Annotated in this window: 53 protein-coding genes and 2 pseudogenes (1 of these 55 running past the window's edge); 42 read left to right on the top strand and 13 right to left on the bottom strand. The window is 69.2% G+C overall.

The genetic code is table 11. The annotated features are described in order from the left end of the window. The 23 genes from ACFU95_RS17970 to ACFU95_RS17860 all read left to right on the top strand — a co-directional run. Positions 1-245, top strand: the end of a protein-coding gene (locus tag ACFU95_RS17970; RefSeq protein ID WP_383828252.1) for a hypothetical protein. 664 nt of this gene lie to the left of the window's left edge; the window shows 245 of its 909 coding nt (coding positions 665-909); the start codon falls outside the window, past its left edge; the stop codon is at positions 243-245. A gap of 21 nt (positions 246-266) precedes the next feature. Further along, positions 267-971, top strand: a complete 705-nt coding sequence (locus ACFU95_RS17965; RefSeq protein WP_383828250.1) for a hypothetical protein — start codon at positions 267-269, stop codon at positions 969-971. A gap of 26 nt (positions 972-997) precedes the next feature. Beyond that, on the top strand, positions 998-1,753 hold the full coding sequence (locus tag ACFU95_RS17960; protein WP_383828248.1) for a hypothetical protein: 756 nt from the start codon (positions 998-1,000) through the stop codon (positions 1,751-1,753). Between the two features lie 27 nt (positions 1,754-1,780). Beyond that, the gene (locus ACFU95_RS17955) at positions 1,781-2,176 is read left to right on the top strand and encodes a hypothetical protein (RefSeq protein ID WP_383828246.1); all 396 of its coding nucleotides are present in this window, start codon (positions 1,781-1,783) and stop codon (positions 2,174-2,176) included. Next, the gene (locus ACFU95_RS17950; RefSeq protein WP_383828244.1) at positions 2,173-2,535 is read left to right on the top strand and encodes a hypothetical protein; all 363 of its coding nucleotides are present in this window, start codon (positions 2,173-2,175) and stop codon (positions 2,533-2,535) included. The genes ACFU95_RS17955 and ACFU95_RS17950 overlap by 4 nt, the downstream gene beginning before the upstream one ends. Before the next feature lie 155 nt (positions 2,536-2,690). After that, the gene (locus tag ACFU95_RS17945; protein WP_383828242.1) at positions 2,691-2,819 is read left to right on the top strand and encodes a hypothetical protein; all 129 of its coding nucleotides are present in this window, start codon (positions 2,691-2,693) and stop codon (positions 2,817-2,819) included. Between the two features lie 29 nt (positions 2,820-2,848). Next, positions 2,849-3,238: a hypothetical protein gene (locus ACFU95_RS17940; RefSeq protein WP_383828240.1), complete on the top strand. Its 390-nt coding sequence runs from the start codon at positions 2,849-2,851 to the stop codon at positions 3,236-3,238. Beyond that, entirely contained in the window at positions 3,235-4,041 is an 807-nt protein-coding gene (locus ACFU95_RS17935) for a DUF317 domain-containing protein (RefSeq protein ID WP_383828238.1), read from the top strand. The genes ACFU95_RS17940 and ACFU95_RS17935 overlap by 4 nt, the downstream gene beginning before the upstream one ends. Continuing rightward, on the top strand, positions 4,038-4,859 hold the full coding sequence (locus ACFU95_RS17930) for a DUF317 domain-containing protein (RefSeq protein WP_383828236.1): 822 nt from the start codon (positions 4,038-4,040) through the stop codon (positions 4,857-4,859). Before ACFU95_RS17935 ends, ACFU95_RS17930 begins: the two co-directional genes overlap by 4 nt. Positions 4,860-4,959: 100 nt before the next feature. Then, positions 4,960-5,328 carry a hypothetical protein gene (locus ACFU95_RS17925; protein WP_126272091.1) on the top strand — a complete coding sequence of 123 codons (369 nt, stop codon included), beginning with the start codon at positions 4,960-4,962 and terminating at the stop codon, positions 5,326-5,328. Between the two features lie 33 nt (positions 5,329-5,361). Next, the gene (locus tag ACFU95_RS17920) at positions 5,362-5,709 is read left to right on the top strand and encodes a hypothetical protein (RefSeq protein ID WP_383828233.1); all 348 of its coding nucleotides are present in this window, start codon (positions 5,362-5,364) and stop codon (positions 5,707-5,709) included. Further along, positions 5,706-6,524: a DUF317 domain-containing protein gene (locus ACFU95_RS17915; RefSeq protein ID WP_383828231.1), complete on the top strand. Its 819-nt coding sequence runs from the start codon at positions 5,706-5,708 to the stop codon at positions 6,522-6,524. The genes ACFU95_RS17920 and ACFU95_RS17915 overlap by 4 nt, the downstream gene beginning before the upstream one ends. Positions 6,525-6,587: 63 nt before the next feature. After that, positions 6,588-7,187 carry a hypothetical protein gene (locus ACFU95_RS17910; protein ID WP_383828229.1) on the top strand — a complete coding sequence of 200 codons (600 nt, stop codon included), beginning with the start codon at positions 6,588-6,590 and terminating at the stop codon, positions 7,185-7,187. Further along, entirely contained in the window at positions 7,184-7,954 is a 771-nt protein-coding gene (locus ACFU95_RS17905; RefSeq protein ID WP_383828227.1) for a DUF317 domain-containing protein, read from the top strand. Before ACFU95_RS17910 ends, ACFU95_RS17905 begins: the two co-directional genes overlap by 4 nt. A gap of 48 nt (positions 7,955-8,002) precedes the next feature. Then, positions 8,003-9,793, top strand: coding sequence for a TraM recognition domain-containing protein (locus ACFU95_RS17900; RefSeq protein WP_383828225.1), 1,791 nt, complete (start codon positions 8,003-8,005; stop codon positions 9,791-9,793). A gap of 334 nt (positions 9,794-10,127) precedes the next feature. Next, positions 10,128-10,892: a hypothetical protein gene (locus ACFU95_RS17895; protein WP_383828223.1), complete on the top strand. Its 765-nt coding sequence runs from the start codon at positions 10,128-10,130 to the stop codon at positions 10,890-10,892. A gap of 70 nt (positions 10,893-10,962) precedes the next feature. Next, entirely contained in the window at positions 10,963-11,769 is an 807-nt protein-coding gene (locus ACFU95_RS17890) for a hypothetical protein (protein ID WP_383828221.1), read from the top strand. Further along, positions 11,766-12,152: a DUF317 domain-containing protein gene (locus ACFU95_RS17885; protein ID WP_383828219.1), complete on the top strand. Its 387-nt coding sequence runs from the start codon at positions 11,766-11,768 to the stop codon at positions 12,150-12,152. The genes ACFU95_RS17890 and ACFU95_RS17885 overlap by 4 nt, the downstream gene beginning before the upstream one ends. 106 nt (positions 12,153-12,258) lie before the next feature. After that, complete coding sequence (locus ACFU95_RS17880) at positions 12,259-13,128, top strand: hypothetical protein (RefSeq protein ID WP_383828217.1); 870 nt, start codon at positions 12,259-12,261, stop codon at positions 13,126-13,128. Further along, on the top strand, positions 13,128-14,399 hold the full coding sequence (locus tag ACFU95_RS17875; RefSeq protein ID WP_383828464.1) for a DNA cytosine methyltransferase: 1,272 nt from the start codon (positions 13,128-13,130) through the stop codon (positions 14,397-14,399). The genes ACFU95_RS17880 and ACFU95_RS17875 overlap by 1 nt, the downstream gene beginning before the upstream one ends. Next, complete coding sequence (locus ACFU95_RS17870) at positions 14,399-15,529, top strand: DnaB-like helicase N-terminal domain-containing protein (protein WP_383828215.1); 1,131 nt, start codon at positions 14,399-14,401, stop codon at positions 15,527-15,529. Before ACFU95_RS17875 ends, ACFU95_RS17870 begins: the two co-directional genes overlap by 1 nt. Before the next feature lie 66 nt (positions 15,530-15,595). Next, positions 15,596-16,969: a DUF317 domain-containing protein gene (locus ACFU95_RS17865; RefSeq protein WP_383828213.1), complete on the top strand. Its 1,374-nt coding sequence runs from the start codon at positions 15,596-15,598 to the stop codon at positions 16,967-16,969. A gap of 234 nt (positions 16,970-17,203) precedes the next feature. Then, on the top strand, positions 17,204-18,064 hold the full coding sequence (locus ACFU95_RS17860; protein ID WP_383828211.1) for a nucleotidyltransferase domain-containing protein: 861 nt from the start codon (positions 17,204-17,206) through the stop codon (positions 18,062-18,064). A 117-nt stretch (positions 18,065-18,181) separates the two neighbouring features. Here the strand turns inward: ACFU95_RS17860 and ACFU95_RS17855 are convergent, their stop codons facing one another. The 3 genes from ACFU95_RS17855 to ACFU95_RS17845 are packed head-to-tail and all read right to left on the bottom strand — an operon-like array spanning position 18,182 to position 24,068. Then, positions 18,182-21,259 (bottom strand): type I restriction endonuclease subunit R, encoded by a 3,078-nt coding sequence (locus tag ACFU95_RS17855; protein WP_383828209.1) that lies wholly within the window; start codon positions 21,257-21,259, stop codon positions 18,182-18,184. Positions 21,260-21,262: 3 nt separating this feature from the next. Next, positions 21,263-22,504 (bottom strand): hypothetical protein, encoded by a 1,242-nt coding sequence (locus tag ACFU95_RS17850; protein WP_383828207.1) that lies wholly within the window; start codon positions 22,502-22,504, stop codon positions 21,263-21,265. Continuing rightward, the gene (locus tag ACFU95_RS17845; protein WP_383828205.1) at positions 22,497-24,068 is read right to left on the bottom strand and encodes an N-6 DNA methylase; all 1,572 of its coding nucleotides are present in this window, start codon (positions 24,066-24,068) and stop codon (positions 22,497-22,499) included. The genes ACFU95_RS17850 and ACFU95_RS17845 overlap by 8 nt, the downstream gene beginning before the upstream one ends. Before the next feature lie 310 nt (positions 24,069-24,378). Between ACFU95_RS17845 and ACFU95_RS17840 the strand changes: the two are divergent. Both ACFU95_RS17840 and ACFU95_RS17835 read left to right on the top strand, forming a co-directional pair. After that, a pseudogene (locus ACFU95_RS17840) lies at positions 24,379-24,531 on the top strand (hypothetical protein); the annotation flags it as partial. A 269-nt stretch (positions 24,532-24,800) separates the two neighbouring features. Continuing rightward, entirely contained in the window at positions 24,801-25,583 is a 783-nt protein-coding gene (locus tag ACFU95_RS17835; protein WP_383828462.1) for a hypothetical protein, read from the top strand. 611 nt (positions 25,584-26,194) lie between these two features. Here the strand turns inward: ACFU95_RS17835 and ACFU95_RS17830 are convergent. Beyond that, entirely contained in the window at positions 26,195-27,085 is an 891-nt protein-coding gene (locus ACFU95_RS17830) for a transporter (protein WP_383828203.1), read from the bottom strand. A 339-nt stretch (positions 27,086-27,424) separates the two neighbouring features. Further along, complete coding sequence (gene ychF, locus ACFU95_RS17825; protein WP_383828201.1) at positions 27,425-28,513, bottom strand: redox-regulated ATPase YchF; 1,089 nt, start codon at positions 28,511-28,513, stop codon at positions 27,425-27,427. Positions 28,514-28,905: 392 nt separating this feature from the next. On the opposite strand from ychF, the gene ACFU95_RS17820 reads away from it, so the two are divergent. Next, entirely contained in the window at positions 28,906-29,625 is a 720-nt protein-coding gene (locus tag ACFU95_RS17820) for a DUF6542 domain-containing protein (protein ID WP_383828199.1), read from the top strand. 78 nt (positions 29,626-29,703) lie between these two features. Here the strand turns inward: ACFU95_RS17820 and ppgK are convergent, their stop codons facing one another. Together ppgK and ACFU95_RS17810 are read right to left on the bottom strand one after the other, a co-directional pair. Then, on the bottom strand, positions 29,704-30,453 hold the full coding sequence (gene ppgK / locus ACFU95_RS17815) for a polyphosphate--glucose phosphotransferase (protein ID WP_383828197.1): 750 nt from the start codon (positions 30,451-30,453) through the stop codon (positions 29,704-29,706). Positions 30,454-30,482: 29 nt separating this feature from the next. Next, a complete protein-coding gene (locus tag ACFU95_RS17810; RefSeq protein WP_383828195.1) occupies positions 30,483-31,508 on the bottom strand; it encodes a 4-hydroxy-3-methylbut-2-enyl diphosphate reductase in 1,026 nt (341 codons plus the stop codon). A 253-nt stretch (positions 31,509-31,761) separates the two neighbouring features. On the opposite strand from ACFU95_RS17810, the gene xseA reads away from it, so the two are divergent. The 3 genes from xseA to ACFU95_RS17795 all read left to right on the top strand — a co-directional run bounded on the left by xseA (position 31,762) and on the right by ACFU95_RS17795 (position 34,071). Beyond that, positions 31,762-33,000 (top strand): exodeoxyribonuclease VII large subunit, encoded by a 1,239-nt coding sequence (gene xseA / locus ACFU95_RS17805; RefSeq protein WP_383828193.1) that lies wholly within the window; start codon positions 31,762-31,764, stop codon positions 32,998-33,000. A 64-nt stretch (positions 33,001-33,064) separates the two neighbouring features. Beyond that, positions 33,065-33,322, top strand: a complete 258-nt coding sequence (locus tag ACFU95_RS17800; RefSeq protein ID WP_383828191.1) for an exodeoxyribonuclease VII small subunit — start codon at positions 33,065-33,067, stop codon at positions 33,320-33,322. 158 nt (positions 33,323-33,480) lie between these two features. Next, the gene (locus ACFU95_RS17795) at positions 33,481-34,071 is read left to right on the top strand and encodes a malonic semialdehyde reductase (RefSeq protein ID WP_383828189.1); all 591 of its coding nucleotides are present in this window, start codon (positions 33,481-33,483) and stop codon (positions 34,069-34,071) included. A gap of 67 nt (positions 34,072-34,138) precedes the next feature. On the opposite strand, the gene ACFU95_RS17790 is transcribed toward ACFU95_RS17795, so the two are convergent. Continuing rightward, positions 34,139-34,660 carry a DUF4245 domain-containing protein gene (locus ACFU95_RS17790; RefSeq protein WP_383828187.1) on the bottom strand — a complete coding sequence of 174 codons (522 nt, stop codon included), beginning with the start codon at positions 34,658-34,660 and terminating at the stop codon, positions 34,139-34,141. A 128-nt stretch (positions 34,661-34,788) separates the two neighbouring features. Here ACFU95_RS17790 and glpX point away from each other — a divergent pair, with 128 nt between their 5' ends. Further along, positions 34,789-35,826 (top strand): class II fructose-bisphosphatase, encoded by a 1,038-nt coding sequence (gene glpX, locus ACFU95_RS17785; protein WP_062718430.1) that lies wholly within the window; start codon positions 34,789-34,791, stop codon positions 35,824-35,826. 115 nt (positions 35,827-35,941) lie between these two features. On the opposite strand, the gene ACFU95_RS17780 is transcribed toward glpX, so the two are convergent. Then, positions 35,942-36,319 (bottom strand): WhiB family transcriptional regulator, encoded by a 378-nt coding sequence (locus tag ACFU95_RS17780; protein WP_383828184.1) that lies wholly within the window; start codon positions 36,317-36,319, stop codon positions 35,942-35,944. Between the two features lie 176 nt (positions 36,320-36,495). Next, positions 36,496-37,179 carry a DUF1707 domain-containing protein gene (locus ACFU95_RS17775; protein WP_383828182.1) on the bottom strand — a complete coding sequence of 228 codons (684 nt, stop codon included), beginning with the start codon at positions 37,177-37,179 and terminating at the stop codon, positions 36,496-36,498. A 170-nt stretch (positions 37,180-37,349) separates the two neighbouring features. On the opposite strand from ACFU95_RS17775, the gene ACFU95_RS17770 reads away from it, so the two are divergent. The 4 genes from ACFU95_RS17770 to ACFU95_RS17755 all read left to right on the top strand — a co-directional run bounded on the left by ACFU95_RS17770 (position 37,350) and on the right by ACFU95_RS17755 (position 43,878). Beyond that, complete coding sequence (locus tag ACFU95_RS17770; protein ID WP_383828180.1) at positions 37,350-39,017, top strand: fumarate hydratase; 1,668 nt, start codon at positions 37,350-37,352, stop codon at positions 39,015-39,017. A 277-nt stretch (positions 39,018-39,294) separates the two neighbouring features. Beyond that, entirely contained in the window at positions 39,295-40,680 is a 1,386-nt protein-coding gene (locus ACFU95_RS17765) for a class II fumarate hydratase (RefSeq protein ID WP_383828178.1), read from the top strand. A gap of 83 nt (positions 40,681-40,763) precedes the next feature. After that, complete coding sequence (locus ACFU95_RS17760) at positions 40,764-41,459, top strand: DUF402 domain-containing protein (protein WP_383828176.1); 696 nt, start codon at positions 40,764-40,766, stop codon at positions 41,457-41,459. 280 nt (positions 41,460-41,739) lie between these two features. Then, positions 41,740-43,878 carry a SpoIIE family protein phosphatase gene (locus ACFU95_RS17755; RefSeq protein ID WP_383828174.1) on the top strand — a complete coding sequence of 713 codons (2,139 nt, stop codon included), beginning with the start codon at positions 41,740-41,742 and terminating at the stop codon, positions 43,876-43,878. A 65-nt stretch (positions 43,879-43,943) separates the two neighbouring features. Here ACFU95_RS17755 and ACFU95_RS17750 read toward each other — a convergent pair whose 3' ends face one another. Further along, a complete protein-coding gene (locus ACFU95_RS17750; RefSeq protein ID WP_383828172.1) occupies positions 43,944-46,340 on the bottom strand; it encodes a transglycosylase domain-containing protein in 2,397 nt (798 codons plus the stop codon). 418 nt (positions 46,341-46,758) lie between these two features. Here ACFU95_RS17750 and ACFU95_RS17745 point away from each other — a divergent pair, with 418 nt between their 5' ends. The 5 genes from ACFU95_RS17745 to ACFU95_RS17725 all read left to right on the top strand — a co-directional run bounded on the left by ACFU95_RS17745 (position 46,759) and on the right by ACFU95_RS17725 (position 51,692). Then, a complete protein-coding gene (locus ACFU95_RS17745; RefSeq protein WP_383828460.1) occupies positions 46,759-47,652 on the top strand; it encodes an SPFH domain-containing protein in 894 nt (297 codons plus the stop codon). Next, positions 47,649-47,903: a hypothetical protein gene (locus tag ACFU95_RS17740; protein WP_383828170.1), complete on the top strand. Its 255-nt coding sequence runs from the start codon at positions 47,649-47,651 to the stop codon at positions 47,901-47,903. The genes ACFU95_RS17745 and ACFU95_RS17740 overlap by 4 nt, the downstream gene beginning before the upstream one ends. 245 nt (positions 47,904-48,148) lie before the next feature. Next, positions 48,149-48,673: a PadR family transcriptional regulator gene (locus tag ACFU95_RS17735; protein ID WP_062150424.1), complete on the top strand. Its 525-nt coding sequence runs from the start codon at positions 48,149-48,151 to the stop codon at positions 48,671-48,673. Then, a complete protein-coding gene (locus ACFU95_RS17730) occupies positions 48,670-49,359 on the top strand; it encodes an ABC transporter ATP-binding protein (RefSeq protein WP_383828168.1) in 690 nt (229 codons plus the stop codon). Before ACFU95_RS17735 ends, ACFU95_RS17730 begins: the two co-directional genes overlap by 4 nt. Beyond that, positions 49,356-51,692, top strand: coding sequence for an ABC transporter permease (locus ACFU95_RS17725; protein ID WP_383828166.1), 2,337 nt, complete (start codon positions 49,356-49,358; stop codon positions 51,690-51,692). Before ACFU95_RS17730 ends, ACFU95_RS17725 begins: the two co-directional genes overlap by 4 nt. A gap of 24 nt (positions 51,693-51,716) precedes the next feature. Here the strand turns inward: ACFU95_RS17725 and ACFU95_RS17720 are convergent, their stop codons facing one another. Then, positions 51,717-52,664 (bottom strand): LysR substrate-binding domain-containing protein, encoded by a 948-nt coding sequence (locus tag ACFU95_RS17720; RefSeq protein ID WP_383828164.1) that lies wholly within the window; start codon positions 52,662-52,664, stop codon positions 51,717-51,719. A gap of 135 nt (positions 52,665-52,799) precedes the next feature. Between ACFU95_RS17720 and ACFU95_RS17715 the strand changes: the two are divergent. Both ACFU95_RS17715 and ACFU95_RS17710 read left to right on the top strand, forming a co-directional pair. Further along, a pseudogene (locus ACFU95_RS17715) lies at positions 52,800-52,934 on the top strand (peroxiredoxin); the annotation flags it as partial. A 179-nt stretch (positions 52,935-53,113) separates the two neighbouring features. After that, entirely contained in the window at positions 53,114-54,673 is a 1,560-nt protein-coding gene (locus tag ACFU95_RS17710) for a recombinase family protein (protein WP_383828162.1), read from the top strand. A 268-nt stretch (positions 54,674-54,941) separates the two neighbouring features. On the opposite strand, the gene ACFU95_RS17705 is transcribed toward ACFU95_RS17710, so the two are convergent. Then, positions 54,942-56,354 carry a replication initiator gene (locus tag ACFU95_RS17705; protein WP_383828160.1) on the bottom strand — a complete coding sequence of 471 codons (1,413 nt, stop codon included), beginning with the start codon at positions 56,352-56,354 and terminating at the stop codon, positions 54,942-54,944. A 234-nt stretch (positions 56,355-56,588) separates the two neighbouring features. On the opposite strand from ACFU95_RS17705, the gene ACFU95_RS17700 reads away from it, so the two are divergent. Beyond that, positions 56,589-57,386: a GntR family transcriptional regulator gene (locus ACFU95_RS17700; protein WP_383828158.1), complete on the top strand. Its 798-nt coding sequence runs from the start codon at positions 56,589-56,591 to the stop codon at positions 57,384-57,386. Positions 57,387-57,671 lie beyond the last annotated feature (285 nt).

The following is a 57,671-nucleotide window of genomic DNA, read 5'->3' as shown; positions in this document are numbered from 1 at the left end:
TGGCCACTGTGCGCGGACTCATCGAGCACGCGGCCCACCGGCTTGAGGGCTTGCCGGATGTCTACGGCCCGGACAGCGCCCACCAGTTGGAGATGGTCGCTCGCCGCCTGTACGGCATCCAGCAGAGTCTCGAGTCCATGGCCGCCGCACTGCCGGCCCCCTCGCCGCCGAACCCTGGATGGCCAACCCGGCAGCCCACACCGGCCATCTCGACCGGCCCGACCGGCACCCGGCTTGCCCGCTGACCCCTCTGAAAGATCACCTTCTTGGCCCTTGCCGATCGCTTCCTGACCGTGAGGCGCGATGTGCACTCCGGGGAAGTCCTCGCCCGCGGCGGGGACCCCGAAGCCCACAGCATCCTTGAGCGCAGCGGCTTCGTCCCCGTCGTCCGCCTCCACGAGACCTATCACCGCCTGCCCGTCGGCCTCGACGAAGCCGAGGAGAACCGTCTCGCCACCCGCGCCGTAGCTCGTCTGCGTGCCGTGAAGTACGGCGTCGACACCGACGACGCCTTCGACACCGAGATGCGCGAGCCGCGCTACCTTCCGCTCGGCTCCTCCGTCGCACACCTGGCCGAGCGGATCCGCGACGCCACCACCAGCGACGAGGTCGCCGACGCCCTGACCGAACTCACGGCCTCCCACGACGGCGTGCTCATCGCCCTCGGCGAGGTGCTCGCGGCCACCGCCGCCTTCTATCAAGACCTCGGCCAACCGCCAGATCCGCACACCGCGAAGCGGCTGCAGTACCTCGCCGAGCACCGGCTCGCCGTCCTGTGGTCCGACCTCGCGCACATGCGCAACGACCTCGCCGACCGACACCAGGACCACCCCCGGCGCCGCGCGTGCACCGCCGAGGCCGGACCGGACGAGCGCGAAGCCTCCGCCGTCTGCGCCTGCCCGCCGCCCCCGCCGCGCCTGACCACCACTCCCGTCGCCGCTCCTGCCGCACCGGCACACCCGCGGCGCTGATCGCACCCTTCCCTCCCGAGGAGCCCATGCACGACCCCACCCCCGACACCAGCCTCGGCTCGTTCGCTGCCGTCCTCGCGGGCGAACTGCCGGGCGCCTGGACCAGCGCGTACCACCGGGACCGTGGCGGCCTCAACACCCACCACGTCCTCACCGACGCGGTCTGGGACATGAACGAGGTCGCCGAAGCACTGGCCAAGCACCCCGTGGACCACTGCGCCGTGCTGCAACGGCACGACGGAACACGCCTGTTCGTCACGGAACAGCCCGGAAACGCCGAGGGATACCTCATCGCCGCACTGGCCCCCGACGACGTACCGGCTGAGGCATTCCGTGGCGTACGCGAGCCCGACGGAATCGCGGTCGACGCCGACCCGTTCAGCGCGGCCGAGAACATCACCTTCGACCTCCTTCCCCGCTACTACGTCGCGGCTCACCAGGTGTTCAAGAACGCCGAGCACCTCACGCGGGAATCGTCCGCTGAAGAACGCCTGGTCATGACCTGGTCGGACGGTGCACTCGTGGTCGACAAGCCCGACCGCGCCGACATCGCCCGGGTCCTGACTGACCACGGCTTCGTCCTCGACACAGCGCGAGCCGTCCTTGTCCTGCCGGGCGACGACACCGCCCGCCAGGCTGCCTCCGTACGAGCCACCGGAGAACGGCTGTCCGCGCTGGGCATCGACACCGTGCTGCGCCATCCCCAGACGCGGCCCGCCCTGGACACCACCCCCGTCGCGCCGCCCGCCACCTCGTCCGCGCCGTCCGCGCGACGGCGATAGCCCCGACCCGCACAGGAGAAACCGCACGTGGGATCCCGTGCCGATGACGAAGGCACCGACGTCACGATCTACCGCAAGCCCCTCACCGACACGGTGCACGCCGACACCCCGACCGGCGCGCCCGAGCAGCTGCTCGCCCTCCTCGACCAGCTCGGCTTCGAGCGCCGGACCCTGCCCACCCCCGGGCCCGTCTACGTCTGGCACGAAGCACCCGCCCACCTCGACGAGGACGCGAAGAAGCAGCTCGCCACCCATGCGGTGCCCTGGCTGCACAAGGCCGGATATGTGGTCCGCATCGACGATGACGTCTGGGACGCCGCCGCCTACACCGACGCCGCAACGGCCGTGCGCGACCACGGCGCCCCGGCCCCGCCGCTCGCCGTGCCCGCCATGGGGCGTCCGGCAGGGACACGCCGCCGGTGAGCCTCGCCGATGACTACGACGTCGACGTCACCTTCTACCACCGCGACGGAACGATCTACGCCGACACCCGCGCCGGCGCCGGTGAGCCCCTCCTGGCGCTGCTCGACGCCCTCGGCCTCGACCGGTACCAGGCCGAGGGTGACGTCTGGCATCAGATCCCGGACGAGATGGACGAGATCGCCATGAAGGCCCGGGCCGACCAGGCCGCGCCGCTGCTGGCCCGTGCCGGATACCGGGTCGACATCGACGCGGGCCTCTTCGGCGGCACTGCCTATCGCGCAGCACTCGCCGAACAGGCAGCACGCCGACCAGCACCGCCACCCACACCACCCGCCGCGCAAGCACGCCGTACGCGCTGACCGACCGCCCCTCGCCGGCCCCGGTCTACCGGGGCCGGCCCCACCCTCGCCAGGAGCCCGCCGTCACTCACAAGCCCGACCGCACACCCCCGCCCATCACCGCCGACCGCAAGCCCCGCCTGGTCACCGCCCTGTTCCGCCGCTACCTGCGCGCCGTGAGCGTCGGCAGCTGGGAGCGCAACATCCCGTTGGCGGGCGGACGCCCCGAGGCGGCCCTCAACGAAGCCCGCCGCCGCGACGCCGCCCTCCTCGTGGAGAGCTACCGCATCCGTCACCACAACTAGCAGCCCCGAACGGCCTGTTCAGGAGGCCCATGCCCGACTCGAATCTCCCCTCCATACAGCTGGCCAACGCCATCACCGCCCAGATTGGCCAGCTCCGCCGTCACCTCGCCCTGGCGCCGCCGGGCGAGGCAGCCCAGATCCTCGCCAACGTCCTGGACTACGACACCGGGCTCCTCGGTGAGGTCACCGAACTCGTCTCCGCCGGCTCGCGTTTCGCGAAGGTCCACTCCGAGCGCGGCATCCTGCCGCCCGAGGTCTGGCTAGCGCTGGGCCGCGCCGCCAACGAACTCGACAGCGTGGGCGTCGACCTCACTGAGCACACCGGCGCCATCAAGCAGGTCGCCGCGCCCGCCCTCAGCTCCAGCGGGCCCACCGCCGCGCCGGTCGCATCGGCGATGGTCGTCAGGCGGCGCAGGTGAAGAAGAACAAGCAGTGGTCCGGCTGGGGCCCCACCGGTCAGCAGGCCCAGCAGCACTACCTCGTCGAACCCCGGCACCTCGCCGGCGGCGGAGACCTGCGCTTCGTCACCGAGTACCTGCGCGCCTCGGGCTGGAAGGACAAGTCCAAGACCGGCGGTCCCGTCGTGTTCGACAGCCCCGACAAGTCCGTGCGCATCGGGTACGACCCATTCACCCAGCCCGGCGGCTGGACGATCAGCGGGAAGCAGACCAGGACGGAGGGGGCGTGGCACGCCACTCTCGGCCGGCAGGTCCCCGTCGAGATCGTGGCCGGAATGACCGACGCGTTGACCCGGCCGCGCTCCGCACACGCCCCCAACGTGTGGGCGCCGCTTGAGGCACAGGGATGGGAAACCGAGCGCGGACAGCACTTCACCGCCCGCAGTCCGGACGGCGACGCCGTCGTCCGCTTCCACCAGTCCGCCCCCGGACAGGCGCACTGGTGGGCCGGCGCCCGCAACGAGCACGGGACGGTATGGGAGGCGACGTTCACGCCGACCACGCCGATGCAGTTGGTGCAGGCGTTCAGCACCGCGCTCGCCGACCCGCAGCCGGTGATGCGGCCCCTCGGCCACGTCCCGCCCTCGCAGAGAATCCGCACCACCTCGGTGTCCGTGCTGCCCTCGCAACTCAGCGCATGGCAGCAGGCCCGGATCACCGCGGCCCGCGCCGCCACCTGGGCCAGCAACACCTTCGCCAGCAACCGGGCACGTCCTCAAGGTCCCGGGGCCCGCCCGTATGCCAAGGCCGGGCGGATGCGGTGAACCACGAGCGCTTCTACTCCAAGGTCAACGGCCCCACCCTGCACCGCGTCAACGCCGTCCGCTGGCTAGACGAGGTAACCCCGCGCCATCTGGCCGGCGGGGGCGACCCCCGACATGTGACCGAGTACCTGCTCGCGTCCGGCTGGAGCAACCACTCGGTCCCGGGCTATCCGCATGTCCTGCTGGAAAGCCCCGACCGACGGTTGCACCTCACGCTGGAACCCGAAGAGGACGAGTTCATGTCCTCCTGGCGCGTCCGCCCGGCCCAGGGCCACGCGTGGTCGGCCCAGTTCGGCATCCACACCCCGGTGGAGATCATCGCGGGCTTCACCGACGCGCTGAACAGCACGGGGCCACGGCCCGAAGAGGCCGAACTGTGGCGCCTCGCGGCCAGCCGCGGGTGGACCATGCAACTGGCCGGCAGGGAGCGTGCCGCCCGGTCCCCGGACGAGACCGCCTACCTGTCCCGCAAGTCCTCGCTCGCCGAAACACCCATCCATCGCTGGGCAGTTCAGGTCTCCGTACCGCTCACCGAGAAGCGGCACCGGTGGATCTGGAATGCCTCCATCGACGAAGCCGCCCCGCCCGCAGCCCTCACCGGGTTCATCAACGCGCTCACCGATCCCGCCCCGCTGCTCCGCTGGGAGGGGCAGGAACCGCGGCACGCCTTCGGCTTCCTCGACTCACGCCGCAGCCCCGTCACACCGGAACAACACCGCCTGCAGCATCTGCGGCGTCTCGAAACCGTTCAGCGCACCGGCACCGCCTCGCCCGCGCCGCCACCGCCCGGACCAGGTCGCCACAAGAGACACCGCTGACTCCGGCGCTTGTACGCCCCGTCCGTACGCCCAAGCCGGAGCACGCGTCCGCCGCCGACCGTCTCGCCTCAGCCCGCCGCCCCATCGAAAGTGCATCACCTTGACGCAGTCCCAAGACCTCACGCCCGGTGGCATTGAGCCCCTCACCGCCGAACTCCTGCGCCTCTGCCGTCAGCTCGACAGAGCCGAACGCCCCGAGGATCTCGCCAACATCCTCACTCCGATCGTCGACCGGAGTCACGGTGCACTCCACCTCATCGCCCAGATCTTCGACGTGATCGCAACCACCTGTGCCGACTTCGCTCTCCAAGACCCCTACGCCAACGATCTGCAGGACCTCTGCTGCGACGCATACAGCGAGCTGGCCACCCACAGAGATCGCTTCAACGGACTCGACGAACAGTTCCGCACCTTCTCCCCGGACGTCACACGCATACCCAGGGGACAGCGCCCAGTCCGGCCATGGTGAGCGCGGCCCCGTCACTTCCATCCAAGGAGAACATTGCCCACCCCCTCCGCCCCCAGCGCCGACGACGTCGCGCAGGCGACCGCCACACTGGCCCAACTCCAGAACTACCTGCACACCAATCCGTCCGCAGCCGACGTGCTGCCGCTGCTCGCCGTCCTCCTCGACGAGGACACCGGCGTCCCCATCCTGCTCGGCGACATCCTTCGCAACGCCGCACGCCTCATCGCCCAGGAGGCGAAGGCGGACAGCGACGAGATCCATCTGATCGTCGCCGGGCTTCGGGAAGCCGCCCAGGAGGCCACCGACCTGCACGTCCTGCACTGGGACGTACAGCGCCTGAACGGTTACGCGCCTGAGCCCGCCGATCCCTCGGCGCCGTGACACGTCCCTATATCGCCAGCGCAGCCGACGATCCCTGGTCGCGCATCTGGTGCGACACCACGCCCCGCCACCTCGCCGGAGCCGGTGACCCGCGCCACGTCACCCAGGCCCTGCGGGCCGGCGGGTGGAAGAACTTCGGCGACCCCGACTTCCCCCACGTTGTACTGGGCAGCCCCGACTACCAGCACACGCTCGTCCTGGAGCCGACCCCGGACGCGTACGGCTCCTGGTGGCGGGTCTCGTCGCAGCTCTGGTCCGCGTCCTTCGGCGGCAACACACCCGTGGAAATCATCGCCGGATTCACCGACGCGCTCCTACGCTCCCCGCCCGCGGCAGAGCCGGATATCTGGCCGACGCTGCAGGCAGCGGGCTGGACGTACGAGCGCGACGAACGAGGCAACGAGTACGCCCACCATCCGGACGGCATCACCACCATGGAGCGGTCGGCGACGCTGACCAGCGACTACTTCAGCTGGAAGGCCGAGGTCGCCCTGCCCACCGGCCTCGGCGGCCACCACCGGCTATGGCACGCGTACTTCGACGACCGCACCCCACGCCACCTGCTCGCCGGATTCGCCACCGCCCTCGTCGACCCCGCGCCCGTCTCCCGCGGCCACTACGACATCCCGCACTCCCACCTCGTCGCACAGGTGGAACGCGGCGCCCAGGGGGAGCAGCTCGCCGCCGCCCACGAAGCGCGGTTGAAGGCCAGCAGGTCCGCCGCCCGCCAGGCCCGCCGAAGCGCCGCACCCACTATCCGGCCGTCGACAGGCCCCACCTCCGAGGCGGCCACGGCCGCGGCCCGCAACCGCTGACCGTGCGGAGCGGCTCCGCCCGCTCCGCCCCCTCCATCACAACTGCCCGCCCAAAGGCCCTCTTTGACCATCTCACTCGAACCCGGCAGCCCGTCCCACCGGCTCTATCTGAGCCAGCTCGCCGTCTATCTACGGCACAGCCGGCAGATCCTCGCCGCCTGGGACCGCTACTCCGACCGGCACTCCGACCCCGAGACGTTCCAGCCCCACGATGAGGATGCCTATGGTCGGCGTCAGCAGAAACGCGACGCCGACACCCTGTCCGCGTTCGGCCGGGTGTACTACCACGCCGACGAACTCGTGGACGTCGCTCAGCGGCAGCTCGCCCTCCTGTCGCCTTCCGACCGGACCCGCCGCTACGCATGGCAGGTCCGAGAACTTCGGGATGCCACGCAACGCCTCTACGCGGTCCACGACGAGTGGAGTGCGGTACGCGCCGCGCTGCCCGCGAGCGCGCGGCCCGGTACGAAGGCGTACGAGGAACCGCTCGCCGAGTGCTACGCGGAAGCCTGGTCCTACCTCGACCAGTGGGCCATCCACGGCCAGGCACTCTTCGCCGTCAACGCGCTGGCGCAGAGGCACTCGCCGGCATCCGCGCGGACCCTGTCGACGGCGGCGCCCGTACACACGGCCACCGCCACACCGTCCATGGGCCGGCGGTGACGGGCGCGAGCGAGGCCGTCGAGCAGGCGTTCATCTCCCCGCGCTACCTCGCGGGCATCGGCGATCCCGGCTGGATCACCCAGCCCCTGCACCGGGTCTCCGGTTGGAGCTACGGACATGACCCGCTCATCCCTCGCGTCCTGCTCACCAGCCCGGACCAGCTCACGCAACTGCGTCTGGCCCCCGGCGATCCGGATGATCCGGACTGGTGGACCATCCGACAGGCGCGAACCGCGGATCATCCCGCCTGGGCGGCCACCTTCCAGGCCCGCACCCCCGTCGAGATCATCGCCGCCTTCACCGACGCGCTCACCGACCCATCCGGTGCGCCCACCGCTTCGCCCGAGCCCTTCACGACGTTGCAGGACGCGGGATGGGAACCGCCCCGGCACTTCGGCGGGCTCGCAGCCCCCGACGGCATCACGCGCATCGAGCGGCTCGGCAACCCCGGCAGCGCCCTGTGGCACATCGAGACGGCCGTCATCCGAGACCCGACGATCTGGCGAGCCGTGTTCACCGGCACCACGCCCCTGCACCTGATCGCCGCCGTGACACGGGCGCTCGCCGACCCCGCGCCCATCATGCGCGACCCTCGCCGCATCCCGGGCTGGGCCCGCGACCGCATGACCGTGCACACCCGCCACGTCCCCGCGAGTGACGTCGCGTTCGCCCTGGAGCGACGCATCAGCGCCCTCACCGAGCGGCACCACCACGTGGCCAACGTTTCCCCCGCGCCGCCCGGACCGGCGCGAGGCCGCACGCGCTGACCAGTCCGTCGCGACCGGCCCCCTCCTTCCCCGTACTTGGAACAGCCCTTGCCCCAGCCCAACTCCACGTCCACCGACGGCTACGACATAGCGTTCAAGGTCCTCCTCGGCGCCATCGCCGTCGCCGTGCCCCTGTCCAACCTCGCCTGGCTCGGTGGCAATCTCACCGCCTGGACCACCACCTCCAACACCGCCTCCTACCAGCCGGTTCAGGCCCTGCTGCACCCCGACCAGCTGTGGCCCAACCTGAGCGAAACGTCCCTCCTGATCGGCACACGCATCCTTCCCGGCGCCGTACTCGTCGCGCTCGGCATCACCGCCGCGGTGCTCTACCAGCGGTACCGAGGCGGCGGCAGCGGGCGTAAGAAGCGCGTCGCCGGCATGGCCAAGCAGAAGGACATCGAGCCGCTGATGGCGAAGGCCATCACCGACAAGGCGCGCTCGCTGCGCCCGAGTCTGAAGGACGCCAAGCACATCGACGCGGCCGACACCGGCATCCTCCTCGGCAATCTCCAGGGCACCAAGCATGAGGTGCGCATGGGGTACGAGGACGTCGCCGTCGCGATCATGGCGCCCCGCTCCGGTAAGACGACCAGCTTGGCGATCCCCTCGATCCTCAATGCGCCCGGCCCGGTCCTGCTCACCTCGAACAAGGCCGCCGGCGATGCCTACACCGCGACCCTTGGCGCGCGGGCCGCCGTCGGCCGGACCTGGTCGATGGACCCGCAGCAGATCGCCCACGCGGAGCGGGCCATGTGGTGGAACCCTTTGGCCGATGCCAAGACCCTCGACGGCGCAGGGCGGCTGGCCGGGCACTTCCTCGCCGCGAGCGTGGACGCGTCTCAGCAGGGCGACTTCTGGTCGAAGGCCGGCAGCAACATCCTGAGTCAGCTGTTCCTGGCCGCTGCGCTCGACGAGCGGCCGATCACTGACGTGATGGCCTGGCTCGCTTTCCCCGCCGACCGTACCCCGCTCGACATCCTGCGCGATCACAAGTTCGCCGCGGTCGCCGCCCAGCTCAAGGGCACCGTAGAAGGGCCGCCGGAAACCCGCGACGGCATCTACGAGACAGCCCGCCAGTACGCCGCCGCCCTGCTGAACTCGGAGATCGCCGCCTGGGTGACACCCCAAAAGGACGTGCCCGAGTTCCGGCCCTCCGCGTTCGTCACCTCGACGGACACGCTCTACCTGCTGTCGAAGGACGGCGGAGGCGGAGCCTCGGCCCTCATCGCCGCGTGCGCGGACAGCGTGATGCGCTCTGCGACAGCCCAGGCCGAACGGGCCGGCGGGCGCCTGGACCCGCCGATGCTCGCGATCCTCGACGAGGCCGCCAACGTCTGCAAGATCTCGGACTTGCCCGACCTGTACTCCCACCTGGGCTCGCGCGGCATCATCCCGATCACCATTCTGCAGAGCTACCGGCAGGGCCAGAAAGTGTGGGGCGACGCCGGCATGGACGCCATGTGGTCCGCCTCCACCATCAAGGTCATCGGCTCAGGTATCGACGACCCCGACTTCGCCGACAAGCTCTCCCGCCTGATCGGCGACCACGACGTCGAGACGACCTCCACCTCGACCTCGGAGTCCGGCAAGTCCACCTCCGTGTCCATGCGACAGGAACGCATCCTGGCAGCCGACGCCATCCGCGCGCTGCCCAAGGGCACCGCGCTCGCGTTCGCCACCGGCATGCGCGCGGCCATGCTCGATCTTCGCCCCTGGTATCTCGAGCCCGGCGCCGACGCACTCTCCGCCGCCTCCGCACGCGCCTCCAAGGGCATCACCGCCCGCGCCGTCGCCAAGGCCGCCCCCAAGCAGTCCGACTTCGGCCCCGCCGCGTAAGACAGTCGCCCTCCTTCTCACCCTCCCTCTGCTCACCGTGCGACAGCCCACCTGGACCCCCTATGCCACTGATCCACGAAGTTCCCGACGACTGGAACCCCGACCATCGCTGCTGCCTCGAATGCGGCAACAGTGACCCCGACGTCACCCTGCGGGCCATCACCCACCGCGCGACCAACCAGCAGGCACTCGCCTGCACCAGACACATCGCAGACGTTGCCGCGGTCCTCGAATCCTTCGTATCGGCCTCGCAGATCCCGTCCGAGCAAGTATCGAAGCCCGGCGCCATGCCGGCGCCATCCTCCGTCCCCGCTCCTTCTCACCGGTCTCGCGCATGACCGAATCCCCCACCGAAGCCCTGCTGTTCGAGGTCGCGTCACCGCCGACGCCCGTTGAGCGGCTGCTCCAGCTGGCCGACCAGTACACCCAGCACAACGACGCGCTCGACCTCCTCCTGCATGCCGCAGGCGCACCGCTGCCGGATGCCTACGCCAACTCCGCGCACCGCCTGGCCTCCGCCACTAGGGCCGCCATCAAGGCCATCCAAGGCGAACGCCTATATGAGAGTGAGGAGTTGACCGAGGCGATCACGCGGTTGAAGCAGCTCGTCGTCCTCGCCGACGCCTCGATCGACCTGACCACCCGCGCCGCCCGCGAACTGACCGCGCTGGCGCCGGAAGCCGCCGTCACCAGCGCCGTGACGCTGGCCTCCGAGTCCAGGCGTCGGCGCTGGGCCACTGCACCAACACCCGACGGTCAGCTCAATTCCGCGCACCGCACCGCTCTGGCCGAGATTGCCTACGGACACGTAACGGCCAGCAGCTCCCTGGGGCGCGAGTTCACCCGCTCCCGCGAACCCAAGGTGCTCATGAGCACCCTGCGCACCCTGGAGTCGAAAGGACTGGCTGAGAGAACGACGGGCACGGCACGCGCCGCCTACGTCGGCGGCCCGCCCCTGGACCGCGTACGCCTCACCCCGGCCGGCATCACCGCCCTCGCCTCCGTGATTGACGCGCCTCATGCCGGGTCGCGCACCGCGCCCGGCACCACACCCCGCCCGCTGCCCGCCACCGCGCAGGCCACCACCCGAAGCCGCTGAACCACACAGGAGCCACCCCATCCCCACGCCCCCACTCGATCTGAATGAACAAGTCGACCAACTAAGGCAGTTGGCATCCGACTTCGAAGCCCTCAAGGCGCGCGTGCGCGACATCTCCTACACCCCCGGCACGGACGCACTGCGCCGCATCAGCCCCCTGCTCCTGCAGGCACAGGACCTCACGGCCACCGCCCTGGTGCGCCTCACCGCGCTCGACAACAGCACGTACACGAGCGTCGCCGGCAGCCGGGCCGGTCTGGAGCTGATGGCCTCGGTCGTGTCCTCGTCGTCGCTCGCCGGCACCGACCTGGCCCACGTGGTGCTCGCCAACCTGTTGGAGGGCGCGCAGTTCGCCGGATACCCGGCCGATGACGAGGCGGTGCGCACCGTTCGTCACGCCGAGGCCACCCCGCAGATGAACGGGCACCTCAACGATGCCGTCCACCAGCTCGACCTGTGCGCGATCGGCTGCCGCTACCTCGCCCACGGCATCACCGAGGAGCTGGCCGCCGCGCATGAGCACAAGTCTGCGGTCGTACAGCAGGCGCCTGGCCCCGCGCTGACTCCGGCCCAGTACGACGCCCTCACCGCCCTGAACGGCGGAGGCCGTCTGTACGAGAGCGCCACCCGCGGTCTTGGCGTGACCCGCGTCGCCACCGACGACGGCACCCGCGTTTCCATCGCCACCTTCCGGGCCCTGGCCAAGCGCGGACTCGTCATTCACGACACCAGCACTTCCCTGTGGGCCGGCGGGCAGAAGATCACCGTCACCGAACAGGGGCAGCAGGCTCTGACCCGGCCGCGCCCCCGCACCGTGTTGACCACCGCAGTCGCCGCCCCGCCCAAGACCGCCCAGGTGCAGGGAGCCCATCGGTGAGCGCGTACGGACCCGACGACCGGGTCATGGTCTCCCCGCGGTACATGGCCGGCGCGAGTGACCGGCTCGCCGACGCGATCGGCCCGCTGATCCACCTCTTCGGCTGGCCCACGCAGCACGACGCCGCCACCGGGCACGTCAAGATCGACAGCCCCGACGACAGCATGTTCGTCGACTTCGACCCCATTCACCCCCTCGGACAGTGGTGGACCATCACGCACCACGAGCCGTACTGGGAAGTGCAGTTCAGCCGGCAGACGCCCCTGGAGGCCATCGCCGCCGTCACTCAGGCTCTGCCCCAACTGCTCGGCGACACCCGGCACGCCGAGCGCATCCCGGTCACGGACTCCGCTGCGCAGCGCGCCTCCACTCCCCGCCGCTGACCGACCCGCCCACGGACAGCGCCCCATTCTCCACTAGGACGTCCTCATTTCCGACAACCCCGTATTCCGATCCATTTCGCTCGGCGCCGGAATTCAATCCAGCGCCATGCTCGCCCTGTCAGCAGAAGGGATTCTCCCCAGGGTCGACTACGCCATTTTTGCCGATACAGGGTGGGAACCGAATGCCGTATATTCCCATCTCGACCGCCTGGAGCGAGAGGTAGCGAAACCGGCAGGTATACCCATCCTGCGCGTGACGTCCGGAAACATTCGCAGCGATGCGCTCGACCCGGATCGCAGATTCGCCTCCATGCCGCTCTACATCCTCAATCAGGACGGCAAGGCAGGGATGACCAGGAGGCAATGCACAGGCGAATATAAGATAAAACCGATCAAGAAGAAGATTCGCGAACTCCTCGGCTACCCGTACCCCATCCGCATTCCACGCGATGTGTTTGTGGATCAGTGGGTGGGCATCTCGACGGATGAATTCCACCGCGCCAAGGACGCGGACGTGAAGTACATGCGCAACCGGCACCCGCTCATCGATATAGGCTGGTCGCGCAGCGACTGCATCCGTTACCTGTCCTCGATCGGATTGGCCGACACTCCGAAATCGAGCTGCCTTGGATGCCCATTTCACGGCAACGCCCAGTGGCGAAATATTCGCGACAACTCTCCTGCCGAGTGGGCAGACGTGGTGGAGTTCGACGCCGCTATCCGCAAGGGAAACGCCCGCGCCAACGCTACCGGGAACCGGCTTCTGGGTGAGGCATTCCTGCACCGCTCCCGCGTTCCGCTGAGCGAAGCCCCGATCGACCACGTAACCGCCGCTGAATGGGCCGCGCTCCAGCAGGAACTCGGCACCGAAGAAGCCACGCAGCAACTGGAAGAGGGCGTAACCGACGGGTGCTCTCCTTGGACCTGCCGAGGTGAAATCGCAGCCACGCAGGACGACTTCGGGCTGGCCACGTGATGGTGCTTGACCTGTTCGCGGGGCCCGGCGGCTGGAGCCACGCGCTGGCTGTGCTCGGCGTGCGGGACATCGGCCTGGAATGGGACGAGTGGGCCTGCAAGACCAGGGCCGCGCAAGGGCAGTTGACGATCCGGACCGACGTGGCGATGTACCCGGTCTGGCCGTTCCTCGGGAAGACCACCGGGCTCATCGCCAGCCCGCCCTGCCAGGCGTGGTCGATGGCCGGCAAGCGCCTCGGCCTCCTTGACCAGCCGCTCGTCCACCAGGCCGTCGCCGACCTCGCCACCGGACGCGACACCCGCGAACAGCTGCTGGGCGCCTGCCGCGACGCACGCTCGCTGCTCGCCGCCGAGCCCATGCGCTACCTGCACGCCCTGAACCAGCACGGCCAACCCGAATGGGTCGCGATGGAGGAGGTGCCCGACGTGCTGCCGCTGTGGCGCCAGTACGCCGCGATCCTGCGCAGCTGGGGCTATTCGGTATGGTCCGGCATCCTGAACGCGGCGGACTACGGCGTCCCCCAGACGCGGCGCCGAGCGATCCTCCTCGCCTCCCGTACCCGCACCGCCGAGCCGCCGCTGCCCACACATGCCAAGGCCGCCGAGCCCGAGTCTCTGTTCGGGCCGGGCCGCGCCAAGTGGGTGTCCATGGCCGAGGCGCTCGGCTGGGGCGCCACCGACCGGCCCGGGCCCACCGTGTGTGCCGGCGGCGGCCCGGGAGGCGGCCCGGAGCCCTTCCCCTCCGGCTCCCGCAAGACCCTCTCTGACGCCCGCGCCCGCGGCACCTGGTCGCCGCGCAGCGACACCGACGTCGTCCCGGCCTTCCACCGCGAAAGCTCCGGCAAGACGGCGGGTCACTGCAGCCGCGAGACCCGCCCGACCGGGGTTGCGGCCCCCTCGCTCGCCCCTGACGCCCGCCGCTGGGCGTGGTCGCTGCGCAGCAACAACCAGGCCAACGCCACCGTCCGACGGTTGTCCGAGCCGGCCGGCACGCTGTTCTTCGGCCACCGGGCCAACGAGTGCACCTGGGTCGCCGATACCACCGCCGGCCGCCTGGAGGGCGAGCAGCAGCCGGTGCCGGATCCGATCAGGATCACCGCCCGCGAAGCGGGCATCCTGCAGAGCTTTCCCGCCGAGTACCCCTGGCGGGGCAACAAGGGCCAGCAGTTCTCCCAGATCGGCAACGCCGTGCCTCCGCGTCTGGCAGCCCACCTGCTCGCCCCGCACCTCAACAAGCCCGTCAATCCTGAGGACTTCACCCTCGCCGCCTGATGCCCCACACCCCCGACACCTCTGACGCCCCCGAGGACGACGATCTGGACCGCGTGCGAGCTCCCATGCCCGTGTACTACGCCGAACAGGCCCTCCTCGGCGCCCTCCTCCTCGAACCCCGGCGCCTGGCCGACACCGGAACCCTGACCGCCGGCCACTTCGACAACCACAGCCACGCCACCCTCTTCACCGCGATCCGCGCCCTCCCGGCGCCCGACCCCGCCGACCATGCCAAGGACACCGCCTGGCTCAACAAGGTGCTGGAACACGCCCGGTCCCAGGCCCGCGGCCTGAGCGCCTCCTACATCCACGGCCTCATCCAGTTCTGCCCGCAGCCCCAGCACGCCGCCGCGTACGCCCGGATGATCCGCGCCGACCACGCCCGCCGCACCCTGCGGCTGCACGCCGAACGCCTCGCACACACCGCCACCGACGCCACCAGGCCGGACCCCGCCGCCGCGACCCTCGTCCAGGCCGACGCCCTCGGCCGCGTCCTGGACGACCTCGCCGGCCAGTTCGCCCCGCACCCCGGCTCCCTTCCCCGCACGCCACCCATCAGTGCCGTCGCGCGGCACGGCAGCGAGGAAGACCTCGACGAGGAACGCCTCTTGCTCGCCACGGCCACCGCTCATCCGGCTGAGGTCCAGCAGATGCGGTGGTTGGCGGCGGAGGACTTCATCTGCCCGCTGCACGCCAAGCTGTGGCAATGCGTGACCGCCCTGGTTCACCGCGGTGACATGGTCGACCCCGTCACCGTCCTCGGCGAGGCCCAACTCCGCGGACTGATCACCGACGCCCTCACCTCCCGCGACCTGATGGCCCTGGTGTCCACGCCCGCGGGCTCCCCCGAATACTGGGGCGAGAACGTCCTTCGGCGTGCTCTCCTCGCCCGCGCCCACACGGTCGCGACACGGATCACCGCCTACACCGACGACCTCGCCAACACCCCCCACCAGCTCGTCACCGGCAGCCGCCGCGCCCTGGCCGACCTGAACGCCCTGCGCACCCGCTGGCGCCACGCCACCTCACCGGTGCCGGCGACCAGACCCGCGCGTGCCCGAGCCACGGCCGCGCCCCGGGCCGGCCCGCCGCCTGCCACGGCCCCGCCCGCCGCGCGCCTGTCCCGCTGACCCCGAACCGGCCGGTGACCGGACCTCCCCACTCCGGCCACCGGCACGAGAGAGCAGCCCCTTTTCGTGACGCCACCCGCCATCGACGCGCATGTCCGCCTCGATGCCCACCCCACCCACACAAGCGCCGTGACCGCCATCCTCACCGGCACCCGGCAGGACCTGGCCCGCCCCGTGCTGACCGCGCACGGCTTCGAAACCCTCAACGATCACGCCCTGGTCATGGCCCGCATCGACCGCGAGGAACCGCACTGGGCCGACACGGCCGCCCAGGCCCTGGCCGCCCAGGGCATCACCACGCAGATCACCGACCGGCTCCGCGAAGCGATCGATGAGGAATGGACCTGGGCCAGCCACCCCACACCCTGGTGCACCCGCCAGGAAATCCGTGAAATCTCCAACGAAGCCAACAGGATCTACGACGACATCCGCCACGGGCGGCTCCTCATCCACGCCCACGCCGAGGACGGCCACACCACCGTCGCCATCGGCACCTACCTCGACAGCGGCAAGAGCGTCTACCTCCGCGGCGAAGACCACCTGCGGCAGATCGCCGACAGTTTCGACTCTCTCGCCCAGGCGCTGACGGCCTTCGAACACCTCCACGCCGACACCATGCGCCCCGGCCCCGCACCGCTGACTGACACCGAACGCGAAGCAGCCCAAGCCCGCACCTCCCTCGGCACACCGCCCGCCGAGCCCGAACCACCCGTCCCCGAACCGGAGATCGTGCCCGCCCACGCCGCCGACCCCGGCAACCACGAAGCCGCCCTCAACACTTTCCTCACCGACAACGGCGACTGGGAGCGCTACAACACGTGGGACGACAACACCACCGTCGCCACCCACGAATCGCTCACCCTGCGCATCCTCTTCGACCACGAAGCCCACGCCCGGGACGCGCAGTGGACCATCGCCGCCTACGAGACACCGGTCAGCGACCGCATGTGGCACATGACCATCACGCCCGCCACCCCCCAACCCATCCTGGACACCCTGCTCACGGCCCTCAGCCACGGAGATGTCTGGGAGACCGCGCTCGGAACCCCCATCACTGACAAGACCGTCGCCCAGGCCACCCGTCCCCTCGCCGACGCAGGCTGGACACCCACCGTGGACGGACACCGACTGCGCTGGCAGACCCAGCCAAGCGACGTGGGCGTGCAGTTCGACGCCTTCGCCGCCAACGCGCCCCACCGGCCCCTCGACACCTGGACCATCTGGTCCGGCCCCAGCATCGACCAGCCCACCTGGGCCATCCGCGCCTCCGTCTACACTCCGGCCGGCCTCCTCGCCGACCTCGCCGAAGAACTCGCGCACGGCACCGGCACCCGCCGCCCCCGAAGTCCCGGCACGCCCCGGCAACCGCCCCAGCCCACCACGGTGCGCCCCGCCGCCGCGCCACCCGGCCCGCAACCCCAGGCCGGCCGACCGCGCTGACCGGCAAACACCGCCATGGTCAAAGCGGGCACGGGGACGCCGCAAGGCCACCCGCACCGTGCCGTCCGTCTGCGCCTCCGCACAGGCTTGCGTTGCACTGAACGCCGGTGCCCGGGCCCGCCCGGCCAGCCCGGAGGGCTGGAACGTTCCTGGATTCCCTCTTCAGCGCACTCTCGCCAGAGCCCTTGGCCCATAAGGTCGAACCAGCGGCCGTGCACAGCAGAGGGAGCCTCAATGAAGCGCGAGCGGGCAACGGAGCTGCTCCACGAGATGCTCGACAGGCTCGAGGAAGGCGATCGCCCCCTCGACCTCGTGGACGAGGTCTACGTCTTCGGTTCGTACGCACGAGGCGCGCTTGAGCCGGGAGACCTCGATGTGGCGGTGGTCCACCACACCGACACCGAGTTCACCGAAGACGTCGTCGGCGCCATCATCTACGGCCGGGACCCCATGGCGGGCATGAAACGCGCGCTCAAAGGCAACAGGCGCGGCTTCCAGTTCCAGTTCAACCAGAACGACCGCCTCCCCGAAGGCTCCGAGCCACAACTGCTGTGGAAGCGCGGAGACACCCGCGCCACCGCAGAAGAGCGGCTGCAGGCGATGACGGCGGACCCGGAGGCCGGCCGAGCGTCCCGCGACGCCATAATCGAACAGTTCGACGGACTCGACCGGTGGATGCCCTTGCCCGTACGCGTCCGGCTGGTGGAACTGCGCAACGCCGGCGCGATCGAGATCAGCCGCATCCAACTCCCGGCCGACGACCCCACCCACCCGGCCGCCCTGGCCGCCCTCGGGCGCCGGTGGAAGCCGGACAGCCCACTGCGCCGCGCCGCCGCTGCCGCCGTGCGTTACACGGAGGACACCGGCATGTCCCCGCCGTCCGTGTGGGTACAGGGACAACCACTCGACCACCGCCGCGACCAATACGGCGCTGGCGCTCTGTGGATCAACCTCGGCTGGTACCACTTCGACCAGCTCGTATTCCGGCTCCGTGAGGGCGCACAGAGTCTGGAGGTCGTCCGCCCCACACGGACACAGCCGCTGCACGCCCTCCACATCACCGTGCTCGACATCGCAGCGCTGCCCCCGATGTAGCACTCCCGCCAGCCGGAATGACGACGAAACGGCGTGGCTCAGGGGACAGATCAGGGCGCCGAGCAGCGCGACGGGGCCCGACAACCGCCACAAGCTGCCGGGCCTTCCATGCATTCGTCAGTCAACGAGGTAGTGGGCTTCGATGTAAGCGACGGTGGAGTCATAGGGCTCCCCCACCGGCTTCAACGCATACCTGCGGAAAACCGCGGCAGTGGCACGACGGACGCCTCGGTTGCGAGCGTCAGCGTTGTCCCATGCCCGGCCTAGGGTGCGGGTGACTACCTGGTCGATCTCCTCGGCCAAGTTCCGCTCCGTGATGGTGACACCGGCCGGTGCGTGATCGTGAATGATCCGGGACAGGACGCCTACGTGGTCGTCGTCCAAGACCACGACGGCTTCATCGGGGTGCTTCTCTGCGTCCACGATGGCGCGGGCAACCCGGAGGGCTTCAGACAGGAAGTCCAGTGCATCTTGGGAGTTCTGAATGATCCGGTCCCGCAGCTGCCTGATCCGCTCCGCCAGGGCGGTGTACTTCGCGGACCCCGGTTCGACGCCCTTCTCGAGGGCGGCCTTGATGTGGTCCAGGATCTCCGCCGCGGACGGTGGCCTCTTGTCCTCGTCGCCGTCCTTGCCGGGCTTGGGGCGGACAAGAGCCAGAAGTTCCTTGAGGATGGCGATGCCTTGGGCGTCCAGGACGAGGGCTTCTTCTTGAGAGGCAGCTACAGAGAAGGAGTGGACGTGGGCGTTGATTATCTCCAGGACCATCGGCCCTAGTTCGCCCAGCCGTTCCTTCCTCTCCTCGTCGGAGGACTTCTTGAACAGGGTCGTGTACACGGACCCGAACAGCCCGAAGCCGTCCTGGTACTTGGTGATCCGCTTGTCGGTGTTGATGAGCGGGTACAGGCGGGCCAGGAGCCGGTAGTCCTTGCTGAACGCCTCGGCGGCGGCCGGGTTGCCGTCCAGGAAGAGGTTGATGGTTCGCACGGACTCGTATCCATGAACTGTGAGGTCCAGGCCGTCCACGTCTGCGAGGAGGTCTTCGATGCGGGCGAAGGTGGTACGGAACTCGGCGACCAGTTCGGTCAGGTCGGTGACGAACCCACCACCCTTGCCGGCCCCCTTCGCGGTGGGGTCGACCACGGCCCGCTGGACCTCCTCGGCCAGGCCGATGTAGTCCACGACCACGCCGTCGGTCTTCACGAACCCCGTCGGGGACACCCAGGTGCGGTTCGGGCGGGTGATCGTCTGGAACAGAGTGTGGGCCTTGAGCGGCTTATCCAGGTAGAGGACGCCCTCGTTGGGAGCGTCGAACCCGGTCATCAGCTTCGCGGTGACCACCAGAAAGCACAGCGGGTCGTCCGGGGTGAGGAACCGCCGCTTCTGCTTTTCCTCGTCGACCTCCGAGAGCTGATACGGCCGCATGGCGGCGTCTTCGTCCTTGGAGTCCTTGACGTGGATGTTCACCTCGGCGGTGATCCGCTCGTGCTTTCCGACCTCGGCAAGCACCTGGGATGCCTCATAGCCGGCCAGCAACTCGTTGATCTTGTCCGTGTACGCCACGGCCAGCTCTCGGTTGTAGGCAACGACCTGGGCCTTGAGGCCGTTGCGGTAGGCGCTGGCCAGGTAATGGTCCACGATGTCCTGGCAGACCGCGTGGATGCGGTTGGGATTGGCGAACACCGAGGTGAGGCGCCCGAACTTGCGGGACAGGGCCTCGCGGTCGGGGTCGTCGAGGTCGAATTCGTCGGCGAACTGGTCGAACTCGGCCTGCAACGCCTGGTCATCTATCTCGAAGGTGACCGGGCGCGGGTCCAGCATGACCGGGACGGTCGCCTCGTCCAGCAGAGACCGGGACACCGAGTACCGGTGCAACACCCTGTCAGGGTCACTCTCCTCACCGAAGAGAGCGAAGGTGTCGGTGGCTAGGTTCCTGACGGGGGTGCCGGTCATGCCGAAGAACTTCGCGTGCGGCAACGCCGCACGCATCCGCCCGGCGAGGGACTTCTCCTTGGCGGACTGGGTGCGGTGCGCCTCATCGACCAGCACGATGATGTTGTCCCGGGTCGACAGGCCCGCGCCGGCGTCGGCGAACTTGTGGACGGTCGTGGAGATGACGCCGCGCACGTCATCAGCCAGCAGGGAGCGCAACTGCTGGCTGGTGGCGGGCTTGTGGAAGTAGGCGTGCCCCATCGCGGAAGTGAACACGCCGGAGGTCTGCCGAACAAGATCAGTCCGGTCCGAGAGCAGAATGATCGTGGGAGACTCAGTGCGAGTGTCGGTCAGGAGCAGCGAGGCAGCGAACACCATCAGCAGCGTCTTCCCAGACCCCTGGTGATGCCAGATCAGGCCCTTCGACCCGCCCGCCAGAACCCGCTCATGGATCAGGTGCGCGGCCTCCATCTGCGGGTAGCGGGGCAGGTACTTCATGTCCACGCCATCCCCGGAGGTGTCGAAGAGGGCGAAGTTGGCGAGCATGTCCAGGATCGTGGACGGAGTGAGCAGCAGCTCGACGGAGCGCCGCATGTCGGCCTGTCCGGACAGGTTCTCGTCATCGGCGGTGGACCTAAACGGCTGCCACAGGTTCACGGGCGCGCCCGCGGCGCCGAACCGCAGCTTCAGTCCGTCGGATGCGACGGAGAAGACATTGGGAGTGAAGAACCACGGGTACTCGGTGGCGTATACGTCGTTGATCTCGCGGGCCGCGTCCGCCCAACCGGACTTCGCGGTCGGAGACTTCACCTCGACGACGACTAGGGGCAGCCCGTTGACCCAGTACACGAGGTCGAACCGGCGGGAGGTCTTGCCGGGGATGGTGATGGTCACCTCGTCCGACACGACCAGTGTGTTGGCCGTCGGGTGCTCGAAGTCGATGACCTTCAGGGCGTGCCAGACGCCGTCGGCGTCCCGGAACTCCTTGTGCCCGCGCAGCAGGTTCAGCACCAGCTCGTTGGCCCGCACCAGGCCACCCTCGACGGCGTTGACCGTAGCGACGATCTCCTCGACAACCGCGTCCACATCAAACCCCGTGATCACCCCAGGGTTTAACCGGACGATGGCATCCCGCAGTTGACTGACGAGCACCGTCTGCGTCGTCTCACGTGGCAGCGATCTGCCCGCTGTGAAGCCCCAGCCCATCGGGAGAGACCACTGGATCATCAGGTTCTGGAACTCACGCTCGCGAATGCCCTTCGCCACGGCTCAGACCTCCTGCTCGGCCGGCTCGATGTTGATCGTTCGATCTAGCAACCCTGACAGGAGACCCGCCCGAACCTGACGGAGACGAGCGGCTTCCGCGCGCAATGCGACGACCGGGGCATCAACGGCTTCAGCCGTCTCAACGAGTCGCGCCTGTTCGTCCCGTGAAGGCACGGCAACCTCGCGGGCGATGTACTCCTTTACCGACAGATTCGTGATCCCAGTCGTGCGGCGGGAATAGTTCTGGGTCAGTCCTGACGCCCAGTCGTGTCGGAGGCGCCAGAACACGTATCTGGGGAGTGCCTTCTCCGGGTCTACTCGCAGCAGCCGCTGGAAGTCGGTGGGCACGCACGGCTCCAGGCCGGGGCCGGCGATAGCGACTCGGCCGACGGGCTGCTCAGGCGAGCCGCCAGACCGCTCCAGGATGATGTCCTGCTCCCGCACCGTCCTGGTGTCCGCCTGCTTGCTCGTGAACGACCGAACCGGCGAGCCGTCTGTTACGAAGGCGGAGGTGCCGGGCGTGTAGATACGAGGCCCGAGCGCGAGCCGATCAACTTCGCCCTCGCCCGCAGGACTGCCCCAGACGCCGCCGACCACATGGGAGCAAAGATCAACAATCCGATGTGGTTCACCCCCTGCCGCGACGAAATGTTCTGCGAGCACCATGTCGAGGAACCTTCGTGCAGTGCTGGCCTCGGAATCGAGTGCGGCGGTCTGCTCGTCAACCGCACCAATGACCTCGACGATCCTCTCCTGCACCGGCAGGGGCGGAATGTCCATGACGATATTGAGAAAATCGGCAGGCTTTACCCGCTCACGCCTGCCACCCATTCCCTTGGAGGCTCCTTGAAGGGCATCCCACATGCGCTGCGTCGTGGTGAGGATGCGAAAGAAGTCGGGGTTCGCATTGGACGCGAAGGAGAAAGTCGGGAATTCCTGTGACGCGAAGGATTCCGACAGATCGGCGGGCGTGACTGTGATCGCGCCCTCGAATGCCTTAAGTCGACTGTAGACGAGCAGTCCCGGGCCAATCCGGTTGAGCTTCTTGTAGGAGGTCGAGCTCCCCGCGACGGGATCGCGATAGAGCAGCCCTCGCCCCCTGTTCAACACCCCCACGGTTGGGTACGACTGGTCCGGGTCCACGTCCACAGTTTCCAGATTCAGGGTGAGGAACCGTGCCAGTGGCGCCCGGACCCAACCCTGCTGCTCACGGGCGGCGAGATCATTGCTCGTCGGGTCACTCATCGAAGCCCTCGATCCCAGCGGCGGCGAGAACCGCGAGCATGCGGGCCTCGGTCTTCTGTCGTTCGGCGCGGGCGACGTTGTAGGTGTCGATGAGAGTGCCGAGATCTTCTTGCTCGGCGGCAGTCTGCTTGATGTACCGCGCGATGTTGAGGTCGTACCCGTTCGCCGCGATCTCCGTGGTGGGGACGAACCGCACCGAGAGGCCAGCATCTCCGTCTGGGTCCACCGGGTTGCCGTCGGCATCAACCTTGGAGTGGTAGGCAGTTACCGCGTCAGCGATGTCTGCCTCGGTCAGGACGTTGCGATTCTTGGCCCTGGTGAACCGCGTGGAGGCGTCGATGAACAGCACGCCGTCCTGACGCTCCGGAACTTTGGTACCGGGCGCTCGGAACACCAGGATCGCTGTGGGGATGGAAGTTGAATAGAAGAGGTTCGCCGGCAGGCCAATGACTGCTTCGAGCAGATCCTCGTCCAGGACCTGCTGGCGGATGGCTGCTTCCTGGCCGCCACGAAAGAGGACGCCGTGGGGCAGGACGACACCGGCCCGCCCCTTCTTCGGGCCCATGCTGGCGATCATGTGCTGCACGAACGCCCAGTCCGCCGACGACTGCGGTGCGACACCGCCAATGGCGCGCGGGTCGTTGGTCCAGGGCTTCCACTTCAGGCTGTAGGGCGGGTTGGCGAGGATCACGTCGAACTGCGCGATGGATCCGTCCGGCTTCTTGAAGCGCGGGTCCTTCAGAGTGTCGCCGACTTCGACCTTGAATTGGGTGAGGTTGTGCATGAAGAGGTTCATGCGGGCCACACCGGCGGTGTCCGCGACGGCCTCCTGGCCGTGCAGTTTGAGGGTGTAGCCGCGCCCGCCGTGGGCCTTCAGGAGGTTCGCGGAGGCGATGAGCATGCCGCCCGACCCGCAAGTCGGGTCGTACACCGACTCGTGGCTCTTGGGGTCCAGGATCTCGACGATCAGCTCGACGACCTCCCGCGGGGTGAAGAACTGGCCAGCGCGGGTACCGGACCCATCCGAGAACCGCTTCAGCAGGTACTCGTACGCCCCACCGAGCACGTCGTGGGACATGTTACCTTCGTGCATCTTCGGGGTGCGGTCCATCGCCTGCATGACCGCCGCCAACACCTCCCCCGGCAGCACCTCTTCCGAAGTCCAGGTCATGGACCCGAACAGGCGGGAGAACTTGTCAGGGTTGGCCGTCTCGATGGCCTGCAGAGAGGCGCGCACCCGCTGGCCGAGGCCGGGCTGGGTGATGGTGGCGAGGATGGACGACCAGGAGGCACGGCGCTCCTGGATAGTGCCGGGATGGATGGACGGGATCTCGAACGACTGGTGGTCGCGGTACTCGATCTCACGGGCTTCCTCGGCGGAGAGGTCGTCCCCCTCATACTCCGCCAGGAACTCCTGGTGATGATGCTCCCAGGTGTCCGAGAGGTACTTCCAGAACATCAGCGGGAAGACGACCGAGGAGTATTGCGCTTCTGGCATCGCCACGCGCAGCTCGTCGGCGGCGTCCCACAACCTGCTCTCGATCTCCTGCTGGGTCACTGCCATCAGTCGGGTGTGTCCTTGCTCGTCAGCGGGCGGCGACCCGCGGGCTGTCATGATCGTGTTGGTCAGCCTATTTTCGCTTGATCCCCCACCGCAGAAGGGGCTTTCGCGAACAACCTGCAGACCGCCAACCTACGCGCAGCCACTGACAACGACGTGATGCACGTCGGACGTGGCACACACGTCATGACCGCCTCGGCATTGAACCGCAGCGCCATCGCGATTGCAGCTGCGCGCGGCACCGACATCCCCTGCTCGCCTCTACCCTCTACGCCGCAGAAACGCTGTGGGCTGGCGCCGCGTGAGCCGCCTCCGCATCGCCGGCACGCTGATCAACTCCCTCCAGTTCCATGACAAGCAGTTCGGCCTGGAGAAGATGTGCGTCGGCGGCGGCCAGGGCATGGCCATGGCCATCGAGCCTCAGGTAACCGAGTTGGCGCCTCGTTCGGCACAACGCCGAAAGTAGTCGTACACACACCCTCCGTGATGCCATGACCCAGAACCCTTGAACCATCAGGGTTCTGGGCCGCTTTGTGATCCAATCTCCCCCAGGATGTGACCTATCTCCCTTCACGCAGGGATTTACGCAGGTCAGAACCGTTCTCACCCTAAACTCCGAGCCCAAAGTCCTGTCCGTTTCATGACGTTACGCACTGACAGCGGGATAGTCCGCCCTTCAAGCTGATGTAGGAAGTCGGGGGCCGACTTTGAACCGGGAGTACGTCAGTGAGCGCCATGCCGATCGCCTTGCTGGTCACCACGGCCGCCACCGGCGCCGTGGGCGTCGCCGTCCTGCGCACCCTCTTGCAGCTGCGCCGACAGGTGGCCGCCCTGCACACCCAGCTCGCCGAGACGAACGCGGCAGCCGCCGCGCGCGGTCTGGTGCCCGCCCCCCGTCTCGCCGGTGAGGCCGACGAGATACGCGCCGCGGTGGCCGAGGCCCTCGCGGAGGAGCGGGAGCGGGAGCTCGCCGAGGCGCGCGCCTTCTGGGCCGCCCAGGAGGCCCGGGACGCCGACGCCCCCACTCTCCTCGGGCTGACCGACAGCGAGCTGTTCCTGCCCCGGCAGAGCGACTTCGTGGGCCTGGAGCACCTGGAGCCGGTCACCGAGCCGGCCCCGGACGCCGACGAGTTCGCCGCCGACTCCCCCGAGTTGGCCGCGGCCCGCCGCCGGCACCCCTCCCACCCGGACTTCGTGCCGCTCCAGTCACCGGTCGCAGGCGACCACGAGCGCACGGTGGCCACACTGGAGGAACTCGCCGCGTCCCGCACCGAACTGGCCGACGTCCGCCCGGGCCCGCTCGGCACCCTCGACGTCTACGTCTTCGCCGACGGCACCACCCTGTGCATGACCCCAGGCCACAAGGAGACGGCGGAACGCCTCGCGGCGGCCCTGACGGCCGGCGAGACCCCGATCCTGCTGGGCGGCTCGGGCATCTCGGGCGCCTACACGCTGACGTTCGCGTGCGGCGAGGAGAACGTCTACATCCTGGCCGACCGGGTCATAGCGAGCCTGTAGCTCTCCAGCCCCACCGGCTCAAACGCCCGCCCGCTTCTGTGCCCGCCACGCCAACTCCCTGGCTAGCCCCAGTGCCTCCGCCGCGGCGCCCCTTTGCAGCCGGGTCTGCGGCGGCGGCCCACAACCTGCCCTCGATCTCCTGCTGGGTCACTGCCATCAGTCGGGGGTGTTCAACGGGCGGCGACCGGGATGGCCACCGCAATCGTGTTGGTCAGCCTATTTCGCGTGACCCCCCACCGCAGGCGCAGCCACTGACAGCGACGTGATGCACGTCGGACGTGGCACACACGTCATGACCGCCTCGGCATTGAACCGCAGCGCCATCGCGATTGCAGCTGCGCGCGGCACCGACATCCCCTGCTCGCCTCTACCCTCTACGCCGCAGAAACGCTGTGGGCTGGTGCCGCGTGAGCCGCCTCAGAAAGGTGGCCTAGCAGCCGCTCCGGCATCGTGAACACGGCAATATAGCGGCGGATCCCCGGTTACCGAAACCGGGGATCCGCCGAATACTTGTAGCTCCACCGCCACTTCCTGACCGCCCGTCGAAAGGCAGCACCGCTACGATCCCTAACGCCACAACCACACAGCACGCAATACCTGGTCCTGGCCCGTCACGCCGAGGCGTAGCTCAGCCGGAACAGGTCCTGGGCGCGCTCCAGGTCCCGCTCGGTGCGCAGCTGAACCTCCAGGTCTCCCGTGCCATGGTGGCCGAGCCCGGTCACGTCCCGGGTAAACCCGGACACCAGATCCACCGCCGTCGGATCGGCCTTCAGGTAGACCAGCACCTTGGTCTGCTGGGGCGGGATGAGACAGGCGAAGTTCCGCAGCCGCTGATAGGCGCGGTACTGCTTGCGCTGCACCCGGGTGACGCCGTCACCCAGGCCGACGAGGACCTCGTCGACTGCCGAAGCCAGCTCGGCCGTCGCACCGCCCTGCTGCCGAACCGGCGGCGCCCCGGGCGCGCTGCGGCGTACCCGTTTGGCCTCTGCCGAGTGCCCGGTGACCGAGGCCACGGTCTCAAGACCAATGTGGTGGCTGCCGAAGTATCGGTAGCGGACCAGGTCGATCGAGCGTCGGTGCTCGCGTACGGCGTGCGCGTCGTAGCGGGTGAAGTCGCCGGCCACGCAGATCAGCCGCGGTGCGCTCCACAGGATCTGGGACGCGGCCGTCACCCCGAGCCGGTCGCGGACCAGACTCCGGAAGGCGTCCTTGTGGCTCATCAGCCAGGCCATGTAAAAGAGGCCCTGGTTGATGACGCCGGCGTCCGTGCCGCGCTTGTACTCCACGATCACGGGCGCACCGTTCTCGTCCAGCCCGAGCGAGTCGATACGCCCGCCGTCGACGCAGTCGATCACGTACTCACTCGCGAGGAACGTGACGCCCAGCATCGCCTCCATGTGCGTCTCGACAAGCTCCTGCACATCCGCCTCGACCGCAGCAAGACGCGGCGTGACCTCAGTCACGCCGCTATTCGTCGTGTGGAACAGCTTCAGGCCCGACACCTTCCCCTCCTCGGCTAGGAGATCGACAACGTCGGGCGGGTGCAGATTTGTTTCCGCAGGGGCCCACGAAGCCGTGAAGAAAGCGTGCAGACGGAGCCTGCAGGCACGCACCCCGCGCACCGGTCAGATCACTGTCCGAAACCCAGCACGGGCGTTCTCATCCCATCCCAGCACGATCCCAGCACGGTAGGGATGAGCAGGGGTGATGACAGGTGACGAGGGGTCAGCTATCCCAGCACCATCCCAGCACGGGAAAAAACTAAGGGCCCGACCCCGAAGAGTCGGACCCTCTCTGACCTGCATGTTTGCCAGATCAGCGACGTGGTGATATGTCAGCCGTTACACGTTGAAGCGGAACTCCACGACGTCCCCGTCCTGCATCACATACTCCTTTCCCTCCATCCGCGCCTTCCCCTTGGCGCGGGCCTCCGCCACCGAACCGGTCTCCACCAGATCGGCGAAGGAGATGACCTCGGCCTTGATGAAGCCCTTCTGGAAGTCGGTGTGGATGACGCCGGCGGCCTCGGGGGCGGTGGCGCCCTTCTTGATGGTCCAGGCGCGGGATTCCTTGGGGCCGGCCGTGAGGTAGGTCTGAAGGCCGAGGGTGTTGAAGCCGACGCGGGCGAGGGTCGTCAGGCCGGGCTCCTCGGCGCCGACCGACTCCAGCAGCTCCATCGCGTCCGCCTCGTCGAGCTCGGCGAGGTCCGCCTCCAGCTTGGCGTTGAGGAAGATCGCCTCGGCGGGGGCGACCAGGGCGCGCTGCTCGTCCTTGAAGCCGTCGTCGACCAGTTCGTCCTCGTCCACGTTGAAGACGTAGAGGAAGGGCTTGGTCGTCAGGAGGTGGAGGTCGTGGAGGAGCTCCTCGTTGCCCGAGCCCTGGACGATGCCCGCCGAGAACAGCGTGTCGCCCTTCTCCAGGATCTCCTTGGCCTCCTCGACGGCCTTGACCTTCGGCGCGATGTCCTTCTTGATCCGCGACTCCTTCTGGAGGCGGGGCAGGACCTTCTCGATGGTCTGGAGGTCGGCCAGGATCAGCTCGGTGTTGATCGTCTCGATGTCGTCCCTGGGCGAGACCTTGCCGTCGACATGGACGACGTTCTCGTCCTTGAAGGCCCGGATGACCTGGCAGATCGCGTCGGACTCACGGATGTTCGCGAGGAACTTGTTGCCCAGGCCCTCGCCCTCGGAGGCACCCTTCACGATGCCCGCGATGTCGACGAAGTCGACCGTCGCCGGAAGGATCTTCTGGGAGGAGAAGATCTCGGCCAGTTTCGCCAGACGCGGGTCCGGGACGCCGACCACACCGACGTTCGGCTCGATCGTGGCGAACGGGTAGTTGGCCGCCAGCACGTCGTTCTTGGTCAGGGCGTTGAACAGGGTCGACTTGCCGACATTGGGCAGACCGACGATTCCGATCGTGAGCGACACGTTGCGACTTCCCGTACGTGAGAGGACTTCAGGGGCTGGGCTGGGGCCCGGTCCTTTTTCGATCTTCGGTGCAGATGATGCAGACGCACGGGCCGATCCACCAGTCTACGGCGTGCCGGCCCCGGCCCGGGCGCCCCGTCGAACACCTGGCCAAGGTCCGCCCCAAGGTGTGTCTCAGGGCCGATTCGCCACATAAACCGACCTAGGTTGGTCGGGTGGAGCGAGACAGGGCGCGACCTGCCGGATACCGGTCTGACGGATACGGATCTGCCGGGTACGGAGCGCGAAGCGGTGCACCGCCGCCGTTGCCACCGCAGGCCGGGCGGGGCAGGGGTGGCGCGGGTCGGGGTGAGCGCGGGTTCGCGCCGGACGGGGACAGTGACGGGGAACGTGTGGAGCGGGGCGAAGGTCGTACGGGGCACGGCGCGGGCGAGTGGGCGCCGGAGGTGAGCGGCGCGAGCCGTGCGCGGGGGATGCGGGGGGTGAGCGGTGTGCCGGGTTCGGGCCAGTCGGTCTGGGCCGCACGGTCGTCCGGGGCGTCCGGATCCGGCGCGGGCGCGAGGCCCTCCCGCCCTGCCCGGGCGTCGCGAGCCGCCGCGTCCGCCCAGCCCGCCCGCTCCACCCGGCCCGTCTCCCAGCGCCGCCGGGACACAGCCCCGACGGCAGCGGCGGCGGTACGTCGTCCGGGGCCGCCGCCCGTGCCGCCGGCCGTACGCCGGTTTCCCAACCCCCGGCTCACCGGCCTGGGCTGCGGCCTGTTCTGCGGTGCCGTGATGTTCCTGCTCGGCCACCTCGACGCGCTGCTGTTCGGGTCGTCGCTCACCGTGTACAGCGTGCTGTTCCTGCCGGTGTGCGCGCTGACCGCGCTCTGGGTGCGCCGGGGGGACCTGATGACCGCGCCGGTGGCGGTACCGATCGCGTTCGCCGTGGGGCTGGTTCCCGTGGCCGACCACGGCGGGGACCTCGGCGATCATCTGATGGGGCTGTTCAGCGCCCTCGCCACACAGGCCGGGTGGCTGTACGGGGGGACGCTGATCGCCGGTCTCCTCGTGCTCGTCCGAAGGGTCCGCCTGCTGGCGCGCAGGGCGGCGGCCCGGCGCCGACAGGCGTGAGCGTCACCGTCGGCGGACGAGGCGACCGGCTCGCTCCCACGACTGCGCGGCCGACAGTGGACGGCTGCAGCGGAGCGCCTAGCGGGCCTTCTCCGCCGCGTGCATCGCAGCGCCCACGATCCCCGCGTTGTTCTGCAGCTGCGCGGGGACGATCTCCGCCTTGATGTCCTCGATGTGGTGCAGGAACTTGTGGGACTTGCGGCTCACCCCGCCGCCGATGATGAACAGCTCCGGGGAGAACAGCATCTCGACATGGGCCAGGTACTTCTGGACGCGATGGGCCCAGTGCTCCCAGGACATGTCCTCGTCCTCCTTGGCCTTGCTGGAGGCACGCTTCTCGGCGTCGTGGCCGTGCAGTTCCAGGTGGCCCAGCTCGGTGTTGGGGACCAGGACGCCGTCGACGAAGAGCGCGCTGCCGATGCCCGTGCCGAAGGTGAGGAGGATCACGGTGCCTCTGCGGTCGCGGCCCGCGCCGAAGTGCATCTCGGCGACGCCGGCCGCGTCCGCGTCGTTGACCACCGTCACCGGGTGCCCGCCGAGGCGGTCGCTGAACAGCGTGCGCGCGTCCGTGTCGATCCAGCTCTTGTCGACGTTCGCCGCCGTACGGATGGTGGATCCGTCGGTGACCACGCCGGGGAAGGTGAGCCCGACCGGCCCGGTCCAGCCGTAGTGCTCGACGACCTGCTTCACACCGTCGGCCACCCCGTCGGGCGTGGCCGGGTGCGGAGTGAGCACCTTGAAGCGCTCCTGAGCGAGATCGCCCCTGTCGAGGTCCACCGGGGCACCCTTGATTCCGGATCCGCCGATGTCCAAGCCGAAGATCTGCATGGCCCTACGTTACGACGCGGGACCGACAGTCACTCCACGGAGTCGGCGGAGCCACCGGACCCCGTGCGCTCGGCGATCAGTGCCGCCGCCTCCTCGCGCAGGTCGCGGCGGAGTTCCTTCGGCAGCGAGAAGGTGATGGACTCCTCGGCCGCCTTGACGAGCTCGACGTCCCCGTAGCCGCGCTGCGACAGCCACTCCAGGACCTCCTCGACCAGCACCTCCGGGACGGAGGCGCCGGAGGTGACGCCCACCGTGGTGACGCCCTCCAGCCATGCCTCGTCGATCTCGCTGGCGAAGTCCACGAGGTAGGCCTCGCGGGAGCCGGCGAGCTTGGCGACCTCGACGAGCCGCACGGAGTTCGAGGAGTTGCGGGAGCCGACCACGATGACCAGCTCGGCCTCGGCGCCCATCTGCTTCACGGCGAGCTGGCGGTTCTGCGTGGCGTAGCAGATGTCGTCGCTGGGCGGGGAGATGAGCTGCGGGAACTTCTCCTTCAGCGCGTCGACGGTCTCCATCGTCTCGTCGACGGAGAGGGTGGTCTGCGACAGCCACACGATCTTCGACGGGTCGCGCACCTCGACCTTGGCGACATCGTCCGGGCCGTCGACGAGCTGGATGTGGTCGGGGGCCTCGCCGGACGTACCGATGACCTCTTCGTGGCCCTCGTGCCCGATCAGGAGGATGTCGTAGTCCTCGTTCGCGAAGCGGACGGCTTCCTTGTGGACCTTGGTGACCAGCGGGCAGGTCGCGTCGATGGTGGCGAGCCTGCCGCGCGCGGCCTCCTCGTGGACGACGGGGGCGACGCCGTGCGCGGAGAACATCACGATGTTCCCCTCCGGTACCTCCTCCGTACGCTCGACGAAGATGGCGCCCTTCTTCTCCAGGGTCTGGACGACGTACTTGTTGTGGACGATCTCGTGCCGGACGTACACCGGAGCGCCGTACTGCTCCAGGGCTTTCTCGACGGCGATCACGGCGCGGTCCACACCCGCGCAGTAGCCACGGGGGGCGGCGAGCAGGACACGGCGGCCTGGCGAAGCAGTCATGCCTCCCATCGTAAGGGTGCGTTCGGGGGGTCGAAGATCGCGTGGGTGACGGGTTGGCGGGGAGACCGACCGTGGGCTGTGAGGGGTGGGAAGCAGAGCGACGGGCGAGGCGGGCGCGAAGGTGTGATGCCGGGAACCGGCACGGGGAGCGTACGACCGGCGGAGGATCCGGGCTGCGCCGGAGGCTCGGCTTCCGTGACCCGGTCGGCCACGGACCCCTCGGCCGGGCCGGGTTGTCGGTGGTGGCCGTTACGCTCGGCGCATGGCTGTGAACACGTCTCCCGAATCGCCCCTGCCCGTCGGCGAGGTGTCGCGGCTCATCGGGGGGTGGATCGACCGGCTCGGGGCGGTGTGGGTCGAGGGGCAGATCACTCAGCTGTCGCGGCGGCCCGGCGCCGGTGTGGTGTTCCTGACGCTGCGGGACCCGTCGTACGACATCTCCGTGAGCGTGACGGCGTATCGGCAGGTGTTCGACGCTGTCGCCGACGTGGTGAGCGAGGGCGCCCGCGTGGTCGTTCTCGCCAAGCCCGAGTGGTACGCCCCTCGCGGCCAGCTCTCCCTGCGCGCCACCGAGATAAAGCCGGTCGGCGTCGGCGAGCTCCTCGCCCGGCTGGAGATGCTGAAGAAGTCCCTCGCCGCCGAGGGGCTCTTCGCCCCGGAGCGGAAGAAGCCGCTCCCGTTCCTTCCGCAGCTCATCGGCCTGGTCTGCGGCCGGGCCTCCGCCGCCGAGCGGGACGTCCTGGAGAACGCCCGCCACCGCTGGCCCGCCGTCCGCTTCGAGGTCCGCAATGTTCCCGTGCAGGGCGTGCACGCCGTACCGCAGGTCGTGCAGGCGGTGAAGGAGCTCGACGAGATCGACGCCGTGGACGTGATCATCGTCGCCCGCGGGGGCGGGAGCGTCGAGGATCTGCTGCCCTTCTCCGACGAACAGCTCGTCCGGGCCGTCGCCTCGTGCCGTACGCCGGTCGTGTCCGCCATCGGGCACGAGCCCGACAACCCCCTCCTCGACCACGTCGCCGACCTGCGCGCCTCCACACCCACCGACGCCGCCAAGAAGGTCGTACCGGACGTGGGCGAGGAGTACGAGCGGGTGCGGATGCTGCGTGACCGGGCCCGGCGGTGCGTCGAGGGGCTCGTCGATCGCGAGGAGCGGGGGCTCGCGCACGCCCTCGCGCGGCCCTCGATAGAGGATCCGCATCGCATGATCGACGAGCGCGCCGACCACGTGGCCTCGCTCCTCGACCGCGGCCGCCGCTGCCTCGGCCACCACCTCGACCGCGCGCAGTCGGAACTGACGCACACGCACGCACGCGTGGTGGCCCTCTCCCCCGCGGCGACCCTGAAGCGGGGGTATGCGGTGCTACAGCGGGCCGACGGGCATGTGGTCCGCGACCCGGACGAGGTGACGGCGGACGAGGCGCTGCGGGCGCGGGTCGCCGAGGGCGAGTTCTCCGTACGGGTCGACGCACGAGGTGACACGGCGGGTGGGACGGGCGAGTGACTCGGCAGGCAACTGCGCAGGTGACGCTGCTGATGACGCAAGAAGCGATGCATAGGGTGGGCGAATGACCAGCAAGGTGGAAGAGGCGCTCGGGTACGAGCAGGCCCGGGACGAGCTGATCGAGGTCGTACGGCGGCTGGAGGCGGGCGGTACGACGCTGGAGGAGTCTCTCGCGCTCTGGGAGCGGGGTGAGGAGCTGGCGAAGGTGTGCCGGCGCTGGCTGGACGGGGCGCGGGCGCGGCTGGACGCGGCCCTTGCCGAGGAGGCCGAGGCGGAGCGGGAAGACGGCCAGGACGGCGGGGACCGCGGGGACGGTTCATAACGCTCGCACCGACGCGTTCGCCCCATCTCCGTGTTGTGAAGCGGGTCACCACACCCGGCTCTTTGTTGAACCTTGAACTTGTCTCGCGTACCGTCGAACACGCAAACCGGTCCCCGGTCCGTTTACGCGGACGACGCACATCCCGAGAAGGTTCACGCATGTCTCTCGTTCTTGACCCCGCCGCCCAGGACCTGCTGTTCCGCGAGGCTCGCACCGCGAACTCCTTCACCGACGAGCCGGTGACCGAGGAGCAGGTCCAGGCGATCTACGACCTGGTCAAGTACGGCCCCACCGCCTTCAACCAGACCCCGCTGCGTATCACCCTGGTCCGCTCGGCCGAGGCCCGTGAGCGTCTGGTGCAGCACATGGCCGAGGGCAACCAGCCCAAGACCGCCGCCGCCCCGCTGGTCGCGATCCTCTCCGCGGACAACGAGTTCCACGAGGAGCTGCCGGCCCTGTTCCCGGCGTTCCCGCAGGCCAAGGACCTCTTCTTCAGCGAGCGCGCGGCCCGCGAGAACGCCGCAGGGCTGAACGCCGCCCTTCAGGCCGCGTACTTCATCGTCGGCGTCCGCGCCGCCGGGCTGGCCGCCGGCCCGATGACCGGCTTCGACTTCGAGGGCGTCCGCAAGGAGTTCCTGGACGACGACCACACCCCGCTGATGGTCGTCAACATCGGCAAGCCCGGCGCCGACGCCTGGTACCCGCGCTCCCCGCGCCTGGAGTACGACCAGGTCATCACGACGGTCTGAACCGACCGCGGACGACCGTCCGCACATGACGAGGGCCCCCGGCGCGCAGCCGGGGGCCCTCGTCACGTCACTCCGACTTCAGCGCCTTCGCCATCCGCGTCAGCTGCTCGAACGACCCCGTGCCCGCCACCACCGTGGTCGCACCCTTGTCCTGGTGCACGAGCGCGTCGTAGCGGCCGCCCGTGTACCGCGTCCACGTCCGGTCGCCGATCTCCTCGGTGACCTCGGTCGCCCGGCTGCCCTGGGTGGCCCCCTCCAGGAACGTCGCAGGCTTCTCGGTCGACTGCTCGACCTGGACGTAGTCCCCGCCCGAGAGGTGGAAGCCGAGATGCCAGGCGTCGGACTCGTCGCCCTTGAAGCGGACGGACGTCGCCTTCCAGCTGTCGGGCAGCCCCTGCGGCGCGACCACCGGGTAGGACGCCGCGCGGCGGGCCGTGAGCAGCTCGACGCGGTAGTCGACCCGCGGGAGGTCGGGCGCACCGTCCTCATGGGGCACGAAGATGTAGATGACTCCTGCCGCGAGCACGGTCACTCCCAGGGAGAGGACCATGTTGCGGACCGACTTCTGCTTGCCGTTCGTACCTGCCACGCCCTCTATCGTCGCAGGTGCCCTGGCCTGCTCATCCGTGGGGCCCCCTGCTCATTCTGGCTGCCCGGGGATAGAGTCAGGGCCGTCACCCTCATCCGGCCGTCGTCGTATCAGAAAGGTGCGCTCCGATGACCGAGAATCATCATCATTTGCCGTCCGAGCTCGAAGTACCCAGCGAAGCCCCCGACCGCAACCTCGCCCTGGAACTGGTCCGTGTGACCGAGGCAGCGGCGATGGCCGCCGGCCGCTGGGTCGGGCGCGGCGACAAGAACGGCGCCGACGGTGCCGCGGTGCGCGCCATGCGGACCCTCGTCCACACCGTGTCGATGAACGGCGTCGTCGTCATCGGTGAGGGCGAGAAGGACGAAGCGCCGATGCTCTTCAACGGGGAGCGGGTCGGCGACGGAACCGGGGCCGAGGTCGACATCGCCGTCGACCCGATCGACGGGACCACGCTGACCGCGAAGGGCATGCCCAACGCGATCTCCGTGCTCGCCGCGGCGGACCGGGGGTCCATGTTCGACCCGTCCGCCGTCTTCTACATGGACAAGCTGGTCACCGGCCCCGAGGCCGCCGACTTCGTCGACATCGACGCGCCCGTGTCCGTGAACATCCGCCGGGTCGCCAAGGCCAAGCGGTCCACGCCCGAGGACGTCACCGTCGTCATCCTGGACCGGCCCCGCCACGAGGGCATCATCAAGGAGATCCGGGACGCCGGAGCGCGCATCAAGCTGATCTCCGACGGCGATGTCGCGGGATCGATCTACGCGCTGCGCGAGGGCACCGGCGTCGACATGCTGCTCGGCATCGGCGGTACGCCGGAGGGCATCATCTCGGCCTGTGCGGTGAAGTGCCTGGGCGGCACGATCCAGGGCAAGCTGTGGCCGAAGGACGACGAGGAGCGGCAGCGGGCCATCGACGCGGGGCACGACCTCGACCGGGTGCTGCTGACGGACGACCTGGTCGCCGGGGACAACGTGTTCTTCGTCGCCACGGGGATCACCGACGGTGAGCTGCTGCGCGGCGTGCGGTACCGGTCGGAGAACGCGACGACCGACTCCATCGTGATGCGGTCGAAGTCGGGCACGGTGCGCAGGATCGACTCCGAGCACCGGTTGAGCAAACTGCGGGCCTACAGCGCGATCGACTTCGACAGGGCGAAGTGAGTTCTCGACAGGACGAAGCCGCGAAGTGCGCTTGCGAGTAGCGAGTAGCGACTGAAGGAAATGCGCAGCGAATTGGGCGCCCCCGGTGCGGAGGGGGCGCCCAATTCGCTGCTTCTCAGCCTGCTTGCGCTATGGGGTTCGCCGTCCTGGTCGCCTTCTTCAGCTCCATTTCGCGGCGTCGGCGCCTCGCCAGGACCACTCGGCGTTCTGCCGCGGTGAGGCCGCCCCAGACGCCGTAGGGCTCGGGCTGGAGAAGGGCGTGTTCGCGGCACTCGACCATGACCGGGCAGCGTGCGCAGACCCGCTTGGCCGCCTCCTCACGGGAGAGGCGTGCCGCGGTGGGCTCCTTGGAGGGGGCGAAGAACAGGCCGGCCTCATCACGCCGGCACACGGCCTCTGTATGCCATGGTGCGTCTTGATCCCTGTCTCGCACTGGCACCCGCTGGGCCGGAACGGCAGCTACCTGCACGGACGAATGCGGCGGTTGCAGCACGGGTCTACTCCTGACGACGGCTTCGCGAGCGAGAGACGATGCAGCAAGGTCTACCCGCCGTACGCGCGCCTATGCAGTCAGTTCCCAACCGCTGGTTTTCGGGGGGTCGCGCACACTGCCGCGCGGCCCCGGATTCGCCTCGGAACCGGGCCGGGGACCGGTCCGATTCGCAACCGTCAACGATCCAGATGCTTGCGCAAACTCTTGTCGACCTTGCGCTGCACGCGGTCGAGAATGTCGGCGACGACCTTCCCCCGCTTCGGCCTGCCCTCGATATTGCCGAGCACGGCCCAGCCGTCGACATGGACGACCGGAGCCTCGTGGTCCTCCGCGTCGAGGTGGTCCACCTCGAAGTTGCCGAGCACGCCGCCGCCGGTGCCACGCAGCGAGACGTTCTCCGGGACACGGACCTCGACGTTGCCGAAGACCGAGATCGCCCGGATCACGACGTGCTGGTACTCGAAGAGCGCCTCGGTGAGGTCTATCTCCACGCTGCCGAAGATCGCGTACGCGTGGATGCGGCGGCCCGCGCGCCAGCGGCCCTTGCGGACGGCGCTGCTGAAGACCGCGATCACGTTCTCGTCGGGCTCGGTCGGTATCGCGCCGGCGACGGGCCGGTCGGGGGCGGGGAGGTGGGGCGCGCGGCGCACGTGGGCGGCGGGCAGGTCCCGGATGAAGACATCCAGTTCGCAGACCCGCTTGGCCGCCAGGACGCCCTCCACGCGCTCGGCGTGCTCGTCGGCGGTGAGGCGGCCCTCGGCCAGGGCGTCGCGCAGGATGTCGGCGATCCGGTCGCGGTCGGCGTCGGAGGCACGGAGCTCGGTGGCGGCAGCGGGTGCGGTCTGCTTCTGAAGGTCCACGACAGCAGCGTACCGAAACACGATAGATCGCGATAGCCCCCGTTCGGGTCGCGCGCCGGGCACGGAACTGAGCCTTACCTCACAAGCTCGCCGTCAGTGGCAGGTTCTACGCTGGTGGACGCTGCCGATGGAGGCCAGCCGCGCTGTCTGTTTAGTGAGGAATGGGCGACATGCCTGAGTTCGCGTACACCGATCTGCTCCCCACGGGAGAGGACACCACCCCGTACCGGCTGGTGACCGCCGAGGGTGTCTCCACCTTCGAGGCCGACGGGCGGACGTTCCTCAAGGTGGAGCCCGAGGCGCTGCGCAAGCTGGCCGAGGAGGCCATCCACGACATCCAGCACTACCTGCGCCCCGCCCACCTGGCGCAGCTGCGCCGGATCATCGACGACCCCGAGGCGTCGGGCAACGACAAGTTCGTCGCGCTGGACCTGCTGAAGAACGCGAACATCGCGGCGGCGGGCGTCCTGCCGATGTGCCAGGACACCGGTACGGCGATCGTGATGGGCAAGCGCGGGCAGAACGTGCTGACCGAGGGCGGCGACGAAGAGGCCCTGTCGCGCGGCATCTACGACGCGTACCTCAACCTCAACCTGCGCTACTCGCAGATGGCTCCGCTCACCATGTGGGAGGAGAAGAACACCGGGTCGAACCTGCCGGCCCAGATCGAGCTGTACGCCACCGACGGCGGCGCCTACAAGTTCCTCTTCATGGCCAAGGGCGGCGGCTCCGCCAACAAGTCCTTCCTCTACCAGGAGACCAAGGCCGTCCTGAACGAGGCCTCCATGATGAAGTTCCTGGAGGAGAAGATCCGTTCGCTGGGTACGGCTGCCTGCCCGCCGTACCACCTGGCGATCGTGGTCGGCGGTACGTCCGCCGAGTACGCGCTGAAGACCGCCAAGTACGCCTCCGCGCACTACCTGGACGAGATCCCGGCCGAGGGCTCGCCGCTCGGGCACGGGTTCCGGGACAAGGAGCTGGAGGAGAAGGTCTTCGAGCTGACGCAGCAGATCGGGATCGGGGCGCAGTTCGGCGGCAAGTACTTCTGCCACGACGTGCGGGTGGTGCGGCTGCCGCGGCACGGTGCCTCGTGCCCCGTCGCCATCGCCGTGTCCTGCTCGGCCGACCGTCAGGCCGTCGCGAAGATCACCGCCGAGGGCGTCTTCCTGGAGCAGCTGGAGACGGACCCGGCGCGGTTCCTGCCGGAGACGACGGACGAGCACCTCGACGAGTCCTCCGACGTCGTCCGCATCGACCTCAACCAGCCGATGGACTCGATCCTCGCCGAGCTCACCAAGTACCCGGTGAAGACCCGGCTTTCGCTCACCGGTCCGCTGGTCGTGGCCCGTGACATCGCGCACGCCAAGATCAAGGAGCGGCTTGACGCCGGCGAGGAGATGCCGCAGTACCTGAAGGACCACCCGGTGTACTACGCCGGGCCCGCGAAGACGCCCGAGGGGTACGCCTCGGGTTCCTTCGGGCCGACGACGGCCGGGCGCATGGACAGCTACGTCGAGCAGTTCCAGGCGGCGGGCGGTTCGAAGGTGATGCTGGCGAAGGGGAACCGGAGCAAGCAGGTCACGGACGCGTGCGGGGCGCACGGCGGGTTCTACCTGGGCTCGATCGGTGGGCCTGCGGCCCGGCTCGCCCAGGACTGCATCAAGAAGGTCGAGGTCGTCGAGTACGAGGAGCTCGGCATGGAGGCCGTCTGGAAGATCGAGGTCGAGGACTTCCCGGCGTTCATCGTGGTCGACGACAAGGGCAACGACTTCTTCCAGGACCCGGCGCCGGCGCCGACGTTCACGTCGATTCCGGTGCGGGGGCCTGGGCTGGTGTAGCCCCTGCGGTGCGGCGGGGCCGGTCTCTCGCCCCCGCCGCCCCTACCCGTCCCGTCCCTGGGGGCTGCGCCCCCAGACCCCCGCTGTCGGCCCTACGGGCCTCGTCCTCAAACGCCGGACGGGCTGAAGTACTCAGCCCCTCCGGCGTTTGAGGAGCGGGGTCTGGGGCGGAGCCCCAGAAGGATGGGACGGGTAGGGGCGGCGGGGGCGAGGAACTCCTGCGACCCGCATGGCCCAACCCCGGAACATCCCCGGCCGCCCGATCGCTATAGCCGGTATGAGCGACTACCGCATCGAGCACGACTCCATGGGCGAGGTCCGCGTCCCGGCGGACGCCAAGTGGCGGGCGCAGACGCAGCGTGCCGTCGAGAACTTCCCCATCTCCGGCCAGCGCATCGAGCGCGCCCACATCGAGGCGCTCGCGCGGATCAAGGGCGCCGCCGCGAAGGTGAACGCGCGGCTCGGGGTGCTCGACAAGGACATCGCCGAGGCGGTCCAGGAGGCGGCCGGCGAGGTGGCCGAGGGCCGGTGGGACGAGCACTTCCCCATCGACGTGTTCCAGACCGGGTCCGGGACCTCGTCGAACATGAACGCCAACGAGGTCATCGCCACCCTCGCGACCGAGCGGCTCGGGCGGGACGTCCACCCCAACGACCATGTGAACGCCTCGCAGTCCTCCAACGACGTCTTCCCCTCCTCCATCCACATCGCCGCCACCGCCGCCGTCACCCGTGACCTGGTGCCGGCGCTGGAGCATCTCGCCGGCTCCCTGGAACGGAAGGCCGAGGAGTTCGCCGACGTCGTGAAGTCGGGGCGGACCCACCTCATGGACGCCACTCCGGTGACGCTGGGGCAGGAGTTCGGCGGGTACGCGGCTCAGGTGCGCTACGGCGTCGAGCGGCTCCACGCCTCCCTGCCCCGCCTCGCCGAACTCCCCCTCGGCGGTACGGCCGTGGGGACGGGCATCAACACACCCCCCGGGTTCTCCGCCGCCGTCATCGAGGAGGTGGCCCGCGCCACCGGGCTGCCCCTCACCGAGGCCCGCGACCACTTCGAGGCGCAGGGTGCCCGGGACGGGATCGTGGAGACCAGCGGACAGCTGCGGACCATCGCGGTCGGACTGACGAAGATCTCGAACGACCTGCGGTGGATGTCGTCCGGGCCGCGTACCGGACTCGCGGAGATCAGCCTCCCCGACCTCCAGCCGGGGTCCTCGATCATGCCCGGCAAGGTCAATCCGGTCATCCCGGAGGCCGTCCTCATGGTCGCCGCGCAGGTCGTCGGCAACGACGCCACCGTGGCCACCGCCGGCGCCGCCGGCAACTTCGAGCTGAACGTCATGCTGCCGGTCATCGCGAAGAACGTCCTGGAATCCGTCCGGTTGCTCGCCAACGCCTCCCGGCTGCTGGCCGACCGCACCGTCGACGGCATCGTCGCCCATCGCGAACGGGCCCTGGAGTACGCCGAGTCGTCGCCCTCCGTGGTCACGCCGCTCAACAAGTACATCGGGTACGAGGAGGCCGCCAAGGTCGCCAAGAAGGCCCTGGCAGAGCGGAGGACCATCCGCCAAGTCGTACTGGAGGGCGGATATGTGGAGCGTGGTGACCTCACGACCGAGCAGTTGGACGAGGCCCTCGATGTCCTGCGGATGACACGGCCGTAACGAGTCGTCGCGGGATCCTCCCGGCGCGGTGAACCATGACGCTTGCCGCAGCGTCGTATGCCTGTGGCACCTAATATCTGTACATGGCAGACGGTGGAGCGGTGACGGCGGAAGCGGAAGCGGGCGGCTCGACGGGATTCTGGGCCCCCGGGACACAGATCCTGTGGCGGTACCGGGAGAACGCCGGCCGTCGCTTCCATATCGCGCGTCCCGTCACCGTCGTACGCGACGACCACGAGATCCTCGCCGTATGGCTCGCTCCGGGGACGGAATGTGTGAAGCCCGTGCTCGCCGACGGGACGTCCGTGCACGGGGAGCCGCTGGAGACGCGGTACACCAAGCCGCGAACCGTCCAGCGCGACCGGTGGTTCGGGACCGGGGTGCTCAAGCTCGCGCGGCCCGGTGAGCCGTGGTCGGTGTGGCTGTTCTGGGAGCCCGGGTGGCAGTTCAAGAACTGGTACGTGAACCTTGAGGAACCGCTGGCCCGTTGGGCGGGCGGGGTGGACTCCGAGGATCATTTTCTCGACATCTCCGTCCACCCGGACCGGAGTTGGGACTGGCGCGACGAGGACGAGTTCGCGCAGGCCCAGCGGGACGGGCTGGTGGACGACCGGCTCGCCGCGCGGGTGCGGGAGGCGGGGCAGAACGCGGTGGAGGTGATCCGCGCCTGGGGGCCGCCGTTCGCCGACGGCTGGCAGCACTGGCGCCCGGATCCCGCCTGGGCTGTACCTTCTTTGCCTGAGGACTGGGATCGCACGCCCGCGCACATGTCCTCATGAGACCCTTGATGCGCCCCCGGGCAACAAACGTAGGATCGTCCTCCGCAAGGGCGCGCATCGGCAGCAACTCCCGGAGTGCGCGCCGGGCTTGACCGATCGTCACCGAGGGGCGGCAGGACGTGAGCGAGGGTTACCAGGGCAACGCCGACAGGGGCAGACGGTCCACCGGCTGCGCAGGAACTGCCTCTGGTCACGCGGGAATTCCGTTCCTGGGGCACGTATTCCGGGTATCGGAGTTTCGGCGGGACGAACTGCGCGCGCGGCGTGCAGCCCCGGACGGATGGATTCGAAAGGCGTGACGGAGCAGCCGACCTCCTTCGAACGCCCCGAGACGGGCGTCGACCCCGCGGACCCCCGCGGGGCGCTTGTGCGTACCTCGACACCGCCGACGACGCACTCCGCGCCGCCCCACACCCCCGGCGGCGACGCCTTCGGGGGCGCCGCGCTCCCCGCGCAGGCGCGCACCGGAGAGACCCCCTCCACGCCGGGCACCACAGAACCGTCCGGCCCGAGCAAGGAGCCCTCAGACATCGCCGGCAACGGCCCCGAGCACTCACAGCCCTCCGTCGCCGCCGAGCCGGACTCGCACCGGCCGCGGCCCGTTCCGGAGGCCATCCCGCCGCAGCCAGGCGCCGAGCCGCCGCAGTCCTCCGCCGAACGGCGCTCCGGGCAGGGGCTGCCGCCCGGGCGGCCCACTCCGATGCGGCGGGACGGGGACCGGCTGCGCTTCGTGGGCGCGGCCACCCGGCGGATCGCCCGCGGTATCGACCTGGACGAGATCGTGATGGGGCTGTGCCGGGCGACCGTGCCGACCTTCTCCGACGCGATCCTCGTCTATCTGCGCGACCCGCTGCCGGTCGGCGACGAGCGGCCCACGGGGCCCGTCGTGCTGCGGTTGCGCCGCACCGACCGCATCCCCGAGGAACGGGACACCGAGGGCGGCTTCCTGCCCGCGCAGGCGCAGCCGGAGCCGAACGAGCTGGCCGAACTGTCCACCGTCACCGCCGAACTGTGCGAGGTACGGCCCGGCGGCGCGCTCGCCGAGGTGCTGCGCGGCGTACGACCCGTCTTCGCGGACGCGCCCGCCGCCCGCGCCGCCCTGCCCGAACTCCTGGGCGAGGAAGGCGAGTTGATCATCCCGGACGGGCAGCGCGCGATCCTCGCCCCGCTGCGCGGCCGGCGCCGGGTCATCGGCGCCGCGGTCTTCCTGCGCCGCCCCGACCGCCTGGCCTTCGACCCCGACGACCTCCTGGTCGCCGCCCAGCTCGCCACGCACAGCGCGCTCGGCATCGACAAGGCGGTGCTGTACGGCCGTGAGGCGTACATCGCCGACGAGCTGCAGCGCACCATGCTGCCGGAGACGCTGCCCCGCCCGACCGGCGTGCGGCTGGCGTCCCGCTACCTCCCGGCGGCCGAGACGGCCCGGGTGGGCGGCGACTGGTACGACGCCATCCCGCTGCCGGGCAGCCGCGTGGCGCTGGTCGTCGGTGACGTCATGGGCCACTCCATGACCTCGGCCGCGATCATGGGCCAGCTGCGCACGACGGCCCAGACCCTCGCCGGACTCGACCTGCCCCCGCAGGAGGTCCTGCACCATCTCGACGAGCAGGCCCAGCGCCTGGGCACCGATCGCATGGCGACCTGCCTGTACGCCGTCTACGACCCGGTCTCGCACCGCATCACCATCGCCAACGCCGGCCATCCGCCGCCCGTCCTGCTGCACCTGGGCGGTCGTGCGGAGGTACTGCGGGTTCCGGCGGGCGCGCCGATCGGCGTCGGTGGCGTCGACTTCGAGGCCGTGGAGCTGGACGCGCCGGCCGGAGCGACCCTGCTCCTCTACACGGACGGTCTGGTCGAGTCGCGCCTGCGTGACGTGTGGACCGGCATAGAGCAGCTGCGCGAGAAGCTCGCCGCCGTCGCCCAGCTCACCGGGCCGGACCATCCGCCGCCGCTGGAGGCCCTGTGCGACGAGGTCCTCGACATGCTCGGGCCGGGTGACCGGGACGACGACATCGCGCTGCTCGCCGCCCGCTTCGACGGGATCGCGCCGAGCGACGTGGCGTACTGGTTCCTGGAGCCGGAGGACGCGGCGCCGGGGCGTGCGCGGCGGCTGGCGCGGCGTGCGCTGGCCCGTTGGGGCCTGGAGGAGCTCACCGACTCCGTCGAGCTGTTGGTCAGTGAGGTCGTGACCAACGCGGTGCGCTATGCCACGCGGCCGGTGACGTTGCGGTTGCTGCGGACCGATGTGCTGCGGTGCGAGGTCGGGGACGATGTGCCCCAGTTGCCGCGGCTGCGGCAGGCTCGCGCCACGGATGAGGGTGGGCGCGGCCTGTACCTCGTGAACCGGCTGGCCCGGCGGTGGGGGGCGACTCGGTTGAGTACCGGGAAAGTCGTCTGGTTCGAGCTGAATCGCGGCTGATCGCGCCCACGCGGCGGAGCCGTACGTCGACACAGCCCCGCGCCCCTTCGGGCGCGGGGCACGCCCTACTGCTCGTTACCGGGTCTGCCCGGGTCCAAGGTGATCGGGTCCGTCGGCTCGTCCGTCGGGGCCGTCGGGGCCGGCTCGGTCGTCGGCTCCTCCGTCGGCGGCTCGGTCGTCGGCTCCTCCGTCGGCTCCTGGGTCGTCGGCGTCTCCGTCGGCTTCTGGGTCGTCGGCTCCTCCGTCGGTTCCTGGGTCGTCGGCTCCTGCGTCGGAGTCGGCGTCCAGGTGGGCTGGACGGCCGCGCCCTGGTCGGTGTTCAGGTCGAACCTGGCGTCCCCGTCCGTCACGCCGAACATGTAGGCCGCCCAGATCTGTGCCGGGAAGCCACCGCCGTTGACGCGCTCCTCACCGCCCGCGCCGTACATCTTGGTCTGGGCGTGGGTCTTGGCGTCCTCACCGAACAGGCCCACCGAGGTGACCAGGTCGGGCGTGTAGCCGGTGAACCAGGCCGACTTGTTGTCGTCGGACGTACCGGTCTTGCCGGCGACCTTCTGGCCGGCGCGCTTGGGATTGTTCGCCACCGACCGCTGCGCCGTACCGTCGTCGACCACGCCGGTCAGCACCGAGGTCACCGAGTCGGCGGCCTCCCGGCTGATGACCTGCTCGCCGACCGGGTCCGGGATGTCGACCGCACGAGTGTTGTGCTCGGCCGCCTTGAGGATGCTCGGGGTGACCTTCTTGCCGTGGTTGTCGAGGGTCGCGTACACCCCGGCCATCTGCAGCGGGCTCGCGCCCATGGTGCCGAGCGTCTGAGCGGGCACCGCCTGCTCCTTGGAGGTGTCCATGCCGAGCTTGCCGGCCACGTCCATGACGTACTTCATGCCGACGTCGACGCCCATCTGCGCGAAGACGGAGTTGACCGACTTGTTCATCGCCGTCTGCACGGTGATGGGCCCGTAGTCCTGGTCGTCCTCGTTCTCGGGGGCGAAGCCGACCTTGTTGCCGTTGCTGTCCACGACCGGCCGCTTGCTGGTGCCGTCGTAGATCGTGTTCGCGGTGATCGGCTTGCCGGACCGGGTCCGGGCGCTCTCCTCCAGGGCGGCGGCCAGGATCACCGGCTTGAAGGTCGACGCGGGCTGGTAGTCGGTGCGCGTCGCGTTGCTCGTGTAGTGCTTGAAGTAGTCCACACCGCCGTACAGCGCGACGACCTTGCCCGTCTCGGGGTCGACGGAGACGGCGCCGGCCTGGACGTCCGCGTCGACCGGCCGCTTCTTCTTGTCCAGCTTGCTGGTGAGCTGCGCCTTGACGGCCTTCTCCAGCTGCGCCTGCTTCTTCTTGTCGACGTTCAGGGTGATGGTCCAGCCCTGGTCGACGACGGCAGCCTCGGCCTGGGAGCGGGTGAGGCCCTGCTGCTGCATCAGCTGGTCCTCCAGCTGACGGTTGGCGAGATCGATCAGATAGCCCTTCTGGCCCTCGCGGCCGGCGGTGGGCTTGGGCTCCTTCGGCTTCGGGAAGGTCATGTCCTGGCGCTCGGACTTGGCGAGCCAGCCCTCCTCGACCATGTTGTCCAGGACGTAGTTCCAGCGGGCCGTGACCAGCTTCTTGCCGGTGGCGGACGCGACCTCCCAGTCGTACTGGCTCGGAGCCTGGAGCAACGCGGCGAGGTACGCGCCCTGTTCGACGCTGAGCTTCTCCGCGTCGACGCGGTAGTAGGCCTGGGCGGCGGCCTGGATGCCGTAGGCGTTACGGCCGTAGTAGCTGGTGTTGATGTAGCCGGCGAGGATCTCGTCCTTCGACATCTGGCGGTCGACCTTCAGGGAGATGACGATCTCCCTGAGCTTGCGGCTGACCGTCTGCTCCTGGCTGAGGTAGTAGTTCTTGACGTACTGCTGGGTGATCGTCGAGCCGCCCTGTGCGCCCTTGCCCATCAGCGTGTTGAACACACCGCGGGCCGTGCCCTTCAGGTCGATGCCGTTGTCGTTGTAGAACGACTTGTTCTCGGCGGCGACAAAGGTGTTCCGGACCGCCTTCGGCACCTTGGACAGGTCCACGATCTCGCGGTTGACCTCGCCGTCGCGGGCCAGGGTCGAGCCGTCGCTGTACTTGTAGATGTTGCTCTGGCGCTGGGCGGCCTGGGCGGCGGCGTTGTCCGTGGGGACGTCCACGTACACGTACAGCGCGATGAAGGCCCCGATGGCGAGCAGGCATGCGCCGAGAAACGTGCCGAGGATCTTCTTCCAGGTGAAGAGCCGGCGTATTCGGCCCTTGCCGTCGCCGCCTCTGCCCTCGGACCTGGCCGCCCGGCGGGCCGCGGCCCGGCCTCCCACGGCGTCCGACGGTGTCCCGATGACGGTGGTCGACGGGTCTCCCCCGGCGACCGACGGCGACCCGGACGAACGCCGGGGCGCCGCGCGGCGGCCACCGCGCTGCCGCGCTCGTCTGTCTTCCGCTCGTCCCATGGGTCCGTTCCGCTCCGCTTCGCTCTTGTGTGCGCTACCGCCACACAGGTTCGCCGCTCAGGTCAGCTCAGAAAGCTAACACCGGAAGTTATGACAAAGCCCTGTCGATCCGGGCTTTTACGGACGTGACAATCAGCACCCGTCCCACCGGAACCGACGGCTGAGGCATGTGTAGGGTTGCCCGGACAGGGTAAAGTGTTATCACTTAGCTAGACCCGAGCTAGCGGAGACAGGGCGAAGCCCCCCGCGGCTCCATGAAGGAAACGAAGGAAACGGGGGACCATCAGTGTCGAAGGACCAGAGGGACCAGAGGGACCAGAGGGACCAGCAGGGCCTGAAGGACCAGCAGGACCCGACCGACGCCATATCCCGCACCGCCGCCGGGCCCGCCGCGTCGGACTCACCCGACGTGCCCCAGATGCCGGCACCGCGCGTACGCGAGTTCACCGCGCACAGCATCGGCGGCGGGCTCGCCCTGCTGCTCGGCCTCGTCGGGCTGCTGGTCGGCGCGGGGCTGATCGTCACCGCCTCGACGGTCTCCGGGGCCGGCGGCCAGGCCACGCTGATCATCACCGGCATCCTGGTCGCCATGGCCGCGGTCCTGGCCATGTGCGGGCTGAACATGGTCGCGCCGGGCGAGGCGCGGGTCGTCCAGCTCTTCGGGCGGTACCGGGGCACGATCCGGGAGGACGGGCTGCGCTGGGTGAACCCCTTCACGTCCCGCACGAAGATCTCGACCCGGGTGCGCAACCACGAGACGGCCGTCCTCAAGGTCAACGACGCCTACGGCAACCCGATCGAGCTCGCCGCGGTCGTGGTGTGGAGGGTGGAGGACACCGCGCAGGCCACGTTCGAGGTGGACGACTTCCTGGAGTTCGTCTCCACCCAGACCGAGGCGGCCGTACGGCACATCGCCATCGAGTACCCCTACGACGCCCATGACGAGGCCGGCCTCTCCCTGCGCGGCAACGCCGAGGAGATCACCGAGAAGCTCGCCCTCGAACTGCACGCGCGCGTCGAGGCGGCCGGGGTGCAGATCATCGAGTCGCGCTTCACGCATCTCGCGTACGCTCCCGAGATCGCCTCCGCCATGCTCCAGCGGCAGCAGGCCGGGGCGGTCGTCGCGGCCAGGCGGCAGATCGTCGACGGGGCGGTGGGCATGGTCGAGGCGGCGCTCGCGCGGATCTCCGAGCAGGGCATCGTGGAGCTGGACGAGGAACGGAAGGCGGCGATGGTGTCGAACCTGATGGTGGTGCTCTGCGGTGACAGGTCCCCGCAGCCGGTCCTCAACACCGGGACGCTCTACCAGTGACGGCTCCCTCCGGGGGTTCAGCCCCTCAGGGTCGGCCGCAGCGCAAGCAGGTGCTGCTGCGGCTCGACCCGTCGGTGTACGAGGCGCTCGCGCGGTGGGCGGGCGACGAGCTGCGCTCGGCCAACGCGCAGATCGAGTTCCTGCTGCGGAAGGCTTTGGCCGACGCCGGCCGGCTTCCGAGGGATACGGGGCCGCTTCCCCGTCGGGGCCGTCCTCCCGGCGGCTCCGCCCCCGGACCCCCGTCGGCCTGAACGGCCTCGCCCTCGAACGCCGGACGGGATGGGACGGGCTGAGCCGGCCCCATCCCCGCGCACCGGCCCGGGGGAACGGGGCCGCGCCCGCCGCATCCTCACGGCGGCCCACCTGGACGAGTCGCGCGGTCGCCGTGTAGCAGAACCGTGACAATGGCCCCCCACCTGCCCCGACACACCCACCGCCATGATCTCCACACTCGGCGTATACATGCGGCGTATACACCACGTGTAGAGTCGTGTTCATGTCCATCGGTCACACCCTTCTAGGGCTCCTGGAATCGGGCCCCCGCCACGGCTACGACCTGAAGCGGGCCTTCGACGAGAAGTTCGGTCACGACCGGCCGCTGCACTACGGCCAGGTCTACTCGACGATGTCCCGACTGTTGAAGAACGGGCTCGTCGAGGTCGACGGGATCGAGCCCGGCGGCGGGCCCGAGCGGAAGCGGTACGCGATCACCGACGCCGGGATCACCGACGTGCAGCGGTGGCTCGCGACGCCCGAGAAGCCGGAGCCGTACCTCCAGTCGACCCTCTACACCAAGGTCGTCCTCGCGCTGCTCACCCGGCGCGACGCCGCCGACATCCTCGACACCCAGCGCGCCGAGCACCTGCGCATGATGCGGATCCTCACCGACCGCAAGCGGAAGGGGGACCTGGCCGACCAGCTCATCTGCGACCACGCCCTCTTCCACCTCGAGGCCGACCTGCGCTGGCTGGAACTCACCGCCGCGCGCCTGGACAAGCTGGCCGAGGTGGTCGCCAAGTGACTCCTCCGCCCGGTTCCCTGCTCGCGGCCCAGGAGCTGCGCAAGGCCTACGGTCCGACCCTCGCGCTCGACGGGGCCGAGTTCTCCATACATCCCGGTGAGGTCGTCGCCGTCATGGGGCCGTCCGGCTCCGGCAAGTCGACGTTGCTGCACTGCCTCGCCGGGATCGTGCCGCCGGACTCGGGGTCCATCACCTACAACGGGGGCGAGCTGGCCACCATGAGCGACGCCCAGCGCAGTGCGCTCAGACGCTCCGAGTTCGGGTTCGTCTTCCAGTTCGGGCAGCTGGTGCCGGAGTTGACGTGCGTCGAGAACGTCGCCCTCCCCCTGCGGCTCAACGGGACCTCCCGCAAGGAGGCCGAGAAGGCCGCCCTGACCTGGATGGAGCGGCTGGAGGTCGACGACCTGCGCAAGAAGCGGCCCGGCGAGGTCTCCGGCGGTCAGGGGCAGCGCGTCGCCGTCGCCCGTGCGCTGGTGACCAACCCGCGGGTGCTCTTCGCCGACGAGCCGACCGGCGCGCTCGACTCCCTCAACGGCGAGCGCGTGATGGAACTGCTGACGGAGGCCGCCCGGTCGACCAACGCCGCCGTCGTCCTCGTCACGCACGAGGCGCGGGTGGCCGCCTACTCCGACCGCGAGATCGTCGTACGGGACGGCAAGTCCCGGGACATGGAGCGCGTCGTATGAACGTCGGTCAGTGGGCCAAGGATCTGGCCATGGGGGTGCGGTTCGCCTTCGCCGGCGGACGTGAGGGCTGGGTCCGGGCCCTGCTGACGGCCGTCGGGGTCGGGCTCGGGGTGGCGCTGCTGCTGCTGACGACCGCCGTCCCGAACATGCAGACGGTCCGGCACGACCGGGAGAGCGCCCGCGCCGACATCGACTACAGCTACACGGACCTGAAGAAGTCGGACCGTACCCTGGTCGTCGCGGACGTCGACACGGACTTCCACGAAAAGGACATCCGCGGCCGGGCGCTGGAGCCCGAGGGAGCGCGGGCCCCGCTGCCGCCGGGTCTTGCGGAGTTCCCGGCGGTGGGCGAGATGGTCGTCTCCCCCGCGCTGAAGACGCTGCTGGAGTCGGACGACGCGAAGCTGCTGCGCGAGCGGCTGCCCGAGCGGATCGTCGGGACCATCGGGGAGAGCGGGCTCATCGGCTCGCACGAACTCGCCTTCTTCCGGGGCGGCGACGGCCTCGCTCCGCACATCGACGGCGCCCGGGTCGCCCGTATCGACCGGTTCGGGGACACGAGCCCGGGCGAGGCACAGACCGACCCCGTGCTGCTCCTGCTCGTCCTGGTCGTCTTCGTGGCGCTGCTGATGCCGGTCGCCGTCTTCATCGCCGCGGCCGTGCGCTTCGGCGGCGAGCGGCGCGACCGCCGGCTGGCGGCGCTGCGGCTGGTCGGCTCCGACAGCCGGATGACCCGGCGGATCGCGGCCGGCGAGGCTCTGGCGGGCGCCGTGCTCGGACTGGTCTTCGGTACGGTCTTCTTCCTGATCGGCCGCCAGATCGCGGGCTCGGTCGAGGTGTTCGGCGTCAGCGTGTTCCCGAGCTATCTCAACCCCTCCCCCGTGCTGGCCCTGCTGGTCGGCCTCGCCGTTCCGGCAGCCGCCGTTCTGGTCACGCTGTTCGCGATGCGCGGGGTGGTGATCGAGCCGCTCGGCGTGGTGCGTACGGCGAAGCCCGCGCGGCGCCGGCTGTGGTGGCGGCTGCTGCTGCCGCTGGGCGGCCTCGCGATGCTCTGGCCGATGGTCGGCCAGGGCAGCGACAATGGCACCTTCAACGAGTTCCTGGTGACCGGCGGCGTGCTCCTGCTGCTCATCGGCGTGACCACGCTGCTGCCCTGGGTCGTCGAGGCGGTCGTCGCCCGGCTCGGCTCGGGCGGTGTCGCCTGGCAACTCGCCGTTCGCAGGCTCCAGTTGAGCAGCGGTACGGCGGCCCGCATGGTGAACGGCGTCGCGGTGGCGGTCGCCGGGGCGATCGCGCTTCAGATGCTGTTCGCCGGGGTGGAGAGCGACTACACGAAGCGGTCCCAGTACGACACCGAGCGGGCGCAGATGCAGGTGGCCCTGTCCCGCAACGCCCCGCTCGACCCGGCGGTCGCGGAGTTCCGGGACACCGAGGGCGTCGAGCAGGTCTACGCGTACGGCGAGGGCTACCTGGGCGAGCGGCGCAAGGACCCGGAGATGGGTGCCGAGATGACCGTCGGCGACTGCGCGTCGCTGCGTCAGGCGGCCGTGCTGCCCTCGTGCCGGGACGGCGACATCTTCTACGTGACGAGCGCCGAGTACGACGAGGACACCCGGAAGCTGGCGAAGCAGCCGGGCCGGACCGTCTATCTGGACCCGTCGTACGACGGCGGCCCGCGGCGGGAGGAGGTCGCCTGGACCGTGCCGAAGGACCTGAAGGCCGCGCGGCCGCAGCAGGACTTCATGGGCCGGCAGCGGGGCGGCTTCCTGCTCACCCCGAAGGCGCTGCCCGCGGCGGCCGCGCCGGCGCTACGGGGGCAGGTGTATCTCAGGCTCGACCGCTCCGTGCCGGACGTGGACGACCTCGTACGGAACGCGGCGACGGCCGCCGACCCGCTGTCCTACCCCATGACCTGGTACTCCACCCGGACGTCCGACCGCTACAGCACCATCCGCACCGGCCTGTTCGTCGGCGCCGTCTGCGTCATGATGCTGATCGGCGCGAGCCTGCTGGTCTCCCAGCTGGAGCAGCTGCGCGACCGCAAGAAGCTGCTGTCGTCGCTGGTCGCCTTCGGTACCCGGCGCCGCACCCTGAGCCTCTCGGTGCTGTGGCAGACGGCGATCCCGATCACCCTGGGCCTGCTGCTGTCCTCGGTGGTGGGGCTGACCCTGGGCGCGGTCCTCCTCCGTATGACGGACACCCCGGTCATCGTGGACTGGCCGAGCATGCTCTCCATGACAGGCGTCGCCGCCGGCGTCGTCCTCGGGGTGACACTCCTCAGCCTGCCCCCGCTGCTGCGCCTGATGCGGCCGGACGGTCTGCGCACGGAGTAGTCCCGGTACGCGAGCGGGGCCGGCTCACGCGTCCGCGTTCAGCACCCTGACCGGCAGCGGGCGCAGGGCCTCGCGGAGGGCGCAGGCCAGTTCCTCGTACTCCGCGCCGCGCGCCGCTCCCGTCCGCATGGCGAGGGCGACGCGGCGGGTGGGGGCCGGGTCCGCGAAGCGGCCGGTGAGGAGCCGGCTGCTGCGGCTGGTCTCGACCTTGAGGGCGGTCCGCGGCAGCAGCGTCACCCCCAGCCCGCCGGCGACGAGTTGCACCAGCGTGGACAGCCCGGCGGCCGTCGTGGTCACCGGAACGTCGTCGCGACCGGCCTCCCGGCAGATGTCGAGGGCCTGGTCGCGCAGGCAGTGCCCCTCGTCGAGCAGCAGCAGGTTCAGCTCGCGCAGCACCTCCCGCGCAATGCCCTCGCGGCCGCCGAGCCCGTGGTCGAGCGGGGTGACGAGCACGAAGTCCTCGTCGAAGAGCGGGAGTTCGGCGACACCGGGCACGCCGAGGGGAACCGCGAGCAGCAGCAGGTCCAGGCGGCCGGTGGTGAGGCCGTCGACCAGGCTCGCGGTCTGCTCCTCGTGCACCTGGAGGTCGAGGTGCGGATACCGGTCGTGGACAAGGCGCAGCACGGTGGGCAGGAGGTACGGCGCCACCGTGGGGATCACGCCGAGGCGCAACGCTCCCGTGAACGGGGCCCGGACGGCCTCCGCCTCCTCCATCAGCGCCCCCACCTCCGCCAGAACGGCCTTTGCCCGTACGGCCAGCCGCTCGCCGGCCGGCGACAGCAGCACCTTGCGCGTCGTGCGCTCCAGGAGTGTCACTCCCAGTGACTCCTCCAGGGCCGAGACGGCACCGGACAGGGCGGGCTGGCTCATGCCGATCGCGGCAGCGGCGTCCCGGAAGTGGAGATGCTCGGCGACAGCCGCGAAGGCACGCAGCTGGGCGAGGCTGGGCTGCCGCCTCTTACTCACGGTCACTGATAGATCCTTCCGATCAACCGGACAGAGTGTAGCTATTTCCCGTATCAATGCACCCTGTGCCAGGATCCGTAAGGTCCAACCCAAAGGGAGACACCTGACCGAACAGGTGTCTCTCCGCTGCAAGGAGAGCGTGTGCTCACTGTCGGTGACAAGTTCCCCGAGTTCGAACTGACCGCCTGCGTCTCGCTGGAGAAGGGCGCGGAGTTCGAGACGATCCACCACAAGACCTACGAGGGCAAGTGGAAGATCGTCTTTGCCTGGCCGAAGGCAAGCTAAAAACACTTTGAGGCGTCCGAACCTCTGTGTGACTCTTGTCTTCCGGGAGGCTGCTTGTAGGCCGCTGACCAGCATGGACAACTGCGTCAGCGCGCAGCGAGCAGACAGGGGAACATCACGTGGTAGTGCTGCGACACATCGCCCACTCGGACACGTGCATACCGCTAGGCATGTACCGCCGCGTCTCGTTCGACAAGGCCCTGAAGGGCGTTGAGTCGACGTGGCGAGAGGTTGCGGAGCAGGTCAAGGAGCAAGAGGAAGCGATCCGCTTCCTTGCGGAGCATGACCCCGAGCTCACACGTCGGGGTGCCGTCATCGTGCGCGACTACTGCGACAACGACACGCCCGCATCGGATCCGTTCATCGTTCGCGAGGACTTCGAGGCCCTACTCAGGGACCTTGAAGCCGGGGTGATCCGAGGCGTCCTCTTCCTTCACTCAGACCGGTTGGCCCGTCTCGTCTACGACGCGGCCCGCATCTGCCGTGTCTTCGAGATGAACCCCGACTACATCGGGCGATCGGTGGAGGGCAGCGTTGATCTCTCCACCGTCGAAGGACGCGGCATGTTCGTCATGCAGGCCACCATGGGAAACATGGAGATCGGCAACATCAAGCGCCGAACCAGGCGGACGAACCGGCGTATTGCCAACAAGGGGGCGATGCATGGTGCACCGCGCCCCTTCGGCTGGAACGAGGACCGGAAGACGCTTCACCCCGACGAGCACCCGCTCTTGGTCGAGGCAATCAGGGCCGTTCCCGGCGGCCGCAAAGTGGGGACCTTCAGGAAGCAACTCGTTGAGTTCGGACGGAAGCCCAGGAAGACGAAGCGGTCAGGCGAGGGGCGACGCGAGGTCCAGCACGGAACCGCTGAAGCGATACTCACCAACCCTCGCAACGCTGGCTTTCGCATGTACGCCCCGCAGGACGAACGCCGGGCGTCAGGGCGGCTATGGCTCCCTGACACCATCGTCAGGGACTCTAAGGGGAACCCGATCATGGGTGACTGGAAAGCTGTATGCACCCCTGACGAGTACTGGGCTTGCGTCAACGAGATCAAGCGACGCAAAGACGCTCGCCGTGAAGGCTCAAAGGGGGAGCCCCACGACACGACGGCCAAGTACTTCCTGTCAGGAATCGCGCGGTGCGGTAAGTGCCTTAGTCCGATGTGGTCCAACCCCTACAAGCGTGGAACGTCGTCATACGAGAAATACGGCTTCCGGTACGCCTGCCTCACCGTCCAAGGCGGTTGCGGCGGTGTAACGCGTGTGGGTCCGCCGGTTGACGATCTCGTAGAGAGTGCGTTCCTCCTGGGCACGCGTCAAGGGCTCGGTGAAGCCATCGAGAAGGCCGCCGACGAGATCGACGAGACGATTCATGATGCGCGACTCGACGAAATTGCGGCCGAGATGGAGGATGTGAGGAACCGCCGCAAGGAAAAAAGAATCTCGATGTCCGAATCCTTGGACGCCATCGAGGAGTTGGAGCAGGAGCGTACCGAACTGCTGGGGAAGCGCGGAAATCTGGCACTTCTGAAGAAGCGCAAGAAGCTGCTGTCTGCGGATGCGCTTGCGGGCTGGGAGGATCTCAAGATGGAGGAGAAACGCGCCCGGCTCACTCAGAGCATCCGATCCGTGATTATCCATCCGGTCGGACGAGGCAAACGGTTCGATCCCGAGTTCATCGAGATCGTGTGGCACGAGGAATCAGAGGAAGAAAAGACCAACGCCTAAGACGAGAAGAGCCCTCCCCGAAAAGGGAGGGCTCTTCTCATTTGGTTACCGGCTTCAGTCCCCACGCCTTCATCACGCGTGCGCGCCAAGCCTCACTGCGCTCCGGCATCTTGGCAAGTTCGCGAGCCAACCATTCCTCTTTCGTCAAGGCCCCCTCCCCCAGTCCAAGACCTTGGAACACCAGCTCACTCCTGGCAGGCAGTCCACCTGGAAGAACCCGGAAGCCTCCGTTGCTCCTCGGCAGGAATGAGAGAAGCCCGAATTTTTCTCACGGAGCATATTTCCATCCCTCGGCGATCATGCCCCGCCTGATCTCACGTAGGTCTGCCGCGTCTTCGGCGATGCCGATGGCGAAGTCGGCTTCTGCGGGGGTGTAGCCGGAGCCGGCGAAGCGCCAGGCGGATTCCGTGACTGTGTCCTCTCCGGGTGCCGGGCCGCCGCGTCGGTGGTCGGCGCGGTCGGCGCGCAGTGCGCCGTAGGTGGTGGAGTAGCGGCGGGATTTGGTGAGGATGTGGCCTCGGTAGCCGAGGCTGTGAGCCCATCTGCGGAGCCGGAGGTGTTCCAGTTCGGGCAGGCCGCCCAGGCGCCAGCAGGTGGCCATCAGTGCCCGTATGTGGGTGGTGACGACGGCCGCGTGGATGTCGGCCGGGCTGGTGATGCGGTAGTCGAGTCCGGCGCCGGTTTCGGCGGCTCCTTTGGTGACGTACTTGGCCACGTATCCGGCGACCGCTGAACCTGACGGCACGTCACTACCGGGTTGCGGGTGGATGGGGTGCGCGTCGAACTGGCCGCCCCAGCCGAGCCGTTCGGTGCCGTAGGCGCCGGAGTCGGGGACCGTGACGGAGGTCGACACGGCCGCGTGGGTGACGGCGTCGATCAGCAGGTCTTCGCTCGCCCAGGGGGCGGGTTCCGATCCGGGGCCGTCCGGTCCGTCGAGGCGTACCACGGCGTGGAAGTGGATCGCCGCCCGCTTCTGGTACTCGGCGACCTTGGCGAAGGACACGACCAGGTGCTCACCGAGCTTGGAGCGCGGGACGCCCCCGGCGGAAGCGAGGTAGCGGCGTACGGCGGTGGTGAACAGGTTCCACAGCCGCCCTGCGTGCGCGTGCCACAGCACGTGGCCTACGTAGTCGTAGCAGTCCGCGCACAATGGCAGCCCGATCAGGCGGTCGTCCTCGCCATGGACACGGCCGCAGCCAAGGGGCCGTCCGTGTTCGCACACCGGGTCATCGCGGCGCGGACGGCAGTACTGGCCGTCGACGGCGCGGTGCACCGGGCCGAACGAGGGAGCGGTCAGGGTGACGAACAGGCGGGGATGCCCGCTCACGGCACCGGGCACGCCCTTGCCGCCGGACAGGCCCGCACGCACGAGGTGATAGGTGTCTCCTGCGTGCAGGTATGAGCAGGTCGGGCAGACCGAGGCCCGCCGATTGCCGCAGCGCACAGCCAGCCGCTCACCGGGCTCATCGGCGGTCGAGTAGGACGAGACCACCTCACCCGTTACGACGTCGAGGGTAAGCGTGGAGCCGGACAGGTAGACGGGGTGGGCGCACCCGCCGATGGCTTTTATCTGCGCCAGCCAGCGCGAGAACTTCGGGTCGTTGACGAGGCGGGTGAGGTCATGGTTGGCATCGGAGAGCAGCCACTTCGAAGTGGTCACCTCGTGCAAGGCGTGGGACACAGGACACCTCCAGAACGCGAGCCCATCCGCTTATCCGGATGAGTTTGAGCCGTCATCGTCGCCATCGGCGAGAGTCCAGTCAACCGCTTATCCGGATAAGTGGTCGTGGAAAAGCCCTTGGTCCGGGCAACCACTTATCCTCATGAGTGTGGTGGTCCATGCCACGCGCCACCGGCAACTGGCCCAGCCGAAGCCACCAGCACACCGACCGGCGACCCGAGAAGGACACCAGCCATGGCAGCCCGAGAGCACATCGAACGCGCTCCGTCCATGTACTTGCAGGTGGCTCAGCGGATGGCCACCGACATCAGGCGGGGCCGCTACCGGCCCGGCGATTTCCTGCCGTCCGAGGCGGAGATGGTGACCATGTACGGGGTCGGCAAGCACACCGCGCGATCCGCCGTCGCCGAACTGCGTCAGATGGGACTGGTCGAGTCCATGCAGGGCAAGGGAAGCAGGGTGCTGCCCTCAGGCGGAGTCCTGCCCGGCACCCGTGTGGACCGCTCCATCCACCGCACCACCAAGGGCAGCTGGAGCCTGCCGCAGACCACCGCGACCGAGGCGCCCGCCATCACCCGGACCACACTCGACGGACCCCCGGCACTCCTGCTCGGGCTCCAGGACCAGGACGCCATCAGCGTGGACCGCGTGATCCACGACCCAGCGACCGGTGCCCGCACGGCCCACCGCGTCCTCATCCCGATGGCCACCGCAGCCGACGTGCCCACACTCGCCCAGCAGCCTGACGCCGAGATCAGCGACCTCTACCAGCAGCTTGCCGACGCTGGACTCAGCCTGTCGTTCACCGAGCACGTCACCGCGCGCACCCCCTACCCCGACGAGCGCACCGCACTTGGAATCGGCGACGCCAGCCCGCTTCTGATCACCTACCGCGTGACCGCCGACGCCGAGCGGGAACGCCCGCTGTTGTGTGAGGAGCTGAAGGCCCCCGCCGCCACCTGCCAGCTCACCTATCCCGTGACGCCGACGAAAACAGATCCCAAACGCGCCACCCGCCGACGATCCGCGTAGGCGTAACGAAGACTCGCCGCCCGTCTCCGGTGATCTCAGCGGCGCCCGTCGAGGCATCCGGATTTCCCGGCGGGTACAAAGCACTTGGAGCGAGCGGCAGGGTTGAGTGCGCATCGGCGTCGGATGCGGTGATCTGGTGTTGCCGGGCAGCCGGTTGCGTCGCGGAGCCGTGCGCTCACCGGGGTGCGGGTGAGCTTGTTCCGCTTTGACGGACACCATCCGTGTGGTGGTCAGGCTGCGAGTGCGGTCTCGTATTCGGCGGGACTGCGGTAGCCGAGGCTGCTG

Source organism: Streptomyces sp. NPDC057623, from assembly GCF_042800355.1.
Lineage (GTDB): Bacteria > Actinomycetota > Actinomycetes > Streptomycetales > Streptomycetaceae > Streptomyces.
This window is presented reverse-complemented; position numbering and strand designations above follow the sequence as displayed.

Bases quoted from the DNA above. Each gene is read 5' to 3' on its own strand.
- ACFU95_RS17960 (WP_383828248.1), top strand. From the start codon at position 998: ATGCACGACCCCACCCCCGACACCAGCCTCGGCTCGTTCGCTGCCGTC.
- ACFU95_RS17940 (WP_383828240.1), top strand. From the start codon at position 2,849: ATGCCCGACTCGAATCTCCCCTCCATACAGCTGGCCAACGCCATCACC.
- ACFU95_RS17895 (WP_383828223.1), top strand. From the start codon at position 10,128: ATGACCGAATCCCCCACCGAAGCCCTGCTGTTCGAGGTCGCGTCACCG.
- ACFU95_RS17880 (WP_383828217.1), top strand. From the start codon at position 12,259: ATGCTCGCCCTGTCAGCAGAAGGGATTCTCCCCAGGGTCGACTACGCC.
- ACFU95_RS17875 (WP_383828464.1), top strand. From the start codon at position 13,128: ATGGTGCTTGACCTGTTCGCGGGGCCCGGCGGCTGGAGCCACGCGCTG.
- ACFU95_RS17870 (WP_383828215.1), top strand. From the start codon at position 14,399: ATGCCCCACACCCCCGACACCTCTGACGCCCCCGAGGACGACGATCTG.
- ACFU95_RS17860 (WP_383828211.1), top strand. From the start codon at position 17,204: ATGAAGCGCGAGCGGGCAACGGAGCTGCTCCACGAGATGCTCGACAGG.
- ACFU95_RS17850 (WP_383828207.1), bottom strand. From the start codon at position 22,504: ATGAGTGACCCGACGAGCAATGATCTCGCCGCCCGTGAGCAGCAGGGT.
- ACFU95_RS17845 (WP_383828205.1), bottom strand. From the start codon at position 24,068: ATGGCAGTGACCCAGCAGGAGATCGAGAGCAGGTTGTGGGACGCCGCC.
- ACFU95_RS17835 (WP_383828462.1), top strand. From the start codon at position 24,801: ATGCCGATCGCCTTGCTGGTCACCACGGCCGCCACCGGCGCCGTGGGC.
- ppgK (WP_383828197.1), bottom strand. From the start codon at position 30,453: ATGCAGATCTTCGGCTTGGACATCGGCGGATCCGGAATCAAGGGTGCC.
- ACFU95_RS17810 (WP_383828195.1), bottom strand. From the start codon at position 31,508: ATGGGAGGCATGACTGCTTCGCCAGGCCGCCGTGTCCTGCTCGCCGCC.
- xseA (WP_383828193.1), top strand. From the start codon at position 31,762: ATGGCTGTGAACACGTCTCCCGAATCGCCCCTGCCCGTCGGCGAGGTG.
- ACFU95_RS17800 (WP_383828191.1), top strand. From the start codon at position 33,065: ATGACCAGCAAGGTGGAAGAGGCGCTCGGGTACGAGCAGGCCCGGGAC.
- ACFU95_RS17795 (WP_383828189.1), top strand. From the start codon at position 33,481: ATGTCTCTCGTTCTTGACCCCGCCGCCCAGGACCTGCTGTTCCGCGAG.
- glpX (WP_062718430.1), top strand. From the start codon at position 34,789: ATGACCGAGAATCATCATCATTTGCCGTCCGAGCTCGAAGTACCCAGC.
- ACFU95_RS17770 (WP_383828180.1), top strand. From the start codon at position 37,350: ATGCCTGAGTTCGCGTACACCGATCTGCTCCCCACGGGAGAGGACACC.
- ACFU95_RS17765 (WP_383828178.1), top strand. From the start codon at position 39,295: ATGAGCGACTACCGCATCGAGCACGACTCCATGGGCGAGGTCCGCGTC.
- ACFU95_RS17760 (WP_383828176.1), top strand. From the start codon at position 40,764: ATGGCAGACGGTGGAGCGGTGACGGCGGAAGCGGAAGCGGGCGGCTCG.
- ACFU95_RS17755 (WP_383828174.1), top strand. From the start codon at position 41,740: ATGGATTCGAAAGGCGTGACGGAGCAGCCGACCTCCTTCGAACGCCCC.
- ACFU95_RS17750 (WP_383828172.1), bottom strand. From the start codon at position 46,340: ATGGGACGAGCGGAAGACAGACGAGCGCGGCAGCGCGGTGGCCGCCGC.
- ACFU95_RS17745 (WP_383828460.1), top strand. From the start codon at position 46,759: ATGCCGGCACCGCGCGTACGCGAGTTCACCGCGCACAGCATCGGCGGC.
- ACFU95_RS17735 (WP_062150424.1), top strand. From the start codon at position 48,149: ATGTCCATCGGTCACACCCTTCTAGGGCTCCTGGAATCGGGCCCCCGC.
- ACFU95_RS17725 (WP_383828166.1), top strand. From the start codon at position 49,356: ATGAACGTCGGTCAGTGGGCCAAGGATCTGGCCATGGGGGTGCGGTTC.
- ACFU95_RS17710 (WP_383828162.1), top strand. From the start codon at position 53,114: ATGTACCGCCGCGTCTCGTTCGACAAGGCCCTGAAGGGCGTTGAGTCG.
- ACFU95_RS17700 (WP_383828158.1), top strand. From the start codon at position 56,589: ATGGCAGCCCGAGAGCACATCGAACGCGCTCCGTCCATGTACTTGCAG.